Below are 55,194 nucleotides of genomic sequence, written 5' to 3' on the forward strand. Positions count from 1 at the left end.
CGATAAAACCTCGTCGGAATTTGCAAGGAAACTGCGTTCTACGCCCAAGTACCTTGCAAATTCCGCGCCACGCACGCTCCGAAATCACCAGTGAAATCAAAGAGTTAGAGATTGTTCAGGGCGGACTCGTTATAACAAGGGATAACCAAGGCGATAACGCAGCCTCGATACAAAGAAGTGGTCGATTTAATTGCCATAGATGCCTCTAAATTTGAATCCGATATCGTTTGGTTATTCGATGAAAGCCAGGAATTATTTGGCGCAAAAAATTATCTTTTTGTATTTTTGGCAGGACTTAGCACTCGTGTCAGTGGGAAATCTTTCAATGGAACATTGACAACGTCTTCCTGCGGGGACTTTGGAGTCTCGTCTGTCGTGAGATGGATGTGTGAATAGCGGTTGAAGGTGCTATCGAGTTCTTCTCTGGATAAATGTGGATATAGAGAACGCCACATTTCCAGTGCAGGAACTGGCGTCACATGCACCACAGAGCGATAACCTAAACCGTTGAGAGCGGCGCCAGGGAGTGTCGGATGCTGCGGAACGAGAACGCCAGCTGGTTCTTGAATTTGCGTTGCGAGGCTATTAAGAAATGGTGTCGAGTGTTGCGCGAAAATAGGTTCGCTCGATTGAATGGGGTTGAAGGCGAATAATACAACTGCTCCCGCGCCAGCCGACGCAGCAAGAATTGCGTAATTCTTATTTGCTCGGATAGCGTATGTTACAAGGAGAGAAACGATCAAAAATGGGATTGAAATCAGATCGCCCGATTGGGCTCGAATAAATTCAGTATTAAACGAAAAATTGTTCGACGATAATTTAATCGTAAGCCAGCCACCGAGCGCGACCATCGTGTAAAGCAGCAGGCGATATTTATTAATGAGAATACCGCCGTTTTCGCCCAGCAGCGCAATGCTCAATAAAAGCAACCATCCTGCTGCATATTCCATGCGTTCTGGCAATACGTGGTTCCATAGCAATGGTGATCCTGCCCAAGATGGCAACGGAAGCAGCATCCATGCGTTCATCAAGACGAGACCGGCGAGCAAAATTGAAAAATTCAGTCGCTGTTCTTTTGATGCAATCAGGAGCGTTAGGAGTCGTCGCCAATTGAGCATGCACAGCGTCATCAGCAGGAATGCAGCGCCGACGACGCCTACCTCGCAAATATTTTGATTGGTAAGACTGACGAAAGCATTATCGAACGTTATAAACGGGAAAAACTGTGCCCACCATTCGAGGGAGGGTATGGAGCCACCAGAAAGGATTCGCTGTCCTGGGTAAATGGTATTTGATGTCGCAGTCAGATAATCTTTAAGATATATCCCGGCCGTCGATGCTGCCGCAACGACTGTAGCCAGCAGCGGCAATAATCGTTTTGGTTGCATCCATTCTCTTTGAAACGCCAATATTAGAATACCACCCACAAACGCGAGCGATATTATGATGGGAGGATAAAAATTTGTCAGCAGCCATGAAGTCGACAGCCAATAGAAAAATACGAGTCTGAGGCCCCAGGGAATGCTCAAAAAAAGAGAGCCTATAACCCATGGAAAAAAAGCGAATATCGGCCCTTTTTCGTTCCACCAAAATTGAGTGAATGGCGTAAAATAGAGTCCGATTGATAAAAAGGCCGCAGACAACGCGGGCAGCCCAGTTTTTCTGAATAAGAGCGCATGACCGATAAAAAACATTGCGCCAATTGCAAACCAATGGAACGAAAAAGCGCTCGCTGGTTGTAAAAATGTGTAAGTCCAGAATGTGGGCTTAAAAATTAGCCCCCAGTCAAAGACAGGGAGGCCGTAATTTATTCTTAAATCTTCGTCGTAAAAGGATGTCGCATTATATCTTTCGAAGTTATTTCGGACTGTGGCTTGGGTCAGTGGTGTAACGACTGCCAATTCATCGGAGCGTATAGCCCTCGACGTCCCGTATAATAATCCTGTATTCTGCTCGCCAATCATCTGTAAAATCAATCCATAGGACGATGGAGACCAGTGATTCGAAACGTAGATCCAGCCATTGACCGCTAGAGCAAACGCGAAAGCCGCAAAGATATATATTGATTTGATTCTCATTTATTTGAAAAAATGTTATGAGTTTTGACTGTTGATATTATTTTTAACCTTTAATGCACGGATGGTTAAATCAACAGTGCGAATGATTGTTTTGCGGCGAAATGGTCGGCAAAACACTAGCGTATTTGACCATATTGATTCATCGCGATCGGATATTTTCTTGATCGCATCAATGCAGGATGCATGCAGTGGGACAATGCGTCATGAACGCGTTTAATGTCCACGAACACATGCAAGCCCTCGGCCTGCAGGCAAAAACGGCTGCCGCGCTGATGGCGCGTGCGGAAGCTGCTACCAAAGTAAGAGCACTTAAGGCGCTGGCGCGACGAGTGCGCAACGCGGGCCCGGAATTGGCGGTCGCCAATCTGCGCGACGTCGAGCGCGCCACGGCCGCCGGTCTGTCGGCGCCGATGGTCGATCGTCTGAAGCTCACCCCCAAAGTGCTCGCCACCGTGGCCGAGGGCTGCGACCAGCTCGCCGCCATGCCGGACGTGATCGGCGAAATCATCGGCATGCGCCAGCAGCCCAGCGGCATCCGCGTGGGCCAGATGCGCGTGCCCATCGGCGTGTTCGGCATGATCTACGAGAGCCGGCCCAACGTGACCATCGAGGCCGCGAGCCTGGCCATCAAGAGCGGCAACGCGGCCATCCTGCGCGGCGGCTCCGAAGCCATCGAGTCGAACAAGGCGCTGGCGCTGCTGGTGTCCGAGGCCCTGGCCGAAGCCGGCCTGCCGGTGGACGCGGTGCAGCTGGTGCAGACCACCGACCGTGAGGCCGTGGGCCAGCTCATCGCCATGCCCGAGTTTGTCGACGTGATCATTCCGCGCGGTGGCAAGGGCCTGATCGAGCGCATCAGCCGCGACGCCAAGGTGCCGGTCATCAAGCACCTGGACGGCAACTGCCACGTGTATGTGGACGACACGGCGGAGTTCGACATGGCGCTGCGCATCGTCGACAACGCCAAGACCCAGAAATACAGCCCCTGCAACGCCGCCGAAGGCCTGCTGGTGTCGGCCACGGTGGCCGAAGACTTTTTGCCCCGCATTGCCGCCGTGTTTGCCGCCAAGGGCGTCGAGATGCGCTGCGACCCGGCCGCCGCCGCCATCCTGCGCGCCGACGGTGCCGCCGACCCCAAGGCCCGCGTGCTCGACGCCGTGGAGTCCGACTGGTCCGAGGAATACCTGGCCGCGGTCATCAGCATCAAGGTGGTGGCGGGCGTGGACGAGGCCATTGCGCACATCAACCGCTATTCGAGCCACCACACCGACGCCATCGTCACGCGCGACCATGTGCACGCACAGCGCTTCCTGCGCGAGGTCGATTCGGCCAGCGTGATGGTCAATGCGAGCACCCGCTTCGCCGATGGCTTCGAGTTCGGGCTGGGGGCTGAAATCGGCATCAGCACCGACAAGTTCCACGCCCGCGGCCCGGTGGGCATCGAAGGCCTCACTTCGCTCAAGTACGTGGTGCTTGGGCAGGGCGAGGTTCGGACCTGATGGGCCACGATGCCGCTCTGGCCGTCCGGTCCGTCTTGTCATTGGGGCGGCCATCCCCAAATCCTACAATTCCGCTCCACCTTTAAGCAAAAAACCAACAAGGCCGCCGCATGGTTCCGCATCTCGTCACTGCCCTGACCGGCCCGATCAACGAACTGGAGCAGCGGGTGCTCGACTCGATGCCCGCCATCGAACGCTGGTTCCGGCTCGAATGGATGGAGCACACGCCGCCGTTCTACAGCGCCGTGGACATCCGCAACGCGGGCTTCAAGCTGGCGCCGGTCGACACCAACCTGTTTCCGGGTGGCTGGAACAACCTCACCAAAGAGATGCTCCCGCTGGCCGTGCAGGCCGCCCAGGCCGCCATCGAGAAGATCTGCCCGGAGGCGCGCAACCTGCTCGTCATTCCGGAAAACCACTCGAAAAACACCTTTTACCTGGCCAACGTCGCGCAACTGGTGCGCATCTTCCACATGGCGGGGCTCAACGTGCGCATCGGGTCGATCGACCCGGCCATCAAGTCGCCCAAGAAGATCGAACTGCCCAACGGCGACACCGTGACGCTCGAACCGGTGGTGCGCACCAAGCGCCGCCTGGGGTTGAAGAACTTCGATCCCTGCACAATTCTGCTCAACAACGAGCTTTCCGCAGGAACGCCCGGCATCCTCGAAGACCTGCATGAGCAGTACCTGCTGCCGCCGCTGCACGCGGGCTGGTCGGTGCGCCGCAAGAGCAACCACCTGCACAGCTACGAGGAGCTCTCCAAGCGCTTCGGCAAGCTGCTGGGCATCGACCCTTGGCTCATCAACCCGATCTATGCGCGCGCTGAAGGCGTGGACGTGGCCGAGGGCCGAGGCATCGACGTGCTCACCAGCCACGTGGACGCCGTGCTCACCAAGGTGCGCCGCAAGTACAAGGAATACGGCATCAACGAGAAGCCGTTCGTGGTGGTCAAGGGCGGCCACAGCGGCAGCGGCAGCCCGGGCGTGGTGACGGTGCGCGACGCCAAGGAAGTCGAGGCGCTCATCGGCAAGGCACGCACCAGTGGGGCCAGCGCGCCGTCCATCAAGTCAGCCGCCAGCCGCAACATCGAGCCGCGCGAGCCCACCGAGCTGATCGTGCAGGAAGGCGTGCTCACCAACGAGCGCGTGCACAACGGCGTGGCCGAGCCGGTCGTCTACATGATGGACCGCTACGTGGTGGGCGGCTTCTACCGCGTGCATGCCGAGCAGGCCGCCGACGAAAACCTCAAGCTGCCGGGCGCGAGCTTCGTGCCGCTGGCCTTCTCCGAAAGCGCCCACATGCCGCAGCCCGGCGCCAAGCCCGGTGCCAGCGCGCCCAACCGCTTCTACATGTACGGCGTGGTCGGCCGGCTGGCCATGGTGGCCGCCAGCTACGAAATGGAAGCGACCGACCCGGACGCCGAAATCTACGAATGACCGTGGGGCCGGCTTGCCTCGGCTTGCACCGGGCGCAAGCAACGGCAAAATAGCGGCCCCACAGCACAACGGAAAAAAAAGGGCGGGAGGGGCGATAGGGCGGCAGGCTTGTGAACTAAAGTCCGCCTCCATCGCACCCCGGCGTGTCTGACGCGCCGACATCCGCAGCCTGCCCTTTTCCCCATCGACCTCGTGTCAGCCCCCAAATCTCTCTCAGCCGGCCTGATCGTCGGCGCCATTGGCGTCGTCTACGGCGACATCGGCACCAGCGTGCTGTATGCCGTCAAGGAAGTGTTCGGCCACGGCCATGTGCCGTTCACCGTGGAGAACGTCTACGGCATCCTGTCGATGTTCTTCTGGACGCTCACCGTCATCGTGTCCATCAAGTACGTGGTGCTGGTGCTGCGCGCCGACAACGAAGGCGAGGGCGGCCTGGTCGCCATGCTGGCGCTGGCCTCTCGCGCGGTGGCCGACAAGCCCAGGCTGCGCAGCGTGCTGCTGGTGATCGGCATCTTCGGCACTTCGTTGTTCTATGGCGACGGCGTCATCACGCCGGCCATTTCGGTGCTGTCGGCGGTGGAGGGCCTGGAGGTGGTGTCGCCGCACTTCTCGCACTATGTGATTCCGATCACCCTGGTGGTGCTGTTCTGCCTTTTCGCGGTGCAAAAGCGCGGCACCGCGGGCATCGGCAAGTTCTTCGGGCCGGTCACGCTGGCGTGGTTCGCGGCCATTGCGGTGCTGGGCGTGTGGCAGATCCTGCATCACCCTGAAATCATCAAGGCGCTGAACCCCTGGTACGCGCTGAAGTTCATCTGGGACAACCCGGGCACCAGCTTCATCCTGCTGGGCGCCATGGTGCTGTGCGTCACCGGCGCCGAGGCGCTGTACGCCGACCTGGGCCACTTCGGCAAGAAGCCGATTCGCATTGCGTGGTTCTCGGTGGTGATGCCGGCGCTCACGCTCAACTACCTGGGCCAGGGCGCGCTGCTGCTGGAGAACCCCGAGGCGGTGAAGAACCCGTTCTTCATGATGGCCCCCGAATGGGCGCTGGTGCCGCTGGTGCTGCTGGCTACGCTGGCCACGGTGATCGCGTCGCAGGCGCTCATTACCGGTGCCTTCAGCGTCACGCGCCAGGTCATTCAGCTGGGTTACCTGCCGCGCCTGAACATCGAGCACACCAGCGTGCGCACGGCCGGGCAAATCTACATACCGCTGGTCAACTGGGGCCTGTTCGTGGCCATCGTGCTGGCGGTGGTGATGTTCCGCTCGTCGAGCAGCCTGGCCGCGGCCTACGGCATTGCCGTGACCACCGACATGCTGATCACCACCGTGCTGACCTTCTTCGTGATCCGCTATGCGTGGAAGCTGCCGCTGGTGCTGTGCATCGGCGCCACGGCGGTGTTCTTCTTTGTCGACTTCATGTTCTTCGCCTCCAACCTGCTCAAGCTGTTCGAGGGCGGCTGGTTCCCGCTGATGATCGGCGGCTTCGTGTTCACGCTGATGATCACGTGGAAGGAAGGCCGCCGCCTGATGGGCGAGGCGCAGCATGCCGACGCGATCGACCTCAAGTCTTTTCTGGGCTCGGTGTTCGTGAGCCCGCCGGTGCGCGTGGAAGGCACGGCGGTGTTTCTCACGGCCGAGCCGGGCACTGTGCCCAATGCGCTGCTGCACAACCTGAAGCACAACAAGGTGCTGCACGAGCAGAACATGTTCGTCACCGTGCGCAACCACGAGGTGCCGTGGATTCCGATGGACAAGCGCATCGAGATCGAGGCGCTGGGCCATCACTGCTGGCAGATCATCGTGCACTACGGTTTCAAGAACGACATCGACCTGCCGCGCGCGTTGGACAACGCGCGCCTGCGCGGCTGCCAGCTGGAGCCGATGACGACCAGCTACTTCTTGTCGCGCGACGTGGTCATTCCCACGCTGGGCAGCGGCATGGCGCCCTGGCGCGAGAAGCTGTTTGCGCAGATGCACCACAACGCCAGCGGCGCAGCGGCCTTCCTGGGGCTGCCGAACAACGCGGTGGTGGAGCTGGGGTCGAAGATCGAGATTTGACAGGCCCTGGAGCGCGCGGGGCAGGCTTTCAGCCCAGCCCCAGCATCTGCCCCAGGCTGCGCTGCGAGACCGGCCGGTCCAGCGCGATGTTGCGCTCCAGCACCAGCAGGTGCGCTTCCATCAGGCGCACGGCCGTGTCCGCGTCGCCATGCGCCATGGCATCGACCACCGCCGCATGCTCGCCGTGCTCGCACGCCGCATGGCCGGGCGGCTCGTACAGCGCCACGATCAGCGAGCAGCGCGACATGAGCTCGCTCAGGTAGCGCTCCAATATCGGGTTGCGCGCCAGCCGCGCCACGCGCAAATGAAAAGTGCTGGCCAGCCGCGCCCATTCGGGCTGCGTGCAGCGGTGCAGGGCCGTGTGTTCTTCCTTCAGGTGGCGGCGCAGCTCGGCCAGGTCGGCCTTGGTGGCGTGGCGCACCGCCAAGCGCACCAGCGCGGCTTCCAATGCGCGGCGCGCCTCGAAGATCTGCCGCGTTTCTTCCGGCGACGGCATGGCGACGATGGCGCCGCGGTTGGGCCGCAGCGCCACGATGTGGTCGTGCGCCAGGCGCTGCAGCACCTTGCGCACCAGCGCGCGGCTCACGCCGAACAGCGCGCAAAGCGCGGCCTCGGGCAGCTTGGTGCCGGGCGCCAGGCGCTGGTGGGTCACGCCTTCGAACACAGCGCGGTAGATGCGGGCTTCGATGTCGCCGTCGATACCGCCTTCGATGCCGTCTTCGATCCCGCCTTCGATCCCGCTCTCTTCCACCGCCGCACGCGTCACTCGAACGCCCCTGGGCGCTGCGCCGCCAGCTGCGTCATGTGCGCCGCAATGGCCCCCGGCGTGGTGAACCAGATCTCGCCCCGGTCGCGCGCGCGCGCCAGGTGCGTGAGCGCGGTGCGCAGATGCCGCAGCCGATAGGGCTGGCCCACGATGTACGGATGCAGCGCCAGCCCCATCACAAGCGGCTGCGCGCGCGACTGCGCCAGCATTTCATCGAAGTTGTCGACCACCATCGCGCTGAAGTCCTTCGCGTCCATCAGGCGCCCGACGATCATCGGAATGTCGTTGAGCTCCTGCGGGTACGGCACCGACCACAGCGCGCCGCCGCCGCGCGTGCGCATGCGAACCGGCTGGTCGTCGTGGCACCAGTTCAGCGTGTAGCCGTAGCCGGTTTCGGCCAGCAGGTCGGGCGTGACGGCGCTCTCCGAAATCCAGGGCGACAGCCACCCCGAAGGCGCCTGCCCGCTCTCGCGCACCATGCGCTCGCGGCAGCGCTGCAGCAGCGCGCGCTCGTGGCTTTCGTCGAGCACGCCCTGGCGTTCGGCGTTGCTGTGGCCGTGGCCGATGAGCTCGTCGCCGCGCGCCACCAGCGCCTGCACCAGCTCCGGGCAGTGGTCGTACAGCGCGGTGTTGATCAGCGCGCCGGTCGGCAGCGCGAGCGCGTCGAACAGGTCCAGGCAGCGCCAAGCGCCCACCCGGTTGCCGTACTCGCGCCAGCCGTGGTTGAGCACGTCGGGCTGCGGCGACGCCGGGCCAATGCACGCGCCCAGCCCGTCGCCGAAGGCGAAATGCTCCACATTGAAGCCCAGGTACACGGCCAGCCGCGCGCCGTTGGGCCACACGTAGTCGGGCCGGCGGGTGATGGGGCTGTAGTCGAAGCGGTCGTGCGTGGGAAGCCGGTCGGGCCAGCGCGTGGTCATGCCCGCGGCCTCACAGCACCGCGAGGCCGGCGCGCACCAGCAGCCATTCGGCGCTGTCGTTCCACACGTCCATCTGCACGATCAGGCCGTGGCGCACCACGTAGCGGTCGACGTAGCGGTTGCCTTCGAACGCGGTGCCGTCGGGCCAGGCGCCGTAGAGCGTGCCCAGGCTGTAGACCACGGTGTCTTCGGGCGTGCCGCCGGCCACGGTTTCGGTGCGTTCGATTTTTTTCTTCACCCAGGCATAGCGCTGGGCATTGAAGGCCGACGTGTCGCCCGGCGCGTTCATTGGGCGGTTGCCGGTGAAGCGAATGCGGATGCCCGGCGCGGTGTAGCGCGAGGCCGACTGAGGGTCGGGAATCATCACCAGGCGAAGGAACTCGTCGACCACGCCGGCGGGGGTGAGGGTGGGGGCGGGGGCGGGGGTGTCTTGCGAAGCGGGTGGGGTCATTTGCGGGGTCCGGTCGGGTGGGAGCCAGGGCGGTGCATGGCAGGTGCTGCGACGGCATCGGTGCAATTCCTGTGCCCGGATTGTCGGCATTGCAATGGGGAAATTGTCGACAATTTGAGGCGGCCGGCGATTAACGGGCGCGAGTTATGCGTTCAAGAATTTATTTGGATCGGCTGCGGAAATATGCTGAATTGGCACGGGCCGGTGCGCGCCAGAATTGCCAAGGCATTGCGCCGAGGGTGACAAATTTGTCTGGCGTGCGTCATTTTGGTTATTTGGAACGCACCGTTGTTTTGATTGATTTATTATTTAAAACGATTGTTAAATAATTCTGATATTTGACGGGAGGATTTTTGAAAGGGCATGCAACCTGCAATTAAACAGCCCGCCGACATGGGTTGGCGAGTTTTAACCAGGAATAAATGCATGAAACGTCTCGGAAAATTTACCAATGCTGCTCAGAAGGGTTTCACGCTCATTGAGTTGATGATTGTTGTGGCGATTGTGGGTATCTTGGCTGCTATTGCGATGCCGGCTTATCAGAATTACACGGGAAAGGCGCAAGTCAGCGAAGGTGTTGTGATTGCAGAAGGCATCAAAAGGGATGTGGAGTTGGCTTTTACGATGGATGGTATTTGCCCTGACAACTCAAAATTGGAAATCGATGGAATGGCAAAAGCTACTGACATTAAAGGAAAATATGTCGATAGCGTCACAGCTGGCTCAACTAAGGGTGCCTGTACCGTTGAAACTAAATTCAAAAAAGCAGGAGTGAGCCCAACGATCTCAGAGGGGACGCTCACGTACACCCTTGTCTCAAATCCTAATTCTTCTGAGTGGACTTGTGAATCCACTCTCAAGGTGTCGGTGAATCCAAAGGGTTGCACCATAAAAACTGCAAAAACGCCTTGATTGTTCTATAAATTTTGGTCGCTGATAATATGGCAAGGGTGGTCGTGCGGGTCTGCAAAAACAGGCCCGTGGTCACAAAATTCACCCCCGCAAATCCGCCTCCAAGCAAATGGCAGAGCAGGATGAAGGATTGCGGGGGTAGTCAAGTCAAGTAATTGAATAAAACCGGTGATCAATTGAATAAAAGATCGACTGAAAATTCCCATGCAGATTTTTGCTCAATCCACTCATTCAATAGATCCCGGGGCATTGAAGCAAGAAATAGCCTTGCCATCCCTCCCGGAAATGGCAAGGCCCCCAGCTGACCAGAAAATCAGCCTCGATGCACTCGTCGTCATGTCCAGGTGGAGCCGAAGGACCTGGTGGCGACGCATTGCCAACGGCCAGGCGCAGCGCGTCGACGACGACCGCCGCGGCCGGGTCATGCTGTCGTGGGACAGCGTGCACAACCCCCCGTGGGACCTCTCGGGCCCGCAGGACGTGCAAATCATGTTGCAGGCAGATGCCGGCGATGTCGTGGCACAGAACGACTTCGGCCAGCACCTGTTTGTGTTGAACCGCCCCGCCGCCGCCCTCTACTGGATCGAGCAGGCGGCCGCCCAGGGATGCGCCGACGCGATGCAGTGGCTCGGCGTGGCGCACGCCACCGGCCAGGGCGTGGCGCGCAACGACTACCTGGCGCTCATGTGGATCGCCAGGGCGGCAGCGCAGGGGCATGTCATCGCCATGGCGCAGGCGGACGGGCTGCTCGGCCCGACACCCGGGCGCACGCCCGGCCCGACAATCCCGGGATGCGTTTCTTCAAGGATCTGAGCCTCTCCGCCTTCACCGCGGGCTTCGTCGCCGTGCTCGTGGGTTTCACCAGTTCGGTGGCCATCGTTTTCCAGGCCGCGCAGGCCTTCGGCGCCACGCCGGAGATGGCCGCCTCCTGGATGTGGGCGCTGGGCATGGGCATGGGGCTGGCCTCCGCGCTGCCCTCGCTGTGGTGGCGCAAGCCCGTGATGATTGCCTGGAGCACGCCCGGCGCGGCCGTGCTGGCGGTGGCCGGCATGGGCTACAGCATGAACGAGGCAGTGGGCGCGTTCATGGTCTGCGCGGTGCTGATCGTGCTGGCGGGCGCCACCGGCTGGTTCGAGCGGGTGATGAACAAGATTCCGATGGCCATCGCCTCCGCGCTGCTCGCGGGGGTGCTGGCGCGCTTCGGCCTGGGCGCGTTCATCGCGGCGCAGACCGCGCTGGCGCTGGTGCTGCTGATGCTCGGCACCTATCTCGTCACCAAAAGGCTGCTGCCGCGCTACGCGGTGCCGCTCACGCTGCTGGTGGCCATCGCGTACGTGGCGGCGCGCGGGCAGCTGGCGTGGTCGGCGGTGCATTTCTCGCTCACCTGGCCGGTGTTCACCATGCCGGCCTTCACCTGGCAGGCGATCGTGAGCCTGGCGCTGCCGCTGTTCGTGGTGACCATGGCCTCGCAGAACCTGCCGGGCGTGGCGGCCATTCGGGCGGCGGGCTATGGCGCGCTGCCGGTCAGCAAGCTCATCACGCTGAGCGGGCTGACCACGCTGGTGCTGGCGCCCTTCGGTGCCTTTGTGCTGAACCTGAGCGCCATCACCGCGGCCATCTGCATGGGCCGCGAGGCGCACGAAGACCCGGCGCGGCGCTACACGGCGGCGGTGTGCTGCGGCGCCCTCTACGTGGTGATCGGGCTGTTCGGCGCGGCCGTCACCGGGCTGCTGACGGCGTTTCCCAAGGAGCTGGTCGCGGCCATTGCCGGGCTGGCGCTGCTGGGCACCATCGGCGGCGGGCTGGCGGCGGCGGTGCGCGACGAGTCGCACCGCGAGGCCGCGCTCATCACCTTCCTGGTGACGCTCTCGGGCGTCACGCTGGCGGGCATCGGCTCGGCCTTCTGGGGCGTGGTGGCCGGGGCGGTGGCGCTGGCGGTGCAGCAGCTTGGCCGCGTGGAAAGACGTGTGGACGGCGTTGCGCAGGGCGGCTCGCCAGCCACGCAAAAGGCCCCTCCCGACAAAGACATCGCGGCTTCCGGCAACATCGCGCCCCGTACCCTTGTGATCCCCGAGACCCCCGTGAGCGCCGAGCCCGGCGCGCCAAGAAAGAACGCCTGATGACCCACATCCTCTTCGTCGCCGATCCGCTGGACCAGTTCAAGATCTACAAGGACACGACCTTCTCGATGATGCGCGAGGCGCAGCGCCGGGGCCACCGCATCGCGGCCTGCCTGCCGCAGGACATTCAGTGGAAATCGGGCGGCCAGGTGACGGCCAACGTGCAGCAGATCACGCTGACCGGGCACGCCAAAGACTGGTACACGGTCGACAGCACCGAGTCGAAGCCGCTGAAGGACTTTCGCGCCGTGCTCATGCGCAAAGACCCGCCCTTCGACGCCGAATACATCTACGCCACCCACCTGCTGCAGCAGGCCGAGCGTGAGGGCGCGCGGGTGGTGAACTCGCCGCGCGCGCTGCGCGACCACCCCGAGAAGCTGGCTATCATGGAGTTTCCGCAGTTCGTCACGCCCACGCTGGTGACGCGCAGCGCGCAGGCCGTGCGCGACTTTCATGCGGAGCACGGCGACATCATCCTCAAGCCGCTCGACGGCATGGGCGGCATGGGCATCTTCCGCGTGAAGCAGGACGCGCTGAACCTCGGCTCCATCGTCGAAACGCTGAACAAGGACGGCGCCGAAACCATCATGGTTCAGCGTTTCGTGCCCGAGGTGGTGCAGGGCGACAAGCGCATCCTGATCATTGCGGGCGAGCCGGCGCCCTTTGTGCTGGCGCGCATTCCGCAGGGCACCGAGGTGCGCGGCAACCTGGCGGCCGGCGGCAAGGGCGTTGCCCAGCCGCTGACCGCGCGCAACCGCGAGATTGCCGAGGCCGTGGGCCGCCAACTGGCGCCGCGCGGGCTGCTGTTGATCGGGCTCGACGTGATCGGCGATTCGGTCACCGAGATCAACGTGACCAGCCCGACCTGCTTTCAGGAGATCACCGAGCAGACGGGGTTCGATGTGCCGAAGATGTTTGTCGATGCGCTGGAGGCGCACTTGGCGACGTAATCTGCAACGCATGCGGCCAGCGCCTGGGCAAGGCCAGGGCCGGCCGCGGCGTGCTCAGAAGTCGATCGTGCCGCTCACCGCGAAGGTGCGCGGTGCGCCCAGCACCAGGTAGTTGGAGCCCTGCGTGCCGCCCACCGAGGCCCAGTACGACTTGTTGAACAGGTTGTCGATGCGCGCGCGCAGCGTGAGCGTGCGGCTGTTGCCCAGGTCGACCAGGTAGCGCGCGCCAATGTCCACGCGCGTCCACGACGGCACCGACTGCGTGTTGGCGGCGTTGGCGTACTGCTTGGAGGTGTAGAGCACGCGCGCATTCACCGACACGTTGCGCAGGCCGGCCACGTCCCATTCGGCGCCCAGGTTGGCCTGCTGCTTGGCGACGCCGATGGCGGTCAGGCCGTCGGTGGCGCCGCCGGCCGTGTTCTGCTGCTTGGCGTCGATCAGCGTCAGGCCGCCGAGCAGGCGCAGGCCCTTGGCGGGCTGGCCGAACACCGAGAACTCCAGGCCCTGGTTGCGTTGCTTGCCGTACAGGCCGTAGGTCTGGCCCGAGTAGTAGTAGGTGGGCTGGTCGGTGGTGAAGAACGCGGCGCTGGCGCCCAGCGTGCCGCCGTCGTACTTGACGCCGATTTCCTTTTGCTTGGCCTGGTACGGCGCGAAGATTTCGCCGGCATTGGTCACCGGGCGGTTGTTCGACGTGGTGCCCGCCACGTTGCCCTTGACCAGGCCTTCGATGTAGTTGGCATAGGCCGACACGGTGGGCGTGATCTTGAACACGACGCCGGCCACCGGCGTGGTCTTGCTCTTGTCGTAGCTGCTGGTCTGCTTGAGCGTGGTGTAGGCGAAGCTGGTCTGCTCGATGGTCTGGCGGCGCGCGCCCAGCGTGACCAGCAGGCGGTCGTCCATGAAGGCCATGGTGTCGGCAATGGCCACGCTGGAGGTGTCGATCTTGTCGGTCAGGCGCGGGTCTGCCAGCGTGTTGCCCACGAAGCCGCCGGGGCCGTTGGCGATCGGGTACGGCGACGCATACGGCGTGTAGATGTTGTTGCGCACGCTGCCCGCCGAGATGGCATAGGCGTTGTCGCGGTCGTTGCTGTACTTGGCCGCCGAGGCCACCAGCGTGTGCTTCACCGGGCCGGTGTTGAAGCTGCCGCGCACGCCGATTTCGGCGGTGCCGATGCGGTCCTTGCGGGTGTTGCTGAAGCGCGTGTTGCTGGTGTCGCCGAACGCGCTGGTGAGCGTGGGGTTGGACAGCACGTTGTCTTCGTCGCTGCGGCGCACGCCGCCGGCGGCCCAGGCCGTGATGTTGTCGGTGATGTCGACCTCGCCGCGGAAGGTGGCGAACTTGTCCTTTTCCTTCGAATAGGTCCAGGGCTGGGCGAAGTTGGTGCGGGCGTCGGGTGCGCGCGGAATGGGCAGCGTGGAGGAGGGCGTGACGCTCGGGCGGCCGTCCTTCAGGTCGAAGTCCTGGTAGCCGAAGTCGGCCGACAGGCGCACGTTGCGGTTGTGCCAGTCCAGGCCCACTGCAAAGGCGCTGAGCTGCTGGCTTTCGTTCTTCACGCCGGTGCCGCCTTCGCGGCGCACCGCGTTCACGCGCACGCCCAGGCTGTCGTCGGGGCCGAAGCGGCGTGCCAGGTCGAGGTTGACGAAGCCCTGGCCGCCGGTTTGCACGCCGAAGCCCACGCGCGTGAGCGGCTCGTTGGGCGCGCGCTTGGGCAGCAGGTTGATGGCACCGCCAATGCCGCTGCCGCCGGGGGCCGCGCCGTTCAGAAAGGTGTTGGCGCCGCGGAACACTTCCACGCGCTCGAAGAATTCAGAGGCGATGTACTGGCGCGGCAGCATGCCGTACAGGCCGTTGTACGAGACGTCGTCCGAGTACACGGGGAAGCCGCGCACCACGTACAGCTCCTGGAAGTTGCCGAAGCCGCGCGCCTGGCGCACCGACGGGTCGTTCAGCAGCACGTCGGCCACGCTCTTGGCCTGCTGGTCCTGAATCAGCTCGTTGGTGTAGTTGGTGCTGGAAAACGGCGTGCTCATCATGTCCTGGTTGCCCAGGATCCCGACCCGCCCGCCGCGCGCCACCTGGCCGCCGGCAAAGGGCTTGGTCAGGCCTTCGGCCGAGGCGTCGGCGCTGGCTTCCACGTTCACTGTGGTCAGCGTGCCGCTCGATGCCGCGCCAGCGGCGGGCTCGGCCGCGGTGCTCTGGGCCAGTGCGGCCACGGCATGGAGTGCGAGCAGCGTTGCGACCACGGTGGGCCGAAGGTAGAAGTTGGGAGCGGGCATGAATAGTCCGAAAAGGATGCAAATGAGAACCGTTATTGTTCCCGTGTTTGCACACGCCTTCCGATACTTTCATGCACTGTTGCTAAAAAGTGTCAGCTAAAAGGCCGCACTTTTTTGTTTGCAATCAGGTTCGCAATCAGGTTTGCAATCAGGTTTGCAATCAGACCCCCGACAACCGTCCGTCCACAAACACATGCAGCTCGCCCGGCGCGAACTGGGTCCAGGTCTCGTTGGTGGTGAGCGGCGCGGTCACCACCACGGCCACGCGGTCGGTGGGGGTGGTGTGCTGCGCGAAGTCGATGGCCAGGTCTTCGTCCGACAGTTGCGCGGTCACGAACGGGTGCTGGCGCTCCACGTACCAGAGGTTGGTGGAGGCATGCGCCCACAGCGCCTGGCCGTTGGACAGCATGAAGTTGAAGGTGCCGTGGCTCGCGAGCTGCGGCGCCAGTTCACGCAGCGTGAGCGTCAGCTCCTCGATGCTCGGCACGCCCGCATGCGACTTGGCCAGCTCCTGCATGAGCCAGCAGAAGGCATGTTCGCTGTCGGTGTTGCCCACCGGGTGAAAGTTGCCGTGCAGGCGCGGGCGAAAGTCTTTCAGGTCGCCGTTGTGGGCAAACACCCAGTAGCGGCCCCACAGCTCGCGCACGAACGGGTGGCAGTTCTGCAGGTTCACCTCGCCCTGCGTCGCCTTGCGGATGTGCGCGATGACGTTGCGGCTTTGAATGGGGTAGCGCCGAATGAGCTCCGCCACCGGCGACTCGCACGCCGGCTGGTGATCGACGAAGTGGCGCAGCCCGCGGTCTTCGAAGAACGCGATGCCCCATCCGTCCGCATGGTGGTCGGTGCGGCCGCCGCGCTGCGCGAACCCCGTGAAGCTGAAGGTCACGTCGGTCGGCGTGTTGCAGTTCATCCCTAGCAATTGACACATGTCAGCGATTAGACCGCGATTCGCGCCGGCCACCGTGCGCCGCGCCGCTCACCTGGCGTGGGACTGCGGCTAGCGGATGAATTTGCCATCCTTGGTCACGCGCACCATCTCGATGAAGCGCGAACCGGTGTTGCTGGCGCCGGTGAAGTCGATCTCCATGCCGCCGATGCGCAGCTTCATCGCCTTCAGCGTGGCGTGCAGCCTGGCGCGCGTGAGGTCGCGGCCGCTGCGGCGCAGGCCTTCGACCATCACCAGCGCATTGACGTAGCCCTCGTAGGCCAGGTAGCCCATGTCGACCTTGGCGCGCTCGGCCAGTTGGCGGAACTCGCGCGCGGTGGTGTCGACCTCGCTCCAGGGGTACGGCACGATCTGCGAAATGGCCAGCCCGCTGGTCTTGTCGCCCACGAGCTTGGCGGTGACGTCGCCCGGCACGATCGACATGCCGTAGTACATCTGGCGCCCGCCGGCCGCCCAGGCCGCCTTCATGACCTCGCCGCCGATGCCGCCGCCCAGATACATGATCACGGCCTGCGCCTTGCTGTTGGCCAGCGCCTTGCCGGCGGCCTCGTTGCCGGTGCCGTCGCCCTTGACGGCCACGGCGGCCTCGGGCTTGAGCTTGAGGGTGTCGAGCGCGCCTTCGACCAGCTTGGCCACTTCCGCGCCGCCGGGGTTGTCCAGGTACGCCACGGCGATGCGTGTCACGCCGATGGTCGTCAGATGCTGCACCAGCGCCTGGGCTTCACGCGCGAAGGTGGCGCGCACGAAGTAGCCCGCGCCGCCCATCTTCTCGCGGGCCGAGTCCGACACCGCATAGCCGCCCACCGTGGGCGCGCCGCTCTGGTTCACCACCTTGGCGCCCGCGGCGGTGGTGCCCGAGCCCACGCAGCCGAAGAAGGCGAAGACGCGGTGCTCGGCAAGTAGCTTCTCGTAGTTGGCCAGGGCCTTTTCGGGCTTGAGCTCGTCGTCGAGCGACACCACCCGGATCTTGCGGCCCGACAACCCGCCCTGTGCGTTGACCGAGTCGAAGGCCAGGCCCGCCCCCGCCATCACCACCTTGACCGGCACGCCGAGCGGGCCGCTCAGGATGCCGGTGTGGCCCAGAACGATTTCACCGTCGGTGACGCCGTTGTCGGCGGCATGGGCTGAAAGGGAAAACGGGCCGAGTCCGGCCGCTGCCGCAGCCGAGGCGGCGATGAAATTTCTGCGATGCATGGGGAACCCAATGGCTGTCAGGATCGAATGGATACAACTGATAACAATTGAATGCGAAAGTCCCCCCTTTCGCCGCCGGGGTTTACCCCGTGTTGCGCATCGGCCCCGTGCCTTGCGCTGGCGGCGTGCGCAGCTGCCACGCGGCGCAGATGGCCAGCGCGCACAGCCCCGCCAGCATCGCGAACACCTCGTCGAACGCGGCCAGCCGGGCCGGGCTGCTCAACGGGTTGGCCAGCGAGTCGCCGTGCGCGGCCAGCCGCCACTCGAGCACGATGGCGCACAGGCTCACGCCGGCCGCGCCGCCCAGCATGCGCACGAAGTTGATGGCGCTCGCGCCCTGCGGAATGAGCGGCTTGGCCAGCGGACGCATAGAGCCCAGGTTGAGCGAAGGCAGGATGAACCCCAGCCCGATGCGCCCGATGACCGCGAAGGCCACCAGCAGCCACAGTGCGCTGTCCAGCCGCAGCACCATCATCAGCGCGAAGGAGGCCGCCAGCAGCGCCAGGCCGATGGTCACCAGCAGCCACGTGGGGTGCCGGTCGGCCAGCCGGCCCACGCCCGCGATGGTCAGCGCCAGCACCAGGCCCGCGGGCAGCAGGATGGTGCCCACGTGCGAGGCCGACAGGCTCAGCCCCACCTGCATGTACACCGGCAGCAGGTACGTGGAGCCGAACAGCGCCGTGCCGTAGATGAAGGCCACCACGCTGCCCATGGCGAACTGCCGGTACTTGAAGAGCGCCAGGTTCATCAGCGGCGTGCCGCCCGCGGCCGCCAGCCGGCGCTGCCACCACACGAAGGCGGCAAAGGAAGCGAGCGCGCCGACCAGCAGCAGCGCGGCCTGCAGCGGGGAGTCTCCACGCAGCTCGACCAGCCCGTTCAGCAGGCACAGCGTGCCCACCGTGCCCAGCGCCAGGCCGCGCGTATCGAGCCCGCTGCCGCGCACCGCGGCCACGCCGCCCGGCGCCGTCTTGGGCACGAACTTGTAGGCCAGCCAGATCGAGGCCAGGCAGAACGGCACCACCATGAAGAAGATCGAGCGCCAGCCGAACAGGTCGACCAGCACCCCGCCGATGCTCGGCCCGATGGCCGGCGCCAGCACCACGCCCATGCCGAAGATGCCGCTCGCGCGCCCCTGCTCGTGCGGCTCGAAGGCGCGCAGGATGATGATGGCCGGAATGGGCTGCACCACGCCCGCCGCCAGCCCTTCGGCCACGCGCGCGAACAGCACCAGCGAAAAGTTGTTGGCCAGCCCGCCCACGATGCCGCCCACCAGCAGCAACAGCATCGTGCCCACGTAGGTGCGCCGGTAGCCGTAGCGCGACAGCAGCCACGGCGTGGTGAGCATGGAGACGGTCATGGCCACCATGAAGCCCGAGCTCACCCACTGCGCGCGCTCCTGGCCCAAAGAGAAGTGGTGGCTCATGCCCGGAATGGCCACGTTGACGATGGTCGAGGACATGATCGACGCCATCGTTCCCACCATGACCGACAGCAGCAGGTACCAGCGGTAGCGCTCGCCGTAGCGTTCGCGCAGGGTGCCGATGGTGGGAATGCTGGGGATGTCTGGCGGGGCCGACGTGGCCGGCATGGGCGACGGAGGTGGCTTGGGCGTGGCTTCGGATGCGTGGGGGGGTGTCATGTGCTGCGGAATGGCTGGTGTTCCGTCGTCCTACAAGCATATCGGCGATTGCATGGCGAACGGCGCGGTGGCCAATCGCACAATGCAGCCGCTGACCCTCTTGCGTCAAGCTTCGCGTCAAGACCGATACACCCCATGAATGCCCCCGTGAACGATCTCAACGACTCCACCGCTCTTGCGTCAGCGCCTGAAGTTTCTCCCGTGCCTGAAGGCACCGCCGCAACCACGCTGGCCACCGAACTGGCCGCGCCCACCGTCAGCCGTTCGTACCGCTGCCAATGCGGTCGCCCCGTGTTTCTGCGCAACAGCCAGTGCCTGGCCTGCCGCACGCCGCTGGGCTATGTGGAAGACCGCCTGGGCGTGGTGCCGCTGGCGCCCGCGCAGGGCAACGACGCACCGCCCGACACCTTCACCGTGTTCGGCGACGCGCAGGGCCCGATCTACCGGCGCTGCGCCAACCTCATGACCGCCGCCGCCTGCAGCTGGATGGTGCCCGCCGCGCGCGACGGCCAGCCGCCACCGGTCGACACCCACGGCCTGGCGCCCGGCTACTGCCTGGCCTGCAGCGTGACCCGCACCATCCCCGACCTGTCGCAGGAGGCCAACGGCGTCTTCTGGGGCAAGCTCGAACAGGCCAAGCGCCGGCTCATCTCGCAACTGCTGGCGCTGCGCCTGCCGGTGGTGAGCCGCCATGTCGACGCGGTGCACGGCCTGGCCTTCGACTTCCTCAGCAACATGCCCGGCGGCCCGCACGTGATGACGGGCCACGACGACGGCGTGATCACGCTGAACGCCGAGGAGGCCGAAGACGCCGTGCGCGAGCGCATCCGCGCCGAGATGCGTGAGCCCTACCGCACGCTGCTGGGTCACTTCCGCCACGAAATCGGCCACTACTACTGGGACCTGCTGGTGCTGCCCACACCGTGGATCGACGACTTTCGCGCGCTCTTCGGCGACGACCGTGCCGACTACGCGGCCGCCCTGCAAGTGCACTACGAGCAAGGCCCGCCGCCCGACTGGGCCGACCGCTACGTGAGCAGCTACGCCAGCACCCATCCGTGGGAAGACTGGGCCGAGACCTGGGCCCACTACCTGCACATGGCCGACACGGCCGACACCGCGATGAGCTTTGGCGTGGACGCCACCAACGTCGAGCTGACCAACGACCTCTTCACCGTGGAAGACCTGTGGCAGCCCGACCATGCGGACGCGGGCAAGTTTCTGGACTTCATCAACGGCTGGGTGAAGCTCACCAACGTGCTCAACGAGCTGTCGCGCAGCATGGGCCAGCCCGACTACTACCCGTTCGTGCTGCCGCGCGCGGCGGTGGGCAAGCTGCAGTTCATTCACAGCGTGATCACGCAGCAGCGGGCCGGCAGCGCGCCGACGATGGTGGTGGCGAGTGAAGTGGCGGCGAGTTCGGTGGAGGCGGTGCAGCCGTTGCAATCGCAATCGCAAGGACAGTCGCAGTCGCAGGGCCAATCTCAAGGCCAGTCGCAGGGCCAGTCCCAGTCGCAGGGCTTCGTTCAGTCCTGAGCCTGTGGCGCGCCTGCCGCGCAACGCGCGCAGATGCACGCCAGCCCGCGCATCTCTTCCGGCAAGTTCGTCAGCGGCGCGTTGCTGAAGTCGATTTGCATGCACCAGCAGGCCGGCTGCGCCTGCCCCGTCTCGCGCTCGACTTCCATCGCGCAGCGGTTCTGCTCGCCGCACAGCGGGCAGCGCGTGGCGTCGATCAGACCGGCGGGCGGCGCGGCGGCCATGGTCATGCGATCGCGAACGCCGGCAGCTTCTTCGCCACGGCCACGTTCTGCAGCGTCACGTACACCGGCAGGCCGCCGCTGTAGGCCGGGTAGTCCTCGCCCTCGATCAGCGGCAGCAGGTAGCGCCGGCATTTTTCGGTGATGCCGTAGCCGTCGTCCGAAATGAAATCGCGCGGCATCGGCTTCTCGACATTGGCGACCGACTCCAGCGGCGCGCTGCCGATGGTGTACGCATAGGGCACGTCGGACGTGCGCTCGATGGTCGGCATCACCGCATTGCGGCCTTCCAGCGCCAGCTCGACCGCGCGCTGGCCCAGTTCATAGGCCTGCTTCACGTCGGTGGCCGAGGCAATGTGCCGGGCCGCGCGCTGCAGGTAGTCGGCCACCGCCCAGTGGAACTTGTGGCCCAGTGCGTCCTTCACCATCTGCGCCACCACCGGCGCCGCACCGCCCAGCTGCGCATGGCCGAACGCATCGCGCGTGCCCTGCTCGGCCAGGAAGGTGCCGTCGGGGTGATGGCAGCCTTCGGACACCACCACCGAGCAGTAGCCGTGCTGCTTCACCAGTGAATCGACCCGCGCGATGAAGCGCGCCTTGTCGAACTCGATCTCCGGGAACAGCACCACCACCGGAATGCCCTGGTCCGCCGCCAAGCCGCCTGCCGCCGCGATCCAGCCCGCATGCCGGCCCATCACTTCGAGCACGAACACCTTGGTGGACGTGGCCGCCATCGAGCGCACGTCGAATGAGGCCTCGATGGTCGACACCGCCACGTACTTGGCGACCGAGCCGAAGCCCGGGCAGCAGTCGGTCAGCGGCAGGTCGTTGTCGATGGTCTTGGGCACGTGGATGGCCTGCAGCGCATAGCCCATCGACTGCGACAGCTGGCTTACCTTGAAGCAGGTGTCGGCCGAATCGCCGCCGCCGTTGTAGAAGAAATAGCCGATGCCGTGCGCCTTGAACACCTCGATGAGCCGCTCGTACTCGCGGCGGTTCTTCTCCAGCGACTTGAGCTTGTAGCGGCACGAGCCGAACGCGCCAGAAGGCGTGCTGCGCAGCGCGGCAATGGCCTCGGCCGACTCGGCGCCAGTGTCGATCAGCTCCTCGGTCAGCGCGCCGATGATGCCGTTGCGCCCGGCGTACAGCTTGCCGATGCGCTCGGGGTGCCGGCGCACCGTTTCGATCACGCCGCAGGCCGACGCGTTGATGACCGAGGTGACGCCGCCCGACTGGGCATAGAAGGCATTGGTGAGGTCGTGGGGCATGAAGATTCCTTGGCTCGCGGGGAGGGCCATTCTGGCGCAATCGCCCGGCGCAGGACAACCGCCGGGCCGGCGGTTCGGGTGCGATTACAGTTCTTTTCCTTATGCACGGTGCAGCGCCGTGCGCAGGCGCTGCGGCGCATTCAGGGAGCCCCCATACATGAGCATCTTTTCCCGTTTCTTCGGCCGCAAGGACGAACCCTCCGACACCGGCGCGCTGGTGGCCAACCCCGATCTGGAAGACCCGGTCGCGCTGACCGTGCTGTTCGCGCAGCCGCAGCCCATCGACATTGCCGCGTTCGGCCAGGCGCTGCGCGCCTACCACCGCTCCACCGCCGACGCGCGCTGCGAAATGTCGCCCGACCCCGGCCCCTTCATCGCGCTGGCCGGCTGGCGCAACCATGTGGTGCGGCTGGTCGGCTTCGATGCGCCGATGCCCGCAGACGCGCTGGAGACCTGCGTAGGGCCGGCGCACTACCCGCAGGAACTCAAGGCCCAGGTGCGCGCCCACCGCGGCCACCTGATCCTTTACTACGCCGGGCGCGAGGCCTCGGTGCTGGAGCAGTACGTGGCGCTGGCCACCGTGGCCGGTGCGCTGGCCCGGCTCGGCGCGCTGGCGGTGGTGAACGAGGCGGCGCACACCTCGATGCCGGCGGCAGTCTTCGACGCCGAGTTCGAGGTTGAGGGCGAGGGCGACAGCATCGAACTGCTGCGCGAACTCGACCTGCCCGCGCTGTACTGCGGCTTCGTCAAGTACGACGTGGAAGGCGCGCCGGGCGTGTGGATGCGCACCTACGGCGCCGACCGCTTCGGCCATCCCGACTTTGCGGTGCTGGCCGAAGGCCACCACGAGGGCGAGACGTACTTTCAGCTGTTCGGCAACGTGCTGCGCTACCTGGTCGACAGCGGCGCTGAAATGGGGGCGGGCCACACCATGCAGGTGGGCGAAGACCGCTTCATGCGGCTGCGCGCGCCGGCCGAGACCGAGTACTTTCTGGACGGCCCCGGCACGGTGATGGTGGCCGAGATGATCGGCGCCGACGAGATCGTGCAGCGGCCGCACTGAGGCGGCGCCCGGGCCCTTGTGATTCTCTTGAGGCTCTTGATGCCGGCCGGCGAAGCCGTCTTTCAGCGGGGCTCGAACACCGGCGGGCGCTTCTGCAGAAACGCACTCACGCCTTCGCGAAAGCTCGGGCTGTCGATCAGTTCGCGCTGGCGCTCGCTCTCGTAGTGCAACTGCTCCTTCAGCGTGTGGCGCTCCGAGGCGTCGAAGGCTTCGCGCGCCTCGGTCACCGCATGCGCGGGCAGGCGCGCCAGGCGCTGCGCGATGGCCCTGGCTTCGTCCATCAGCTGCGCGTCTTCCACGCAGGCCCAGATCAGCCCCCACTGCACCGCGCGCTCCGCGCTCAGGCGCTCGTCGAGCAGCGCCATGCCCATGGCGCGCGCGCGGCCCGCGCGGCGCGGAATGGCCCAGGTGCAGCCCAGGTCGGGCACGATGCCCAGCTTGGGCAAGAACGGCAGGTAGAAGTACGCGCTGCGCGCCGCAACGGTCACGTCGGCCGCCAGCGCCAGGCCCACGCCCGCACCGGCCGCCGGGCCGTTCACCGCGGCCACCACCGGCACCGGCAGCGTGCGCAGCGTTTCGATCAGCGGGTTGCTGAGCGCCTGCATGCCCTCGGCCGTTTGCGTGCCGAGCGACTTGCCCTCTTCGCCTGCGGCCATCGCGCTCAGGTCGGCACCCACGCAGAAGGCCTTGCCCGCGCCGGTGAGGATCACAGCGCGCACCGCGCGGTCGTCGCGAATGCGCTCCAGCGTGTCGCGCAGTTCCACCTGCAGCTCGCGCGCAATCGGGTTGAGCTTGGCCGGCAGGTTCAGCGTGAGCGTGGCGATGCCGTCGTTCAGTTCATGGCGCACAAAGGGTTGGTCGCTCATGGTCACAGCCTTTCGATGATGGTGACGTTGGCCATGCCGCCGCCTTCGCACATGGTCTGCAGGCCGTAGCGCTTGCCGCGCTGACCCAGCGCATGAATCAGCGTGGTCATCAGCTTGGTGCCCGAGGCACCCAGCGGATGGCCCAGCGCGATGGCGCCGCCGTTCACGTTCAGGCGCGACGGGTCGGCGCCCAGCGCCTGCAGCCAGGCGATGGGCACGGGCGCAAAGGCCTCGTTCACTTCGTACAGGTCGATGTCGCCGATGCTCATGCCGGCCTTCTTCAATGCACGTTGCGTGGCGGGCAGCGGGGCCTCCAGCATGATGACCGGGTCGTGCCCCATCACGCTCATGTGGTGGATGCGCGCGAGCGGCTTCACGCCCAGCGCCTTCAGGCCGCGCTCGTTCACCACCAGCACGCCGCTGGCACCGTCGCAGATCTGGCTGGCCGTGGCGGCCGTGCAGCGCCCGCCTTCGGCAATGAGCTTCACGCCCGCGATGCCTTCCAGCGTGGCCTCGAAGCGAATGCCTTCGTCCACCGTGTGCCGCTCGCCGCTGCGCGTGCCGTCGGCCAGCAGCACGTCGATGGGCACGATCTCTTCGTTGAAGGCGCCCGCGCGGGTCGCCGCAATGGCGCGGTGGTGGCTTTCCAGCGCATAGCGGTCGAGCGCGTCCTTCTCGATGCCGTAGTTCTTCGCGATCATTTCCGCGCCCGTGAACTGGCTGAATTCCACGCCGGGGTAGCGCGCCTTCATCGCCGGGCTCATGTAGGTGCCCAGGCCGGCCTTGGCCGGCAGCGCGTTGGGCGTGAACATGGGCACGCGCGTCATGCTCTCCACGCCGCCCGCGATCACCGCGTCCATGGCGCCCGACATCACGGCCTGCGCCGCAAAGTGCAGTGCCTGCTGCGACGAGCCGCATTGCCGGTCGACCGAGGTGCCCGGCACCGACTCTGGCAGCCGCGACGCCAGCACCGCGTTGCGCGCGATGTTGGTGGCCTGTTCGCCCACCTGGCTCACGCAGCCGAGGATCACGTCCTCCACCGCCGCGGGGTCGATGCCGCTGCGCGCCACCAATGCATCGATCACCTGCGCCGCCAGGTCCGCCGGGTGCCAGCCCGCGAGCTTGCCGCCGCGCCGGCCGCCGGCCGTGCGTGCGGCGGCAACGATGTATGCCTCTGCCATGTTCATGTCCTTCCGATGACGGGAATTCGGGATGCCCCAAGGCGAGCGAGGCCGCGCGTTGCAAGCAACGGCGGCCAGCGAAGCGGCGGGGCTCGTGAGCATCGATGGTTCGACGCCCACGAACCAGGGTCAAGCCGGGGACAACCCGTGGGGCAGAAGTCGCCAAGGCGACCTTGTGCGTGCGCGCCGCGGCAGCGCAATGGCGGCTGCCTGCGCATGCGACAGGGTGATGCACGAGGCCTCCAGCGCCGACACCAGCACGCGCCGGTGGTCGGTGCCTTCGAAGCGCTCGCCCGGTGCCAGCACGATGTCGCGCAGGTCGCGGTCCAGCGTGACCCAGACCGAGCCGCTGCGGCACGCGATACCCACGCCGGCGCCGTCGGGCACGGCGAAGACGGCGCGCTTGGGCAGGCTCAGGTGGAAGCGGGAGGCGTCCGAAGAAGGGTAGGAAGACGCGCTAGAAGAAGGGTGGTCGGTGCTCATGGCAAGCTCCATTGCATTCGTGATACGAATGAATATAGTGAGCCGACCCCTGCTTTACACGCGGTCATTCGGAACTCGTTGCATGCATCCAGAGAATGCGAAACCCCATGGCGCCCTTGCGGCCGAGCTCCCGCCGCTGGAGTTGCTGCGCAGCTTCGAGGCGGCTGCGCGCCGGTTGAGCTTCACGCTGGCGGCCGGCGAGCTGCACCTCACGCAGTCGGCCGTGAGCCGGCAGATCCAGCAGCTCGAAGCGCACCTGGGCGTGCTGTTGTTCGAGCGCCGCCACCGCGCGCTGTCGCTCACCGACGCCGGCAGCGTGCTGCAGCGCGCCGTCACCGACAGCCTGGAGCGGCTGCGCGACGCCACGGCCCGCGTGCGCGCCAGTTCCGCGCCGCGCCAAGTGGCCATCACCACCACGCCGGGCTTCGCGTCGCTCTGGCTCATTCCGCGGCTGGCGCATTTCACGGGCAGCCATCCGGGCGTCGACGTGCGCGTGTCGGCCACGCTCGACGTGCTCGACCTGGAGCGCAGCCGCATCGACGTAGCGGTGCGGCTCATGCCGACGGCCAGTGGCGCGGGGCCGGCGCTGTTCGAGGAGTCGGTGGTGCCGCTGTGCGCGCCCATGCTGGCCGATGCGCTGCGCGTGCCCGCCGACCTTGCAAAGTTCACGCTGCTGACGGTCGACTACCCCGATCACCGCGAAGCCCCCACCGCCGACTGGGAGCCCTGGCTCAAGGTGATGGGCCTGCAAGACCTGCGCATGAAGAGCACCCTGCGCTTCACGCAGTACGCCGATGCCGTGGCCGCCGCGGTGGCGGGGCAGGGCGTGGTGATCGGGCGGCTGCCGTTGCTGAGTGAACTGCTGCGCGAAGGGCGGCTGGTGGCGCCGCTGGGGGAGGGTGCCGCGTCGCTGCGCGGCTACTTCGTCGAAACGGCAAAGCGCGCCGCGGGCAACCGCGACGCGCTCGAGTTCGCGCAATGGCTGCGCGACGAGGCCGAAGAGATGAAGGCGGCGCAGCGGGCCTGAGAGGTCGCTGCGCGCCTGCCGCTCAGGGGATCAACCCGGCAGCAGCACCTTGTTCACGACGTGGATCACGCCGTTCGACTGGTACACGTTGGCAATGGTCACCATGGCGGTGCCGCCCTTGGCGTCGGTCACCATCACGTTGCCGCCGCTCATGGTGGCGGTCAGCGTGCCGCCGCTGGCGGTCTTCAGCACGGCCTTGCCGCCGCCGGCGTTGATGGCGCTCATCAGTGCCGGGCCGTCCATCTTGCCGGGCACCACGTGGTACGTCAGCACCTTGGTCAGCGTGGCCTTGTTCTCGGGCTTGAGCAGCGTGTCCACGGTGCCGGCCGGCAGCGCGGCAAAGGCCGCGTTGGTGGGTGCGAACACGGTGAATGGGCCGGGGCTCTTGAGCGTGTCGACCAGGCCGGCAGCCTTCACGGCGGCAACCAGCGTGGTGTGGTCCTTCGAATTCACGGCGTTGTCGACGATGTCCTTCGTCGGGTACATCGCGGCGCCGCCGACCATCGGGTTCGACGACATGGCCGTGCTGCCGCTGCCGCTCATGCCCATGCCGCCTGCGCAAGCGCTGAGCAGGACCGAAACGCCGACTGCAATCATGAGTTTTTTCATTGAAGGCTCCTGGAGAGAAATGGTTCTTGGAAGGTGTCTGTGGAAACCGCCATCAGCTCGGGGGCGCGATGCGCTTGAATCGAATACGGGGCCTGCGCGCATTTGGATTCGCACCCGGTTTCAGATTTGTTGCGCGTCGGCTTTGCGCCACAGCCGGGCAAGCCGCGCTTGCGCATCGCACGCGTGCTCGACAGAATCCGTCCTTCGTTTTTCAGCAACAGTTTCTTTTCACCGCGCCTGGTGACGATCAACCTCCCGGGCGCTCAAGCCAACCAATGAACCGTTTCCTGAACACCTGACCCGCACACCGACCGCCCCGGCCGGATGTGCATCCACGCATCCGCCGAGGCCCGTCGACAAAGGCCCCGCGCAGCCATTCGCCGGGGCTTTTTTGTTTCTGGAGTGTGCGCACATATGAGTGCTCAACGAAAGGCCCGCGACGACGACAAGCGTCTGGGCCGGTATTACTTTGCGGTGCCCGTTGCGGCACCGCGCAACCCCGTGGTGGCCGCGCTGGCCCGCGGCGAATCCAACCAGCGCGCGGGCCGCCACCTGCGCACGCACCGCGCGGAGCGGCGTGCACAGAAGGTGGCGCTGCAGAAGGCGGCGTACAGCCCGCGCGGGGGAGCCGGCGATGCGTGAAGACATGGACAAGGTCATCGCCGCTGCCCGGTCACGCGGCGCGGCGGGTGCGAGAAGCCGGCCTTCGGTTCACCCGATCATCGGCACATGTACGGGCGGGACCACGTGTATGCGGCCGCGATGCGCAGGCTCAACATGTGGGAGGTACGCAAGCGCTTCGGCGATCTGTGGCCGGACCCCGCGGCCGGCCCCATCAACCGTTGAAGCGCGCGGACACGGGTGCCCGCGGCAGCAGCACGAAAGCCAGCGTGCCCGCTGCCAGCATGCCCGCCACCGTGAGGAACACCGCGCGGAACGGCTCCGCGCCGTGCGCTACCGCCCACGACGCGGCCACGCCAGTGGTCCATTGCATCAGCGACACACCGAGGAACATCGCCATGTTGAGCAGCGCCATCGCGCGGCCCGTCATGGCCGCCGGATACGAGGTCTTGGTGTATGCGTACTGCAGCACGCTGTAGCCCGAGAGCAGGCCGTAGGCAATCGGCAGGCCGATGTCGACCGCGCGCGAGTTCGTGAGCGCCATGGCCGCGAACATCAGCGCGCCGGCCAGCGCGCAGCCCGTCATCCAGTGGGCGCGCCGCGCACCGCCCGGGTCCATGCGCCCGAACAGCGCGGGGCTGATCATGCCGGCCACCGTCATCACCAGCGCCACGTTGCCGCTGGCCACCAGCGACAGCCCATGCCGGTCGTGCAGCACCGGCCCCAGCCACAGGCCGCGCAGCGTGATGAACGCCGCGTACGACACGCAGGCGAAGCAGATCAGGCCCAGCGTGTGCGGCATCGCGAACAGCGGCAGCAGCTCGCGCACGGCCTTGCCCAGCGACTGGCGCTCGGCCGGTGCGGCCTGTGTTTCGTCATGCGCCGCCGCGCGCGCAGGCTCGCGCACGCGCCAGAAGATGACCACCCACGAGAGCACTGCAAAGCCGGCCAGCACCGCATAGCCGGCGCGCCACGAAGCGGCCTCTATCAGCAAGGCCAGCGGCGTGCCGGTGAACACGATGCCCAGGCCCGCCATGCTCATCACCAGCCCCGACATGGCGGTGAAGCGCGAGGCATCGAAGTGCCGCGCGATGAACACCGTGCAGGCCAGGAACGCCGGCGCGCAGCCCACGCCGATGAGCGCCTGCCCGATCAGCAGCGCGTGGTAGTTGGGCGCCATGGCGCACAGCACCGCGCCCGCCACGGCCAGCGGAAAAGCCGTGAGCACCGTGCGGCGCACGCCGAACATGTCGATCGACACGCCCATCGCGAGCTGCATGATGCCGAAGGCGAAGTGAAAGGTGCCGGCCCAGATGCCGAGCTGCTGCGGCGTCAGCCCGAAGTAGCCGCTGAGCGGCGTGGCCATCATGGCGCCGACCGTGCGAAAGGCCTGGCTCAGCGCGAAGGCCGAGGCCAGCGCGACCAGCATGGCGGCCGCGGAGGTGGCCCCAGGGGGAAAGCGAGAGAAGCGAGAGAGGCGTGAAGGCTGTCCGGCGTTGCCGGTGCGCTCCGCGGGCTTGGGTGCCGCGTTCGGGTTCATGAGGGAGACGGGGGGCTTGATGAAGAGGGCGGCCTGAATGCTAATGGCTCGCGGCCCTTCATGCAGAACGGCGCCCGAGGGCGCCGTTCGTTTCATCGGTGAGTGTGCGCCTGCGGGGCCCGCGCGTGGTCGAGGCTCAAGCCTCGCCCTTCACCTTCAACCGCCATGCATGCAGCAGCGGCTCCGTGTAGCCGCTGGGCTGTTCGATGCCCTTGAACACCAGGTCCTGTGCCGCCTTGTACGCCGCCGAGGTGTCGAAGTGGCCCGCCATCGGCAGGTATTGCGCATCGCCCGCGTTCTGCTCGTCCACCACCTTGGCCATGCGCTGGAAGGTCTCGTCGACCTGGGCCTTGGTCACCACGCCGTGCAGCAGCCAGTTGGCGATGTGCTGGCTGGAGATGCGCAGCGTGGCGCGGTCTTCCATCAGGCCCACGTTGTGGATGTCGGGCACCTTGGAGCAGCCCACGCCCTGGTCGATCCAGCGCACCACGTAACCCAGGATGCCCTGCACGTTGTTGTCGATTTCCTGCTGACGCTCTTCGGCCGTCCACTTGGCTTCGGCAGCGATGGGCACCTGCAGCAGCGCGTTGAGGATGTTGTCGCGTTCGCCGTCGGCGTCGATCTTCTCCAGCTCCTGCTGCACCGCGGTCACGCTGACCTGGTGGTAGTGCAGCGCATGCAGCGTGGCGGCGGTGGGCGAGGGCACCCAGGCGGTGTTGGCGCCGGCCTTGGGGTGCGCGATCTTCTGTTCGAGCATGGCGGCCATCAGGTCGGGCATGGCCCACATGCCCTTGCCGATCTGCGCCTTGCCACGCAGGCCGCACGACAGGCCGACCAGCACGTTGTTCTTTTCATAAGCGCCGATCCACGCGCTGGACTTCATGTCGCCCTTGCGGATCATCGGGCCGCCCTGCATGGCGGTGTGCATCTCGTCGCCGGTGCGGTCGAGGAAGCCCGTGTTGATGAAGGCCACGCGCGCGGCGGCTTCGGCAATGCAGGCCTTCAGGTTGACGCTGGTGCGGCGCTCTTCGTCCATGATGCCCAGCTTCACGGTGTTGGCGGGCAGGCCGAGCAGTTGCTCGACGCGGCCGAACAGCTCGCTGGCAAAGGCCACTTCGGCCGGGCCGTGCATCTTCGGCTTGACGATGTAGATGCTGCCGGTGCGCGAGTTGCCCTTGCGCTTCAGGTCGATGGTGGCGATGGTGGTGGTCACCACGGCGTCCAGAATGCCTTCGGGAATTTCCTTGCCGGCGGCGTACAGGATGGCCGGGTTGGTCATCAGGTGGCCCACATTGCGCAGGAACATCAGCGAGCGGCCGTGCAGCTTCACGGGCTGGCCGTCGGCACCGGTGTATTCACGGTCGGGGTTCAGGCCGCGCGTGAAGGTCTTGCCGCCCTTGGCGACTTCTTCGGTCAGCGAGCCTTCCACAATGCCCAGCCAGTTCGCATACGCGACCACCTTGTCGGCCGCGTCGACCACGGCCACCGAGTCTTCGAGGTCCAGGATGGTGGAGAGCGCGGCTTCCAGCACCAGGTCGCTCACGCCGGCCGCGTCGGTCTTGCCGATGGCGGTGCTGCGGTCGATGCGAATGTCCAGGTGAATGCCGTTGTGCTTGAGCAGCACCGACGACGGCGCCGCGGCGTCGCCCTGGTAGCCGATGAACTGCGAGGCATCGGCCAGGCCGGTGCTGCTGCTTTGCAGAGCGACGACGAGCTTGCCGTCCTTCACGCTGTAGCCGGTCGCCATCTTGTGCGAACCGTTTGCCAGCGGCGCGGCCTGGTCGAGCACGTTGCGCGCAAAGGCGATGACCTTGGCGCCGCGCACGGGGTTGTAGCCCTTGCCCTTTTCAGCGCCGTCGGTTTCCGGGATGGCGTCGGTGCCGTAGAGCGCGTCGTACAGCGAGCCCCAGCGCGCATTGGCCGCGTTGAGCGCGTAGCGCGCGTTCAGGATGGGCACCACCAACTGCGGGCCGGCTTGCAGTGCAAGTTCGGAGTCGACGTTGGTGGTCGTGGCCTTCGCGCCCTTGGGTTGGGGCAGCAGGTAGCCGATCTTTTCCAGGAAGGCGCGGTAGGCCGTCATGTCGGAAGGATTCGAAGGATCACCTGCGGTGATCGGCCCGGGGTTCTTCTTGTGCCAGGCGTCGAGCTCAGTCTGCAGGCGGTCGCGTTCGGCCAGCAGGGCGATGTTCTTGGGCGCGAGGTCGTGAACGATGGCGTCGAAGCCCTTCCAGAAGACGTCGCTGGCCACGCCGGTGGCGGGCAGGACCTTGTCTTCGATGAAGCGGTGGAGCTCGGTCGCGACCTGGAGTCCGTGGGCGGTGGTGCGGGCAGTGGCGCGGGTGTTCATGGGGGTTCTCCTTGAGAAAGATGCAGTCTTGGGTCGAACTTTATTCGATACCTTGATGGCAAGTAAGCGCCGCAAGCGGGATTTATCTGTGACAAAAATGGGGGTAATCGAAAACCGTCACGGGGAGTGCAAAGGGTAGGCACTGAGCGGGGCATGGCACGCGCCGGATATATTTAACTTCTTAAGCAAACCGGGACCCGCCCTCATGATTCTTCTGGCTTCCAACGAAAACCCCCTGGGCATGCCCGAATCGGCCCGGCGCGCGGCCGCCGCGGCACTCGACGGCGCGGGCAACTACCCCGACAGCAATGGCACCGCGCTGAAGAACGCGCTGGCCGCCCGGCTCGACGTGCCGCCCGAGTGGCTCACGCTGGGCAGCGGGTCGAGCGAAATCCTGGAGCTGGCCGCGCAGGTGAGTCTGAAGCCGGGCGAGGGCGTCGTCTACTCCCAGTACGGTTTCATCGTGTACGCGCAGGCCGCCGCGCATGCCCATGCGAGCGCCACCGTGGTGCCGGCGCACGCGCACGGGCACGACCTGGATGCGATGCGCGCGGCCATCGGCGACGACACGCAACTGGTGTTCGTGGCCAACCCGAACAACCCGACCGGCACCTTCATCAATGCCGCGCCACTGCTGGCGTTCTTGCAGTCGGTGCCTTCGCATGTGACGGTGCTGCTGGACGAGGCCTACACCGAGTACCTGTCGCCCGCTCAGCGCTACGACAGCATCGAATGGGTGCGGCGCCTGCCGAACCTGATCGTGGCGCGCACCTTCTCCAAGGCCTTCGGCCTGGCGGGGCTGCGCATCGGCTACGGCGTGTCGCAGCCGGCGCTGGCCCTGCGCATGAACGCGCAGCGCCCGCGCTTCAATGTGACCACGCCGGCGCAGGCCGCGGCGGTGGCAGCGCTGGACGATGCGGACTTTCTGGAGTGCACGTATGCGCTCAACACGGCGGGGCGCGAGCAGCTCGCGGCCGGCTTCACGGCGCTGGGGCTGACTTACGTGCCCTCGTCGGGCAACTTCCTGATGGTGCAGGTCGGCGACGCGCAGGCCGTGCATGCGCGCCTGCTGGCGGCCGGCATCGAGGTGTCGCTGCTCGGGCCTTACGGCCTGCCGCAATGGCTGCGCGTCAGTGTCGGCTTGCCTGAGCAGAACAAGGCCGTGCTGGCTGCTTTGGGCTGACCCCGGTTTTTCTCCCTCCCCTCCCGGGGGAGGATTGGGTGGGGGCACGGCTGCGTCCGCAACAACGCGGCGCCTGATCGAAGGCCCGCCCCCATCCCAGCCTTCCCCCGGCAGGGTAAGGAGCAAGACCTTCAGACCTGCCCGCTCAGTTCCTTTGCCGCGGCACACACCGGCGCGATGTATCGCTCGTCGTAGCGGTGCGTGGGCATGGTCAGCGTGACGGCCGCCGCCAGGCTGCCGTCCGCATGGAACACCGGCGCCGAGATGCCGGCCAGCTCGGCCGTGCGGTCGCCCACCAGCGCACACCAGCCCTGCGCGCGGATGCCGTCGTACAGCGCGCGCTCCTTCCCGCTGCGCGGCAGCTCGGCTGTGGGGCCGAAGGCGATCAGCACGCGCGCGCCCGCGCCACGGTCGTTGGGCAGCAGGTCGCCCACGCGCACATGGTCGCGCACCACATGCGACGAGTCGACCCGGAACTGACACAGCCGCACCCAGCTGTCGCCCTGGCCCTGGCGCACGTGGTACGCCGCGCTTTCGCCCGTGGCCGCGGTCAGCGCGCGCAGCACCGGCAGCACGATGTGCTCCAGCGACTGCGAGGCGGCGTACAGCCCGTGCAGCCGCGCGATTTCCATGCCCAGCGCATAGCGGCCGTCGTCCTGGCGGCGAATCAGCCGCGCATGCTCCAGCGAGGCCAGCAGCCGCAACACCGTGCTCTTGTAGAGCTGCGTGCGCTCGGCGAACTGCGCGAGCGACAGTGCCTCGTCGCCCGGCTGAAAAGCCGACAGCAGGCTCAGCGCGCGGTCGACCGCGGCGGCGCCGCCAGGGGCTGCGTTGAGGTCGGACACCGATTCGGTCTGGGCTTTGCGGGGCATGGGTGGGCTTGACAGGGAAAGTCGATCGGCGGTCTAATTCTGTTTAACGGAATTTAGTTCTGTCTAATAGAACTGTCAAGCGGTCCATGCCAGATCGCGCCAAGGAGACAAAGTCGATGACACCCCCCGACGTCCTCATCAGCGAGGTCGGCCCGCGCGACGGCCTGCAATCGGTCAAGGCCACCATGCCCACGGAGCACAAGCTGCGCTGGATCGACGCGCTCTACGCCGCCGGCGTGCGCGAGATCGAAGTCGCTTCCTTCGTGCCCGCGAAGCTGCTGCCGCAGATGGCCGACGCCGCCGCCGTGGTGCGCCACGCCATCACGCTGCCCGGCCTGGTGGTGATGGCGCTGGTGCCCAACCGCAAGGGCGCGCAGGCCGCGCTGGAAGCGGGCGTGCACAAGCTCACCATGCCGGTGTCGGCCAGCGTGGCGCACTCGCTGGCCAATGTGCGCAAGACGCCCACCGAGATGGTGGAAGAGGTGCGCGCCATTGCCGACCTGCGCCGCGCCATCGCGCCGCAGGTGAAGCTGGAGGCGGGCATTTCCACCGCCTTCGGTTGCACGCTGCAGGGCCTGGTGGCGGAAGACGACGTGATTCGCTTGGCCGCGCAATGCATCGAGGCGGGGGCGGACGAGTCGGGCCTGTCGGACACCGTGGGCTATGCCAACCCCGCTCAGGTGCGCCGGCTGTTCAAGCGCTTGCGCGCGGAGATCGGCATGCACGCCGGCGCCGCCCACATGCACAACACGCGCGGCCTGGGCATTGCCAATTGCCTGGCGGCGTGGGACGAGGGCGTGCGCACTTTCGACGCCTCGCTCGGCGGCCTGGGCGGCTGCCCGTATGCGCCCGGCGCCTCGGGCAATGCGGTCACAGAAGACCTGGTGTTCATGTTCGAGGCGATGGGCGTGCGCACGGGCATCGACATTGAAAAACTCATTGCGGCGCGCGCGCCGCTCATGGCCGGCCTGCCGGGCGAGCCGGTCTACGGCATGACGCCCGAGGCCGGCCTGCCCAAGGGCTTCGTTCAAGGTCTTGTTCAGGAACACATCGCAAATGTCTGAAGCCCATCCTTTGCCTTACGCCGGCATTCGCGTCGTCGAGTTCACCCACATGGTCATGGGCCCGACATGCGGCCTGCTGCTGGCCGACCTGGGCGCCGAGGTCATCAAGGTCGAGCCCATCGAGGGCGACAACACGCGCCGCCTGCTCGGTTCGGGCTCGGGCTTCTTCCCGACCTTCAACCGCAACAAGAAGAGCATCGCGCTCGATCTGAAGAAGCCCGAAGGCGTGGAGGCCGCGCTGCGCCTGATCGCCACCGCCGACATCGTGAGCGAGAACTTCAAGCCCGGCACCATGAAGAAGCTGGGGCTCGACTACGACACGCTGTCCAAGCTCAATCCGCGTCTCATCTACGTGAGCCACAAGGGCTTCTTGCCCGGCCCCTACGACCACCGCACCGCGCTCGACGAGGTGGTGCAGATGATGGGCGGGCTGGCCTACATGACCGGGCGCTCCGGTGACCCGCTGCGCGCGGGCACCAGCGTGAACGACATCATGGGCGGCATGTTCGGTGCCATCGGCGCCATGGCGGCGCTGCGCCAGCGCGAGCTCACGGGCAAGGGCTGCGAGGTGCAGTCGGCATTGTTCGAGAACAACGTGTTCCTGGTGGCGCAGCACATGATGCAGTTCGCCGCCACCGGCAAACCCGCCGACCCGATGCCCAGCCGCATCTCGGCCTGGGCGGTGTACGACGTGTTCACCGTGAAGGACGGCGAGCAGATCTTCCTGGCGGCCGTGAGCGACAAGCAGTGGGCCATCTTCTGCAAGGCCTTCGGCCTGGAAGACATGCTGGCCGACCCGCGCCTGAAGACCAACAACGACCGCGTGCTGGCGCGCGAATGGATGATGCCGATCCTGCGCTCGCACCTGGCCGGGCGCAGCGCGGCCGAGCTCTCGGCGGTGTTCGAAAAGAACGAGCTGCCCTTCGCGCCCATCACCAAGCCGCAGGACCTGTTCGACGACCCGCACCTGAACGCGACCGGCGGCCTGGCGCCGGTGCGCATGAACGACGGCAGCATGGCCAAGGTGCCCCTTGCGCCGTTCACGCTGGACGGGCAGCGCCCCGGCATTCGGCTGCAGCCGCCGCACATCGGCGAGCACAGCCACGCGCTGCTGAAAGAAGTGGGCTACAGCGACGAAGAAATCGCCGCGCTCAAGACACACCACATCACCTTCGGAGACTGACAACATGTTTTTCACCACACGGCGCGCCTTCATGGCGTGCGCCGCGGCCGCCGCATGCCTGAGCGCCGCACCTTCCCTTGCCATTGCCGACACGGCCTGGCCCGACAAGCCGGTGCGCCTGGTTGTGCCCTACACGCCCGGCGGCGCCACCGACATCGTGGCGCGGCTGGTCGCGCAGAAGCTGGCCGAAGACACCCACTGGAGCTTCATCGTGGACAACCGCGCGGGCGGCAACGGCAACATCGGCATGGACGTGGTGGCCAAGTCCAGGCCCGACGGCTACACCGTCGGCCTGGGCCAGACCGCCAACCTGGCGATCAACCCGACGCTGTTTCCCAAGATGCCCTACGACGCGCTGAAGGACCTGGTGCCGGTGGCGGTGGTGGCCTCGCAGCCGGTGGTGCTGGTGGTGCGCGCGGACGCGCCCTACAAGTCGCTGGCCGAGCTGATTGCGGCCGCCAAGGCCAAGCCCGGCGAGATCAAGCAGGCGCTGGCGGGCACCGGCACGCTGGGCCACATGGCCGGCGAGGTGCTGGCGCAGCGCGCGGGCTTCAAGGTGCTGAACGTGCCGTACAAGGGCGCCGCGCCCGCCATCACCGACCTGCTGGGCGGGCAGACCGACTACATGTTTGCGACGCCGCAAGGCGCGCTGTCGATGGTGAAGGGCGGCAAGCTGCGCGCGCTGGCCGTCACCTCGGCCAAGCGCCTGCCGGTGATGCCCGATGTGCCGACCGTGGGCGAGAGCTACAAGGGCTTCGAGGCGGTGGACTGGAAGGCGCTGGTGGTGCCGGCCGGCACGCCCGTCGACATCGTGAAGAAGCTCAACGCCGCCGTCGACAAGGCGCTGGCCAAGCCGGCCACCGTGGCGCAGCTGCTGGCCGAAGGCAGCACGCCTGTCGGTGGCAGCCCGGAGCAGGCGGCGCAATACATCAAGGCCGAGCACGCACGCTGGGGCGCGGCGGTGCGCGAGGCAGGGGTGCGGCCCGAGTAGGCCACGCTGGCTACCTGCCGGGCGGCACGGGCGGCACGGCGGCATGGGCAACACGGGCGATATAGTTCCCCGCCCATGGACCGCCTCAAGCAGCTCGAATCCTTCGTCTCGGTCGCGACCCGGGGCGGGCTCACCGCCGCGGCCAAGGCAGAGGGCGTGGCGCCGGCCATCATGGGCCGCCGGCTCGATGCGCTGGAAGAGCGGCTGGGCGTGAAGCTGCTGGTGCGCACCACGCGGCGTATCACTCTCACGCACGAGGGCAGCGCCTTCCTGGAAGACTGCCAGCGCCTGCTCACTGAGTTCGCCAACGCCGAGGCCAGCGTGAGCGCCGGCGGCGTCAAGGCCAGCGGGCATTTGCGCGTGACCGCCCCGGCCGGCTTCGGGCGCCGCCACGTCGCGCCGCTGGTGCCGCGCTTTCATGCACTGCACCCGGAAGTGACGATCTCGCTGAACCTCAGCGACCGCGTGGTCGACGTCACCGGCGAGAGTTTCGACTGCGCGGTGCGCGTGGGCGACATGCCCGATTCGTCCTTGGTGAGCGTGCGGCTGGCCGACAACCGCCGCCGCTGCGTGGCCACGCCGGAGTTCGTGCGCCGCCATGGCAAGCCCGCTCACCCGGGCGAGCTGTCGCGCTTTGCCTGCCTCACGCTGTCCAGCGACGCCTCGCAAACGCGCGGCTGGGCCTTTCGCGTGACCACCGAGGCCGGCGTGCAGGAGCTGATTCACCTGCGCCCCAGCGGCCCGCTCGATTGCTCCGACGGGCAGGTGCTGCACGACTGGTGCCTGGCCGGCCACGGCATCGCCTGGCGCAGCACCTGGGAGGTGGAGGCCGAAATCGACGCCGGCCTGCTGGTGCCGCTGCTCGACGACTTTGCCGCGCCGCCCAATGGCATCTACGCGGTGTTCGCGGGCGCCAAGCACCTGCCGCTGCGCGTGCGGCTGTGGCTGGATTTCCTCAAGGCGCAGTACGGCAACCCGGAATTCTGGGGCGGCAGGGCGTAGGCACAGTCGCGGCGGCACAATCCGTTCTCAATTGCAAACCCACTGCATCGAGATCTTGAGAAGAAAGCCATCGATGACCTTCGAAGCCATCCTCGCGTACCTGCACCTGCTGGCCATCCTCACGATGGTGGTGTTCATTTCCAGCGAAGCGGCCCTGTGCCGCGTGCAGTGGCTCAATGCCGCAGTGGTGGAGCGGCTGGCCAAGGTCGACATGGTCTACGGCATTGCGGCCATCGCGGTGCTGGCCACCGGCCTGGCGCGCACCTGGTGGGGCGTGAAGGGCACGGCCTGGTACTGGACCAACCCGCTGCTGCACGTGAAGCTGGGGCTGTTCATCATCGTGGGCGTGCTGTCGATCTTTCCCACGCTCACCTACTTCCGCTGGCGCAAGACGCTGCGCGCCACCGGCAAGCTGCCGGCCGAGGACGACATCAGGAAGACACGCAAGCTGGTGATGGCGCAGGCCCACCTGATCGCGCTGATTCCGCTGGTGGCGGTGTTTCTGGCGCGCGGCTTCGGCAAGTAAGACCCTGGGCGAACCACGCGGGCATGAAAAAGGCCCGCACATGGCGGGCCTGGTTGGCGAGCGCTTCAGCGCGGCGCGGTCTCAGCCCTTGGCGTCGGCTTCGCACTTCTTCATGAAGCTGTTCTTGGCGGCACCGGCCAGCGCCTTGCCGTTCTTGTCGATCGCCTTGGTGGCGCAGGCGGGTGCCATGGCGGCCTTGGTGTCTTTCTCGCACTTCTTGATGGAGCTGGCCTTGGCGGCGCCGGCCAGGGCCTTGCCGTTCTTGTCCACGGCCTTGGCGTCGCAGGTGGCGCCGGCAGCCGGTGCGGCCATGGCGGCGGGCGCTGCCGCTGGCGCGGCGGCCTTGTCCTGCGCGAAGGCGCTGAACGACAGGCAGGCGCCGAGTGCGACGGTGGACGCGACCAGGGAAAGGAGCTTCTTCATGATGGGGTATGTCCTTGCAAGGTTGGGTTGTCTGACAGTTGCCCCACCCCGGGGCCGACCCACCTAACGGGTCAAGGCAACAATCGGATGACGATCGTCAACTGGGTCCGGGTTTGCCCCCGGTAAAATTGCAGGATGCTATTGGTCAAACAGGAGCTGCTCGCGGCGCTCGCGAACACGCTCGAATCCCTCTCGCCCGGCGCTGGCCCCAAAGCCGCGTTCGAGTCGCCCAAGGTGGCTGCCCATGGCGATTTCGCCAGCACCGCCGCCATGCAGCTCGCCAAACCGCTGGGCCAGAAGCCCCGCGAGCTGGCCGAGCGCCTGAGCACTGCGCTGCTCGCCACCCCCGCTTTCGCCCAATGGGTGGAAGCCATCGAAATTGCCGGCCCCGGCTTTCTCAACATCCGCTTGAAGACCGCGGCCAAGCAGCAGATCGTGCGCGAGGTGCTGTCCGCCGGCGGCGCCTTCGGCCAGCAGCCGGCCACCGGCGAAAAGGTGCTGGTCGAGTTTGTCTCGGCCAACCCGACCGGCCCGCTGCACGTGGGCCACGGCCGTCAGGCGGCGCTGGGCGACGCCATCTGCAACCTGCGCGCCTCGCAGGGCGAGAGCGTGTGGCGCGAGTACTACTACAACGACGCCGGCGTGCAGATCCAGACGCTGGCCAACAGCACGCAGCTGCGCGCGCGCGGCTTCAAGCCCGGCGACGCCGAATGGCCCAGCGGCGAGAAGGCGCCGGCGTACAACGGCGACTACATCGCCGAGATCGCGGCCGACTTCAAGGCGAAGAAAACGGTCAAGTCCGAAGACCGCGAAGTCACCGGCAGCGGCGACATCGACGACCTGGACGCCATCCGCGAATTTGCCGTGGCCTATCTGCGCCGCGAGCAAGACCTCGATCTGCAGGCGTTTCGCGTGCGCTTCGACCAGTACTACCTGGAGTCCAGCCTGTACACCAGCGGGCGCGTGGAGGCCGCGGTGGCCAAGCTGGTGGCCGCGGGCAAGACCTACGAGCAGGACGGCGCGCTGTGGCTCAAGTCGACCGACTACGGTGACGACAAAGACCGCGTGATGAAGAAGCAGGACGGCACGTACACCTACTTCGTGCCCGACGTGGCGTACCACATCGCCAAGTGGGAGCGCGGCTTTCACAAGGTCATCAACATCCAGGGCACCGACCACCACGGCACCATCGCGCGGGTGCGCGCCGGCCTGCAGGCGGCTGGAGAGGGCATTCCCCAGGGCTACCCCGACTACGTGCTGCACACCATGGTGCGCGTCATGAAGGGCGGCGAAGAGGTCAAGATCAGCAAGCGCGCGGGCAGCTACGTCACGCTGCGCGACCTGATCGAGTGGACCAGCACCGACGCCGTGCGCTTCTTTTTGCTGAGCCGCAAGCCCGATACCGAATACACCTTCGACGTCGACCTGGCCGTGGCCAAGAACAACGACAACCCGGTGTACTACGTGCAATACGCCCACGCGCGAATCTGTTCGGTGCTGGCCGGCTGGGGTGGCGACGCCGCCACGCTGAAGGGCGTGGACCTGTCGCCGCTGGAAAGCCCCGCCGCACAGGCGCTGATGCTGCTGTTGGCCAAGTACCCCGAAATGCTGACTGCCGCGGCCAAGGATTTCGCCCCGCACGACGTGACCTTCTACCTGCGCGAACTGGCCGCCAGCTACCACAGCTACTACGACGCCGAGCGCATTCTGGTCGACGACGAGCAGGTCAAGCTGGCCCGCCTGGCGCTCGTCGCCGCCACCGCGCAGGTGCTGCACAATGGCCTCGCGATTCTCGGCGTCAGTGCGCCGAGCAAGATGTGAACCTCCCCAACATGAAGAAGACAACCAGACAACGCGGCAACATCGTCATCGGCCTGATCATCGGGCTGGTGCTCGGCCTGGGCGTCGCGCTGGGCATTGCGGTCTACGTGACCAAGGTGCCGATCCCGTTCGTGACCAAGACGCAAAAGGGCGGCGCCGAGCAGGACGAGGCCGAAGCCCGCAAGAACCGCGACTGGGACCCGAACGCGCCGCTGGCCGGCAAGGCCGGCGCGGCCAAGGCCGCCCCGTCCGCGACCGGCCCGGTCAACCCCGTCACGGGTGAGCCCGCCACCACCGCCGTGGCCCCCGGCACCCCGCCGCCCACCACCGCACCGCCGGTGCCCGTGGTGGTGGCGCCCAAGCCGCCGCGCACGGCGCCCGTGCCGGCCGAGGCCAACGCGTTGCCGGCGTCGAACGACCCGCTGGGTGACCTCGCCCGCGCCCGTTCGGGCAGCACGACCACCGCGTCGGCCGCGCCGACCAGCAGCAACAACGCCGGCAACAGCGTCGGCAACAACGCCGCCAGTTCGGGTGCCGATCCGTTCATGTACTTCGTGCAGGCCGGCGCCTTCCGCACCACCGACGACGCCGAGGCGCAGCGCGCCAAGCTGTCGCTGATGGGCGTGGAGGCCAGGGTCACCGAGCGCGAGCAGGCAGGCCGCACCGTCTACCGCGTGCGCGCCGGCCCGTTCAACAAGAAGGACGACGCCGACCGCCTGAAGGACCGCCTGGACGGCGGTGGCATGGAGTCGGCGCTGGTCCGCGTGCAGCGCTGACCCGGCGGCTGACTTCCTGACACCCTGACCCTGACACCATTAGCCCTTAAGCTTCGCGCCGCGGCGTTTGCCGCCACCATTCACGGCCCCGGGCGCGCCGGCGGCAGGGGAACTCCCCGCCGCGCGCCGGCTCAGTCTGCCGTACCAACTGGAGAACCCTTTCAATGAAACGTCGTGACTTTTCGCTGGCCGCCACTTCGCTCGGGCTGCTGTCCCTGGCCGCCAACCCGGCCCACGCCCAGGCGCGTGCGCCCAAGGCCGGCACCGAGTACCTGGTGCTCGACAAGCGCGCACCGGTCGACGCACCGGCCGGCAAGGTCGAAGTGGTCGAGTTCTTCTCGTACAACTGCCCGCATTGCAACGACTTCGAGCCGTCCCTCGAGGCCTGGGCCAAGACGCTGCCGAAAGACGTGGTGTTCCGCCGCATCCCGGTGCCGTTCGTGGGCAACGACGTAGAAGCCAAGCAGCGCCTGTACTACGCGCTGGAAGCCATGGGCAAGGTTGACGAATACCAGCCGAAGGTGTTCAACGCGATCCACGCGCAGCGCCAGAACGTGAACGGCGACGCCAACATCATTGCCTGGGCCGCGGCCAACGGCCTGGACGGCGCCAAGTTCAAGGAAACCTTCACCTCGTTCAGCGTGGCCAGCAAGGCCAAGCGCGCCACGCAGATGACCGACGCCTACAAGGTGGCCGGCGTTCCCGCGATGGCCGTGGCCGGGCGCTGGTATGTGGACGGCGAGACCGCCGGCAACATGACCAAGGTGCTGCAGGTTGTGAACTACCTGGTCGGCGAAGCGAAAAAAGGCTGACCCGACCCCCTTGCAGGGGGCAATGCCAGCAGCCGGGCAAAGCGCGGTTGCGCGGCAGTCCTGGAAGGGAAAGAGTGGCCCGCTTCGGCGGGCTTTTTCATCTGTGCGTGTGGGGCTGATGCAATCAGCCGCATACAATGCCGAGCAAGTTTCGTGCCTCTATGAAATTGCATTCTTACCCCACCACTCCCCTCCTGCATCGCCTTGGCCGCATGGCCGCCGCCGCGTTCTTGCTGGCCGGCCTCGCCTCTGGCGCGCTGGCCGAAACCGCCGACCGCACCAAGCCGATGAACATCGAGTCGGACGCCATGCGTTACGACGACCTCAAACAGACCAGCGTGTTCACCGGCAACGTGCTGGTCACCAAGGGCACCATCATCATTCGCGGCGCGCGCATGGACGTGCGCCAGGATGCCGAGGGCTACCAGTACGGCGTGGTCACGGCGGCGCCCGGCAAGCGCGCGTACTACAAGCAGAAGCGCAACGCGCCCGACGAGTGGATCGAGGGCGAGTCTGAAGTCATCGAGTACGACAGCCGCGCCGACAACGTCAAGTTCATCCGCAACGCCGTCATGCGCCGCCTGCTGGGCGCCACGCCCAACGACGAGAGCCAGGGCGCGCTGATCGTCTACGACCAGAGCAACGACACCTACACGGTCAACGGTTCCACCGTGCCGTCGAACACCGCCGTCAACGCGTCCGCCCCGGGCGGTCGCGTGAAGACCATCCTGACCCCCAAGGCCGCGACCGCGCCCGGTGCCGCGGGTGCAGCGGCCCCGGCCGGCACCAAGGCGCCGCCGACGGCACCCACTCCGGCGCCCGGCAAGGGCCTGCGCCAGAGCACCACGCTCAGTGACGAGGGAGAAACCCGCAAGTGATCGAAACCGCTGGAACGCACGACGCCAATGGCACGCCGGGCAGCCGCCTGGTCGCACGCGGCCTGAAGAAGAGCTACGGCAGCCGCACGGTAGTGAAAGACGTCTCGCTGGACGTGCAAAAGGGCGAAGTCGTCGGGCTGCTCGGGCCGAATGGCGCGGGCAAGACCACGTCGTTCTACATGATCGTGGGGCTGGTGCGCGCCGATGCGGGCGACATCACCATCGACGGCGAGCCGATCGCCCACATGCCGATCCACCGCCGTGCCCGCATGGGCCTGAGCTACCTGCCGCAGGAAGCCTCGATCTTTCGCAAGCTCACGGTCGAGGAAAACGTGCGCGCCGTGCTCGAGCTGCAAAGCGAGCCCGACGGCAACGGCAAGATGGCGCCGCTGTCCAAGCAGCACATCGAAGAGCGCTTGACCGAGCTGCTGGCCGACCTGCGGGTCGATCACCTGCGCGATTCGCCGGCGCTGGCGCTGTCGGGCGGCGAGCGCCGCCGCGTGGAGATTGCGCGCGCGCTGGCAACCCAGCCGCGCTTCATCCTGCTGGACGAGCCCTTTGCCGGCATCGACCCGATAGCGGTGATCGAGATCCAGCGGATCATCAGTTTCCTGAAGGAACGTGGCATCGGCGTGCTCATTACCGACCACAACGTGCGTGAGACGCTGGGCATCTGCGACCACGCGTTCATCATCAGCGACGGACATGTGCTGGCACAAGGCACACCCTCGGAGATCGTCGACAACGCCGAAGTACGCCGGGTGTACTTGGGCGAACACTTCCGCATGTAACGGAGGGTCGGGTTCTCAATGAAGCAAGGGCTGTCCCTTCGCGTCTCTCAACATCTGGCATTGACGCCCCAGCTCCAGCAGTCGATTCGGCTGCTGCAGCTCTCCACGCTCGAACTGAGCCAGGAGGTGGAGCAGATGCTGGACGAGAACCCGTTCCTGGAGCGCACCGCGGAAGAAGCGGCGCGCGAGGAGTTCGGCCTTGATGCTGCCGACGCGCCGGTGCCGCGCGACGACGCAGGAGGCAGCGGTGACGGCGACGGCGGCAGTGGCGGTGAAGGAGGCGAAAGCGACTTCACGCCCCCCTCCGCCAGCACCAGCACCACGTCGAGTGAAACCAGCACCGCCAGCACGGAGTCCGACGGCCCGGCCGCTGAAATCACCGAGCGCGAGCCCGACTGGGAAGGCGACGGCACCGTCGACATGGCCGCGCCCGACGACAGCGAATGGGGCAGCGACGCCCCCGCGCGCCAGAACAACCTGGGTGACGACGAACGCGCCGACGCCACCGAGCTCGCGCGCAGCCAGGAGTCGTTGCAGTCGTTTTTGCACCGCCAGGCGCTGAGCCTGCGGCTGACCGAGAACGACAGCGCCGCGCTGCGCTTCCTGATCGAATCGCTCAACGACGACGGCTACCTCGAAGACTCGCTGCCCGCGCTGGCCTCCGGCCTGGCCGGCGACGACAACGACCAGTTCGACGACCTGGTGCACCACTTTCAGGTGGCGCTGGGCCTGCTGCAGAGCCTGGAGCCGGTGGGCGTGGGGGCGCGCGACCTGGGCGAATGCCTGGGCATCCAGCTGCGCGCCCTGGCCAGCGAGAGCGAGACCGAGCAGTGCGCACTGGTGCGCAAGACCGCCCTGGCCGTGTGCAAGCAACCGATGGAGCTGCTGGCGCGGCGCGACTTCAAGCGCCTGGCCACGCTCACCCGCACCAACGAGGAGCTGGTGCGCTCGGCGCTGCAGATCATTGCGCGGCTGGAGCCCAAGCCGGGCCGGCGCTTCGTGGACGTGGAGCGCAACATCGTCATCCCCGACGTGATCGTCACCAAGACCGGCCGCGGCACCAACATCAAGTTCCGCGTCATGCTGAATCCGGAGGTCATGCCGCGCCTGCGCGTGCACGACATCTACGCCGGCGCGCTGAAGGCGCACAAGGGCGAAGGCAGCCAGGCGCTGTCGCAGCGGCTGCAGGAGGCGCGCTGGTTCATCAAGAACATTCAGCAGCGCTTCGACACCATCCTGCGCGTGAGCAACGCCATCGTGGAGCGGCAGAAGAGCTACTTCGTGCACGGCGAACTTGCCATGCGCCCCCTGGTGCTGCGCGAGATTGCCGACGAGCTGGGCCTGCACGAGTCGACCATCTCGCGCGTGACCACAGCCAAGTACATGTCCACGCCGTTCGGCACGGTCGAGCTGAAGTACTTCTTCGGCTCGGCGCTGGGCACCGAGACCGGCGGCAATGCGTCGAGCACCGCGGTGCGCGCGCTCATCAAGCAGTTCGTCAGTTCTGAAAGCATCAAGAAGCCGCTGTCGGACAGCCAGATCTCCGAGATGCTGAAGGAGCAGGGCATCGAATGCGCGCGCCGCACCGTGGCCAAGTACCGCGAAGCACTGCGCATTGCACCAGCCAATCTGCGCAAAGCGCTCTAACCAGGCACACCCCCAGGCCATGCGCACTTCGTGTCGCTTCGCCAACTCCCTTGCAGGGGCCAACACCTGCGGCCCGGCAGAGCCGGTTCCGCGGTGTTTCCCGCCACCGGTGGAATGGCCCCGCTGGTTGTCGGCGTTGCTCGCCTTGGTGGCCGTTCTGCTGTTTGCCGGCTGCGCCACCTTGCCCGACGAGGCACCGCGCCCCGCCGTCAAGGCCATGGCCGTATCGGGCGACACCGCGCTGGGCCGCATCGCGCTGGCCGCCCAGCCCGACCCCGACCTGAGCGGCTTTCGCCTGATGCCCGGCGGCGACTTTGCTTTCGACACCCGCATCCAGCTGGCCCGCCGCGCCCAGCGCACGCTCGACGTGCAGTACTACCAGATCGAGAACGACGAGACCGGCCGCTACCTGCTGCGCACCCTGCGCGACGCCGCCCTGCGCGGCGTGCGGGTGCGCCTGCTGATGGACGACCTCTACACCTCGGGCGAGGACGATCTGCTGCTGGCCTTTGCCGCCACCCCCAACGTGGAGCTGCGCCTGTTCAACCCGTTCCCGGCGGGGCGCGGCAGCATCCTGAAGCGCTTCACCGCGTCGCTGTTCGACTTCAGCCGCGTGAACCGCCGCATGCACAACAAGCTGTTCATTGCCGACGGCGCGATGGCGGTGGCAGGCGGGCGCAACATCGGCAACCAGTATTTCCGGCGCACGGCGGGCGAGAACTTTCTCGACCTCGACACCTTCGTGACCGGCGCGCTGATTCCGCGGCTGGGCAGCCTGTTCGACCAGTACTGGAACAGCGTCTATGTGCGCCCCATCGGCTCGGTGGTGGCCACCGACGTGCCGCGCGACGAATTGCAGCGCCGCTTCGAGGCCGCCACGGCACCCGACACCACGCCGCCCCCGCCGCCGCCCGCGCCCAACGACCTGCTGGGCTACAGCCCGATGGCCGACGACCTGGCAAGCGGCAAGCTCAACCTGATCTGGACCCTGGCCGAGGCCTACGCCGATGCGCCTGAGCGCGTGATCGGCAAGACGGCGTCCTATGGCGGCGTGCCGCTGCTGGACGTGGACAGCGTGCGCTACAACGTGGTCGAGCAGATGCGCCGCGCGCGCTCCGAGGTGACCATCGTCTCGCCCTACCTGATTCCGGGTGCCACCGGGCTGGAGGTGATGCGCGAGATTCGCCGGCGCGACGTCAAGATCAGCGTGGTCACCAATTCGCTGGCCGCCACCGACGAGCCGCTGGTGCACACCGCCTACCGCCGCTACCGCCCCGACATGCTCAAGCTGGGCGCCGACCTGTACGAGCTGAGCTCCAGCCGCACCCGGCGCAGCGTGCGGCTGGGCCTGTTCGGCACGTCGGTGGGGCGGCTGCATGCCAAGTCGGCCGTGATCGACCGGCGCACGCTGTTCGTGGGGTCGATGAATTTCGATCCGCGCTCGGAGTCGGCCAACACCGAAATCGGGCTGATCATTCACAGCCCCGAAATGGCGCAGCAGATGCTCAAGCTGCTCGACGTGCTCAAGCAGCAGGGCGCCTACAGGCTGCGCTTTGCGCCGGGCAGCAACGATTCGCGCATCGAGTGGACCAGCGAGGACGCCGGCCAGCTCACCGTGCTGACCGAGGAGCCCGACTCGGGGTTCTGGGACCGCACGATGCTGGAAATTCTGGCGCCGTTGACGCCGGAGAGCCTGCTGTAGCCGTTCCGGCAAAGGCAAGAACCGACAGCGACGTCGCTCAGTTGCCCCCGCGCAGGGCCGACCCAACCAGCCGCAGGCCCAATAGCCCCATCACGCCGCCGGCGGCGCGGTCGATCCAGGCCTTGTAGCGCAGGTAGGCCGAGCGCGGCGCCGCCGAGGACAGGGCCAGCGCCACCACGGTGTACCAGCCGGTCTCGATGCAGAAGATCACCGCCGGCACGGCCAGCGCCAGCGCGAGCGGCACGTCGTGCGGCAGAAAGGCCGCGAAGATGCTGGCGTAGACCACCGCCGTCTTCGGGTTGCTGACCTGGGTGGCCAGGCCGAACAGAAAGGTGCGCAAGGCGCGCCGCTGACTACCCTGCGCGGCGGGCGAGGTACCCAGCCCTTCCTGGCCCGCTCCCAGCGCCAGCGGCTGTCGCGCCCCCTGCCAGATTCGCACCCCCAGGTACACCAGGTAGGCGCCGCCGAAACCCTTGATGGCGAGGTAGAGCCCCGGCACCGCCAGGAACGCCGCCTGCAGCCCGGCCAGCGCCGCAATGGCGAACACCAGACCACCGGCGCCCATGCCCAGCGCGGCGGCCAGCCCGTCGCTGCGGGACGCCACCGCCGTGCGGGCGACCATCACGAAACTGGGGCCGGGGCTCATTGCGCCCAGCGCCATGGCGCCGGCGATGCCGAGCAGGGAAAGGGTGGTGTTCATTGGATGGAACGCTGGTTGGCGTTTGTCTCGGAGCTTGTCTGAGCGCTTGTTTTTGGTAACGAATGCCCGAACAGCGTGCACTAATGCACGTTCATCGGCGCTTAAAAAGTAAACTTTAAGTAGTACTCAAGTAACTTTTGGTTTACATTTTCTGCACCGGAGTAACTACCATGCAAAAAATGAAAAACCTCATTCTTCTGGCCGTCTGGGCCGTGGTGCTGGCGTTTTTGCTGAGTTTCTTCTACTGGAGCGACGCCCCGCTGGCCGAGCAGCTGCTGTTCGGCGCCCTCATGACGGTCGCCACCGGTGCCTGGATGCTGGTGCTGCTGAACCTGCCGCGTGCCTTTCTCGCCACCCGCAACTGGCTGAAGATGTCCAAGGACGACGCCGAACGCAAGCGCGTGGGCTCGGGCATCTAAGGCTGGATGTTCACGGCCTCGACCTGCACCAGCAGCTTCACCTTGTTCTCGAAGCCGAAGTTCAGGCCCCAGGTAATTCCCCAATCGCTGCGCTCCACCGTGGTCTCGAAGTCGCCGCCGCAGACCTGGCGGTTGATGAGCGGGCTCAGGTAGCAGTTGAAGCGCACGGCCTTCAGCGTCACCGGCCGGGTCTGGCCCATCAGGGTGAGCGTGCCGGGCACGTCGGCCACCTTGTCGCCGCTGAAATCGATGCGATCGGCCACGAAGCGGCCGGTCGGAAACTCCGCCACGTTGAAGAAGTCCTTGCTCTGCACATGACGGTTGAGCAGGTCGACGCCCGTGTTGATGGAGCTGATGTCCATCGTGATGTCGACCGCGCCGCTGCTGCCGGTGCCGTCGATCTTCACCGTGCCGTCCTTGGTGCTGAAGCGACCGCGGTTGGTGGTGGTGCCGTAGTGGCCCATCTCGTACATCACGAAGGTGTGGGTGGGGTCGACCACGTAGCTGGCGTTCTTCACCGGCCCACCCGCGGGTTTGACGGCCACGGGCGGCGCCGTGTAGTCCTGCGCCATGGCGGGGGCGCCGGCAAGGGCCGCGGCCGACAGCACCGCGGCAAAGAGGAGCGGGTTCAGGGCGTGGAGTGAAGAAGGCATGGTGGCAAAAGGTTGGAGGCGGGGCGAGCAAGGCGGGGCAAAGCAAGGCAGCGGGGGCCGCTCACAGCGGCCCGAAGCCCGTGAGCGTGAACTTGAAGCGCACCTGCACGTCGTTGCCGACCATCGAGGTGTCGGTCCACTCGCCGTCGCCCACCTTGTAGTCGAGCCGCTGGATCGTAAAGCTTCCGGTGGCCACCGCCTCCTTGCCGCCGGCCGCCGCAATGCTGACCGGCACCGTCACGGCCTTGGCCACGCCCTTGATGGTCAGCTTGCCCGCCATCTCGAACTTGCCGTCGCCCAGCGCCTTGATGGCGCTCGACTGAAAGCTCGCCTGCGCGAAATGCCCAGCGTCGAACCACGGCGCCTTGGGCAGCTCGGCGTCGCTCATGGGAATGCCGAAGCCCGCGCTGGCCGTGTCGATCTGCAGGGCCACGGTGCCGCCTTCGGGCTTCTTCGGGTCGAAGGCCACCTGGGCGTCGAACTTCTTGAAGCTGCCTTCCACCGGCACACCCATCTGCTTGGTGACGAAAACGATCTGGCTCCTGTCGGCCACCAGCCTGGCCACAGGGGGCTCGGCATGCGCGGGCAGGGCCGCGGCAAGGGCCAGCGCCGCGCAGGGCCACAGGCGGGAAAAGGGGTGCGTCATCGAGCAGTTTCCTTGCGTGGCCCGGGCCACATGCGTTGCATAAGACCGTCGCGGTCGATCCAGTGGTGCTTGCACACCGCCGCCACGTGCAGCAGCGTGACGCCGCCCAACAGAAAGGCGCTGTACTTGTGCAGCGGCTGCAGGGCGGCCTCGGCGAAGACGCGGTCGAGCGGCATGAAGTCGGGCAGCACCAGCACGCCGAACCACGCCACCGGCATGCCCATGGCAGAGCTGTAGGCCCAGCCCGAGAGCGGCACCGCGAAGAACAGCAAGTACATCAGCGTGTGGCTGATGCGGTAGCTCGCCAGCTGCAGGCGCGACATGCTTGGCGGCAGCGTGGGCGGCCGGTGGCCGGCGCGCCACAGCAGCCGCAGCGCCGACAGCGCCAGGATGGTGACGCCCGCCCACTTGTGCCAGCTGTAGACCTTCAGGCGCAGCGGCGAGAAGGGCAGCCCCGTCATGTAGAGCCCCACGCCGAGCGCGCCGACGATGAGGGCCGCGAGCAGCCAGTGCAGCGCGATCGCGAAGCCGTCATAGCGCAGGGCGCGCGGCTTGGCTGAAGAAGAGTGGGGGGAGGGGGTGTCGGCGGACATCGGGAGCAGGCGCGGCGGCCTGTGCGCGCAGCATATCTTGGAAGCAGTGACAACAGCACAGCCCGTGCCAGGGCCCCGCCCCACTCAGCCGCGCTGGGCCTTCAGCAGCACGTTGCGCAACTCGTCGGGCTGCACCGGCTTGCGCAGCGCATGCCAGCCGCGTTCGGCCGCGAGCCGCTGCGTGGCTTCGTTGATGTCCGCCGAAATCAGCGCGATGGCCAGCGAGGGCTTCTGCCGCTGCAGCTTCTCGGCCAGCGCGATGCCGTCGAGCGCGCCCGGCAGCCGGATGTCGCACAGCGCCGCGTCGAGCGCGCGCAGGTCGGCCAGCGCCAGCGCCTCGGCGGCGCTGGCATACACGCGCGGCTCCACCGCCCATTGCCTCAGCAGCGCCGACAGGCTGTCGGCCACCACGGCGTTGTCTTCCACCACCAGTACGGCCAGCCCGGGGCGCAGCGTGCGTGTGGTGTCGGTGGCGTCCGGCAGTGCGAGCTGTGCCTGTGCTTTCGTCTCCGCGGCCGATGCGGCGCTCGCTACGTCTGCGCTCGACGCGGCCGGCAGCTCGAAGCTGAACACCGACCCCCGCCCCGGCGCCGAGCGCAGCGACACCTTGATGCCCAGCTGCGCCGCCAGCCGCCGCACGATCGCCAGCCCCAGCCCGTGGCCGCGCTGCAGGTTGCGCTCCACGTTGCCGATCTGCTCGAAGTCGTTGAACACCCGCACCTGTGCGTCGGCCGCAATGCCGATGCCGCTGTCGCGCACCTCCACGCGCCATGCCAGGCCCTGGCCGCGCCGGCGCGCGCGCACCGCCAGCAGCACCCGGCCGCGCGGCGTGAACTTGACGGCGTTGTCCACCAGGTTGGCCAGCACGCGGCGCAACGACACGGTGTCGGTCCAGACCACGGCGCCGGCCGGGCAGCGCACCCGCACCCGCCCTTCGCCGGCCTGGCGCGCCAGCTCCTGCAGCAGCGGGGCCAGCGCCACGGCGGCGGGCCGCAGCGGATCGACAGCCGCCTCGATGCGGCCGATTTCCAGCAGCTGGTTGGTCAGCCCTTCGAGCGCCTGCTGCGCGCGCGCCAGCGAGCCCACCGTGTGCTGCACGGCCTGTGTGTCCGCGCCGTTGTTCAGCTGCTGGCGCAGCACCTCGGCCTGCAGGCCGATGGCCATCACCGGCTGGCGCAGGTCGTGGTTGGCAGCCGAGAAGAAGCGCAGCCGCTCGGCCTGTGCCTGCTCGGAGGCGCGCAGGCCGGCCAGGGCCTGTTCGCGCAGGGTGCGCTCGTTGAGCCGCAGGCCGATGTTTTCTTCGAGCTGGCGCGAGCGCTCGGCCACCAGCTTCCACATCATGGCGGTCAGCCCGATGCCGATGACCGCCACCGCAATCATCACCGGCGCGCCCAGCCACAGGCCGGTGAGGATCACCGGCGCCAGCAGCAGCGTGATGGCCAGCTGCGTGGCCGGCGTGTAGAACGACACCGAGAAGGCCGACGACAGCGTCATGCCCATCAGGATGAGGCCCAGCAGCAGCTGCAGGTCGGTTCGCTCGGGGTTGAACAGCAGCAGCCCGGCCAGCCCGTGCGCCAGCTCCCAGATGCCGGTGCGCAGCGTGTGCGTGCGTTGCGCCGCGCGCAGCGTGACGGGCGTGAAGGGCTCTGGCAGGCGCTGGGGGAAGAAACCGCGCATGAGCGTCACCCCGGTGATCAGCGCAATCCACACCAGCGCGCGCGCCGGCGAGTACTGCCAGGCGAACAGCGCCGCCACGCCGCAGTTCAACAAATACTGCACCAGCAGCACCGGCCCGATGGGGCGAATGGACAGCCGCAGCACCTCGCACTGAATCTCGAAGCGGTCGCTTCCGGCTGTCGAAAGGGTGGGGGTGGGGTTCATCGGCGAATTGACTATATAGAGAAGGTGCGTGACACGGCGACAATGGAGCCCCCTTGGTCGGGCTTCCCGATAGCGAAATTTCCGTGAACGATCTCTCCTTTTTCCTGCCTTGCGCCGCCGGCGTCGAAGAATTCCTCGCCCAGGAGGTGCATGCCCTGACCGGGCGCTCCGGGCAAGACCTGCTCACGTTGCGAGGCGGCGTGCGCGTGCGTGCCGACTGGCGCGACGCCCTCAAGCTCAACCTGCACAGCCGGCTCGCGCAGCGCGTGCTGGTCGAGCTGGCCCATGCGCCCTACCGCAACGAGAACGACCTGTACGCCATTGCCAGCGGCGTGGCGTGGGAGATCTGGTTCACCCCCAAGCAGACCTTCAAGATCGAGACCACCGCGCAGCACAGCCCCTTGCAGAGCCTGAACTTCGCCACCCTGCGCATCAAGGACGCCGTGGCGGACCGCTTTCGCGCCAAGGCCCATGGCGTGCGCCCGAGCATCGAGACCCAGTGGCCCGACTGCCGCGTGTTCGCCCACCTCACCACCGAAACCTGCACGCTGTACATCGACACCTCGGGCGAGCCGCTGTTCAAGCGCGGCTGGCGCCAGGACAAGGGCGACGCCCCGCTGAAGGAAACCCTGGCCGCCGCCATGCTGGCCGCCAGCGGCTGGTGGAACCCCGAGACCGGCACCGTGTCGGAGCAGCCGCTGTACGACCCCTGCTGCGGCAGCGGCACCATCGCCATCGAGGCGGCGCAGATTGCGCGCCGCATTCCAGCGGGCTCGCTGCGGCAGTTCGGCTTCGAGAAGCTGCTGCCGTTCCAGGCCCATGTGTGGAACGCCATCAAGCAGGAAGCCCAGACCCATGTGGCCGACAGCAGCGTGGCCATCTTCGGCTCCGACGTGTCGCACCGCATGGTCGACTTCGCCGAGCGCAATGCAGAGCGTGCCGGCGTGGCGCAGGCCATCGAGTTCCGCGGTGGTGATGCGCTGCAGCGCATGCCGCCGGCCGAGGCGGGCGTGATCATGATCAACCCGCCGTATGGCGAGCGCATCGAGGTTGGCGGCGTGGCCGGCCCGGGCCGTTCCGGCGCGCGCGAATCGGCGCAGACCGAAGAAGGCGATGGCGGAGAGTTCTTTCCGCAGCTCGCCACGCACTGGAAGAAGAACTACGCCGGCTGGACCGCCTGGGTGCTCACGCCCGACCTGAAGCTGCCCAAGCAGATGCGCCTGAAGGAGTCGCGCCGCGTGCCGATGTGGAACGGCCCCATCGAATGCCGGCTGTTCCGCTTCGACATGGTCGCGGGCTCGGCGCGCAAGTAGCGCCTCTTCATTCGTTTCAGGGGGCGGACGGGTCCTTCGGCTCCCTCTGCTCCTTCGGCTCCTTCGCTCCCCCCACGCTGCAGGCCGCGTTGACGGTGCGCCCCGCCAGGTCGCGCGGCGCGCCGCTCAAGGTCATGGGCCGCACGTCGTCCGCCTCGAACACACGCACCGCAATCGGGTCGCCCACAAAGTCCGGCTGGCCGAAGTAGGTGGCGCTCACATAGCGCGCATTGCGGGCCTCGCAATCGACATTCACTCGGGCGCGGAACGACCGGAAGCGAATGCCGTCCTTCGTGGTGCGCTCCTGCGCCAGGCTCAGGCGCAGCTTCACGATGCGGTGCGAGCCGTCGACCTGCACGGTGGTCGGGTCCACCTGCACGTAGCTGCTGGCGGGCTCGCCGGGCGAGCCCGTGAGCGTGAGCCACTCGGCCCTGGCACCCAGCGAGGCGAACAGGACGAGACAGAACAGCGAGAGTCGTTTCATGAAAGGCGAATGGCAAAGGAGGGGGTGTGGCCCGGGCACGGGCAGGGGCCTGCAAGGCAGGCTGCGGCATTGTGGGGCGCAGACCCTACACCAGGCTGACCTGCGCCCGCATGGTGCAACATCGGCCCTCCATTCCGCCACATTCCATGACGTTGACAGAACCCGGCCCCGTCGTCATCGACACCAACATCGCGCTCGACCTCTTCGTGTTCGACAACCCCGACTGCGCGCCGCTGGCCGCCGCACTGGCCGCGGGCCAACTGCGCTGGCTGGCCACCGCGCCCATGCGCACCGAGCTGGCGCGCGTGCTCGGCTACCCGCTGATCGTGCGGCGGCTCGCGCAGCGCGAGATGGCCGCGGCCAGCGTGCTCGAGGCCTTCGACGCGCGCGTGCACCTGGTGGCCGACACACCGCCGCGCGCCCCCTGTGTGTGCAAGGACCCCGACGACCAGGTCTTCATCGATCTTGCGGTGGCGCGGCGCGCGTTGCTCATCAGCAAGGACCAGGCGGTGCTCACCATGCGCAAACGTTTGGCTGAGCAGGGCGTGGTGGTGCAGGCGGTGCTGGCTGTCACGGGTATCAAGGCTGTCACGGACGCGCCGTAGTTTTGTTGCCGTCGAGCGGCAGCGGTCCTTCCCACGCGCGCCGCCTCAGTCCAGGTGCCAGAGCCCCAGCAGCCGTGCCACCGCGCGCACGCGTTGCGTGTCGCGCCCCCAGCGCCGGCTGGCCGGCAGCTTCTGCGCCCACCTCATGCGGCGCGCCGCATTGGCGATGCGCTCGCGCACTTCGTCGCTCACGCCCGCCAGCGCCGCATGCCAGTGCT

Annotated in this window: 52 protein-coding genes (1 of these 52 only partly in view); 27 read left to right on the forward strand and 25 right to left on the reverse strand. The window is 66.7% G+C overall.

Going from position 1 to position 55,194, the window contains the following annotated elements; genetic code table 11:
- Positions 1-269 precede the first annotated feature (269 nt).
- A complete protein-coding gene (locus tag VLK31_RS33450; RefSeq protein WP_409172795.1) occupies positions 270-2,078 on the reverse strand; it encodes a hypothetical protein in 1,809 nt (602 codons plus the stop codon).
- 203 nt (positions 2,079-2,281) lie between these two features.
- On the opposite strand from VLK31_RS33450, the gene VLK31_RS33455 reads away from it, so the two are divergent.
- The 3 genes from VLK31_RS33455 to VLK31_RS33465 all read left to right on the forward strand — a co-directional run bounded on the left by VLK31_RS33455 (position 2,282) and on the right by VLK31_RS33465 (position 7,074).
- Positions 2,282-3,574, forward strand: coding sequence for a glutamate-5-semialdehyde dehydrogenase (locus VLK31_RS33455; protein ID WP_409172796.1), 1,293 nt, complete (start codon positions 2,282-2,284; stop codon positions 3,572-3,574).
- A gap of 110 nt (positions 3,575-3,684) precedes the next feature.
- Positions 3,685-5,013, forward strand: a complete 1,329-nt coding sequence (gshA, locus tag VLK31_RS33460) for a glutamate--cysteine ligase (protein WP_409172797.1) — start codon at positions 3,685-3,687, stop codon at positions 5,011-5,013.
- 192 nt (positions 5,014-5,205) lie between these two features.
- Positions 5,206-7,074, forward strand: coding sequence for a potassium transporter Kup (locus VLK31_RS33465; protein WP_409172798.1), 1,869 nt, complete (start codon positions 5,206-5,208; stop codon positions 7,072-7,074).
- 28 nt (positions 7,075-7,102) lie between these two features.
- Here the strand turns inward: VLK31_RS33465 and VLK31_RS33470 are convergent, their stop codons facing one another.
- Genes VLK31_RS33470 through VLK31_RS33480 form a run of 3 tightly spaced genes read right to left on the reverse strand, consistent with a single transcriptional unit; the run spans position 7,103 to position 9,211 of the window.
- Positions 7,103-7,825, reverse strand: a complete 723-nt coding sequence (locus VLK31_RS33470) for a GntR family transcriptional regulator (RefSeq protein ID WP_409172847.1) — start codon at positions 7,823-7,825, stop codon at positions 7,103-7,105.
- Positions 7,826-7,836: 11 nt separating this feature from the next.
- Positions 7,837-8,760, reverse strand: a complete 924-nt coding sequence (locus VLK31_RS33475) for a polysaccharide deacetylase family protein (RefSeq protein WP_409172799.1) — start codon at positions 8,758-8,760, stop codon at positions 7,837-7,839.
- 10 nt (positions 8,761-8,770) lie between these two features.
- Positions 8,771-9,211 carry a nuclear transport factor 2 family protein gene (locus VLK31_RS33480; protein ID WP_409172800.1) on the reverse strand — a complete coding sequence of 147 codons (441 nt, stop codon included), beginning with the start codon at positions 9,209-9,211 and terminating at the stop codon, positions 8,771-8,773.
- A gap of 426 nt (positions 9,212-9,637) precedes the next feature.
- Here VLK31_RS33480 and VLK31_RS33485 point away from each other — a divergent pair, with 426 nt between their 5' ends.
- From VLK31_RS33485 to gshB, 4 genes are all read left to right on the forward strand, one after another.
- Positions 9,638-10,123, forward strand: coding sequence for a pilin (locus tag VLK31_RS33485; RefSeq protein ID WP_409172801.1), 486 nt, complete (start codon positions 9,638-9,640; stop codon positions 10,121-10,123).
- Positions 10,124-10,459: 336 nt separating this feature from the next.
- Positions 10,460-10,936, forward strand: coding sequence for a tetratricopeptide repeat protein (locus tag VLK31_RS33490; protein WP_409172802.1), 477 nt, complete (start codon positions 10,460-10,462; stop codon positions 10,934-10,936).
- Positions 10,915-12,243 carry a benzoate/H(+) symporter BenE family transporter gene (locus tag VLK31_RS33495; RefSeq protein ID WP_409172803.1) on the forward strand — a complete coding sequence of 443 codons (1,329 nt, stop codon included), beginning with the start codon at positions 10,915-10,917 and terminating at the stop codon, positions 12,241-12,243. The genes VLK31_RS33490 and VLK31_RS33495 overlap by 22 nt, the downstream gene beginning before the upstream one ends.
- Positions 12,243-13,193 (forward strand): glutathione synthase, encoded by a 951-nt coding sequence (gene gshB, locus VLK31_RS33500; RefSeq protein WP_409172804.1) that lies wholly within the window; start codon positions 12,243-12,245, stop codon positions 13,191-13,193. The genes VLK31_RS33495 and gshB overlap by 1 nt, the downstream gene beginning before the upstream one ends.
- Before the next feature lie 54 nt (positions 13,194-13,247).
- On the opposite strand, the gene VLK31_RS33505 is transcribed toward gshB, so the two are convergent.
- From VLK31_RS33505 to VLK31_RS33520, 4 genes are all read right to left on the reverse strand, one after another.
- Complete coding sequence (locus VLK31_RS33505; protein ID WP_409172805.1) at positions 13,248-15,470, reverse strand: TonB-dependent receptor; 2,223 nt, start codon at positions 15,468-15,470, stop codon at positions 13,248-13,250.
- A gap of 160 nt (positions 15,471-15,630) precedes the next feature.
- The gene (locus VLK31_RS33510; protein ID WP_409172806.1) at positions 15,631-16,398 is read right to left on the reverse strand and encodes a class II glutamine amidotransferase; all 768 of its coding nucleotides are present in this window, start codon (positions 16,396-16,398) and stop codon (positions 15,631-15,633) included.
- A 69-nt stretch (positions 16,399-16,467) separates the two neighbouring features.
- Positions 16,468-17,610, reverse strand: a complete 1,143-nt coding sequence (locus VLK31_RS33515) for an ABC transporter substrate-binding protein (protein ID WP_409172807.1) — start codon at positions 17,608-17,610, stop codon at positions 16,468-16,470.
- Between the two features lie 82 nt (positions 17,611-17,692).
- Entirely contained in the window at positions 17,693-19,198 is a 1,506-nt protein-coding gene (locus tag VLK31_RS33520; protein WP_409172848.1) for a DHA2 family efflux MFS transporter permease subunit, read from the reverse strand.
- A 186-nt stretch (positions 19,199-19,384) separates the two neighbouring features.
- On the opposite strand from VLK31_RS33520, the gene VLK31_RS33525 reads away from it, so the two are divergent.
- Entirely contained in the window at positions 19,385-20,785 is a 1,401-nt protein-coding gene (locus tag VLK31_RS33525) for a putative zinc-binding metallopeptidase (RefSeq protein ID WP_409172808.1), read from the forward strand.
- On the opposite strand, the gene VLK31_RS33530 is transcribed toward VLK31_RS33525, so the two are convergent.
- Together VLK31_RS33530 and VLK31_RS33535 are read right to left on the reverse strand one after the other, a co-directional pair.
- Complete coding sequence (locus tag VLK31_RS33530; protein ID WP_409172809.1) at positions 20,776-21,015, reverse strand: cysteine-rich CWC family protein; 240 nt, start codon at positions 21,013-21,015, stop codon at positions 20,776-20,778. The two genes, VLK31_RS33525 and VLK31_RS33530, sit on opposite strands and share 10 nt — an antisense overlap.
- Positions 21,012-22,274, reverse strand: coding sequence for a 6-phosphofructokinase (locus VLK31_RS33535; RefSeq protein WP_409172810.1), 1,263 nt, complete (start codon positions 22,272-22,274; stop codon positions 21,012-21,014). The genes VLK31_RS33530 and VLK31_RS33535 overlap by 4 nt, the downstream gene beginning before the upstream one ends.
- A 157-nt stretch (positions 22,275-22,431) precedes the next feature.
- On the opposite strand from VLK31_RS33535, the gene VLK31_RS33540 reads away from it, so the two are divergent.
- A complete protein-coding gene (locus VLK31_RS33540; protein WP_409172811.1) occupies positions 22,432-23,337 on the forward strand; it encodes a DUF4261 domain-containing protein in 906 nt (301 codons plus the stop codon).
- Positions 23,338-23,399: 62 nt separating this feature from the next.
- On the opposite strand, the gene VLK31_RS33545 is transcribed toward VLK31_RS33540, so the two are convergent.
- The 3 genes from VLK31_RS33545 to VLK31_RS33555 all read right to left on the reverse strand — a co-directional run bounded on the left by VLK31_RS33545 (position 23,400) and on the right by VLK31_RS33555 (position 25,867).
- Positions 23,400-24,203, reverse strand: a complete 804-nt coding sequence (locus tag VLK31_RS33545) for an enoyl-CoA hydratase-related protein (protein WP_409172812.1) — start codon at positions 24,201-24,203, stop codon at positions 23,400-23,402.
- Positions 24,204-24,205: 2 nt separating this feature from the next.
- A complete protein-coding gene (locus tag VLK31_RS33550; RefSeq protein WP_409172813.1) occupies positions 24,206-25,384 on the reverse strand; it encodes an acetyl-CoA C-acetyltransferase in 1,179 nt (392 codons plus the stop codon).
- Positions 25,385-25,513: 129 nt separating this feature from the next.
- Entirely contained in the window at positions 25,514-25,867 is a 354-nt protein-coding gene (locus tag VLK31_RS33555) for a DUF2917 domain-containing protein (protein WP_409172814.1), read from the reverse strand.
- 82 nt (positions 25,868-25,949) lie between these two features.
- Here VLK31_RS33555 and VLK31_RS33560 point away from each other — a divergent pair, with 82 nt between their 5' ends.
- Positions 25,950-26,894, forward strand: coding sequence for a LysR substrate-binding domain-containing protein (locus VLK31_RS33560; RefSeq protein WP_409172815.1), 945 nt, complete (start codon positions 25,950-25,952; stop codon positions 26,892-26,894).
- A gap of 30 nt (positions 26,895-26,924) precedes the next feature.
- Here VLK31_RS33560 and VLK31_RS33565 read toward each other — a convergent pair whose 3' ends face one another.
- Positions 26,925-27,503, reverse strand: a complete 579-nt coding sequence (locus tag VLK31_RS33565) for a fasciclin domain-containing protein (protein WP_409172816.1) — start codon at positions 27,501-27,503, stop codon at positions 26,925-26,927.
- A 414-nt stretch (positions 27,504-27,917) separates the two neighbouring features.
- Between VLK31_RS33565 and VLK31_RS33570 the strand changes: the two genes are divergently transcribed.
- The gene (locus VLK31_RS33570; protein ID WP_409172817.1) at positions 27,918-28,145 is read left to right on the forward strand and encodes a hypothetical protein; all 228 of its coding nucleotides are present in this window, start codon (positions 27,918-27,920) and stop codon (positions 28,143-28,145) included.
- A gap of 193 nt (positions 28,146-28,338) precedes the next feature.
- Here VLK31_RS33570 and VLK31_RS33575 read toward each other — a convergent pair whose 3' ends face one another.
- On the reverse strand, positions 28,339-29,664 hold the full coding sequence (locus tag VLK31_RS33575; RefSeq protein WP_409172818.1) for an MFS transporter: 1,326 nt from the start codon (positions 29,662-29,664) through the stop codon (positions 28,339-28,341).
- A 136-nt stretch (positions 29,665-29,800) separates the two neighbouring features.
- Positions 29,801-32,011 (reverse strand): malate synthase G, encoded by a 2,211-nt coding sequence (locus tag VLK31_RS33580; RefSeq protein ID WP_409172819.1) that lies wholly within the window; start codon positions 32,009-32,011, stop codon positions 29,801-29,803.
- Between the two features lie 205 nt (positions 32,012-32,216).
- Here VLK31_RS33580 and hisC point away from each other — a divergent pair, with 205 nt between their 5' ends.
- A complete protein-coding gene (hisC, locus tag VLK31_RS33585; protein WP_409172820.1) occupies positions 32,217-33,194 on the forward strand; it encodes a histidinol-phosphate transaminase in 978 nt (325 codons plus the stop codon).
- A 131-nt stretch (positions 33,195-33,325) separates the two neighbouring features.
- On the opposite strand, the gene VLK31_RS33590 is transcribed toward hisC, so the two are convergent.
- Positions 33,326-34,066 carry an IclR family transcriptional regulator gene (locus VLK31_RS33590; RefSeq protein ID WP_409172821.1) on the reverse strand — a complete coding sequence of 247 codons (741 nt, stop codon included), beginning with the start codon at positions 34,064-34,066 and terminating at the stop codon, positions 33,326-33,328.
- Positions 34,067-34,182: 116 nt separating this feature from the next.
- On the opposite strand from VLK31_RS33590, the gene VLK31_RS33595 reads away from it, so the two are divergent.
- The 5 genes from VLK31_RS33595 to VLK31_RS33615 all read left to right on the forward strand — a co-directional run bounded on the left by VLK31_RS33595 (position 34,183) and on the right by VLK31_RS33615 (position 38,832).
- Positions 34,183-35,130 (forward strand): hydroxymethylglutaryl-CoA lyase, encoded by a 948-nt coding sequence (locus VLK31_RS33595; protein ID WP_409172822.1) that lies wholly within the window; start codon positions 34,183-34,185, stop codon positions 35,128-35,130.
- Entirely contained in the window at positions 35,123-36,313 is a 1,191-nt protein-coding gene (locus VLK31_RS33600; RefSeq protein WP_409172823.1) for a CaiB/BaiF CoA transferase family protein, read from the forward strand. Before VLK31_RS33595 ends, VLK31_RS33600 begins: the two co-directional genes overlap by 8 nt.
- A 4-nt stretch (positions 36,314-36,317) precedes the next feature.
- A complete protein-coding gene (locus VLK31_RS33605) occupies positions 36,318-37,304 on the forward strand; it encodes a Bug family tripartite tricarboxylate transporter substrate binding protein (protein ID WP_409172824.1) in 987 nt (328 codons plus the stop codon).
- A 75-nt stretch (positions 37,305-37,379) separates the two neighbouring features.
- The gene (locus VLK31_RS33610) at positions 37,380-38,306 is read left to right on the forward strand and encodes a LysR family transcriptional regulator (RefSeq protein ID WP_409172825.1); all 927 of its coding nucleotides are present in this window, start codon (positions 37,380-37,382) and stop codon (positions 38,304-38,306) included.
- 73 nt (positions 38,307-38,379) lie between these two features.
- Positions 38,380-38,832 (forward strand): DUF2214 family protein, encoded by a 453-nt coding sequence (locus VLK31_RS33615; protein WP_409172826.1) that lies wholly within the window; start codon positions 38,380-38,382, stop codon positions 38,830-38,832.
- A gap of 81 nt (positions 38,833-38,913) precedes the next feature.
- Here the strand turns inward: VLK31_RS33615 and VLK31_RS33620 are convergent, their stop codons facing one another.
- Positions 38,914-39,255 carry a hypothetical protein gene (locus VLK31_RS33620; RefSeq protein ID WP_409172827.1) on the reverse strand — a complete coding sequence of 114 codons (342 nt, stop codon included), beginning with the start codon at positions 39,253-39,255 and terminating at the stop codon, positions 38,914-38,916.
- A gap of 135 nt (positions 39,256-39,390) precedes the next feature.
- Here VLK31_RS33620 and argS point away from each other — a divergent pair, with 135 nt between their 5' ends.
- The 7 genes from argS to VLK31_RS33655 all read left to right on the forward strand — a co-directional run bounded on the left by argS (position 39,391) and on the right by VLK31_RS33655 (position 47,682).
- On the forward strand, positions 39,391-41,076 hold the full coding sequence (gene argS, locus VLK31_RS33625) for an arginine--tRNA ligase (RefSeq protein WP_409172828.1): 1,686 nt from the start codon (positions 39,391-39,393) through the stop codon (positions 41,074-41,076).
- A gap of 11 nt (positions 41,077-41,087) precedes the next feature.
- Positions 41,088-41,852, forward strand: coding sequence for an SPOR domain-containing protein (locus VLK31_RS33630; protein ID WP_409172829.1), 765 nt, complete (start codon positions 41,088-41,090; stop codon positions 41,850-41,852).
- A gap of 164 nt (positions 41,853-42,016) precedes the next feature.
- Positions 42,017-42,664 (forward strand): thiol:disulfide interchange protein DsbA/DsbL, encoded by a 648-nt coding sequence (locus VLK31_RS33635; RefSeq protein ID WP_409172830.1) that lies wholly within the window; start codon positions 42,017-42,019, stop codon positions 42,662-42,664.
- Between the two features lie 161 nt (positions 42,665-42,825).
- Positions 42,826-43,542: a lipopolysaccharide transport periplasmic protein LptA gene (gene lptA, locus VLK31_RS33640; RefSeq protein WP_409172831.1), complete on the forward strand. Its 717-nt coding sequence runs from the start codon at positions 42,826-42,828 to the stop codon at positions 43,540-43,542.
- Complete coding sequence (lptB, locus tag VLK31_RS33645; protein ID WP_409172832.1) at positions 43,539-44,333, forward strand: LPS export ABC transporter ATP-binding protein; 795 nt, start codon at positions 43,539-43,541, stop codon at positions 44,331-44,333. The genes lptA and lptB overlap by 4 nt, the downstream gene beginning before the upstream one ends.
- 18 nt (positions 44,334-44,351) lie before the next feature.
- Positions 44,352-45,980 (forward strand): RNA polymerase factor sigma-54, encoded by a 1,629-nt coding sequence (rpoN, locus tag VLK31_RS33650; protein ID WP_409172833.1) that lies wholly within the window; start codon positions 44,352-44,354, stop codon positions 45,978-45,980.
- 19 nt (positions 45,981-45,999) lie between these two features.
- Positions 46,000-47,682, forward strand: a complete 1,683-nt coding sequence (locus tag VLK31_RS33655; protein ID WP_409172834.1) for a phospholipase D family protein — start codon at positions 46,000-46,002, stop codon at positions 47,680-47,682.
- Between the two features lie 37 nt (positions 47,683-47,719).
- On the opposite strand, the gene VLK31_RS33660 is transcribed toward VLK31_RS33655, so the two are convergent.
- Complete coding sequence (locus VLK31_RS33660) at positions 47,720-48,382, reverse strand: LysE family translocator (protein WP_409172835.1); 663 nt, start codon at positions 48,380-48,382, stop codon at positions 47,720-47,722.
- Between the two features lie 170 nt (positions 48,383-48,552).
- Here VLK31_RS33660 and VLK31_RS33665 point away from each other — a divergent pair, with 170 nt between their 5' ends.
- On the forward strand, positions 48,553-48,801 hold the full coding sequence (locus tag VLK31_RS33665) for a hypothetical protein (protein WP_409172836.1): 249 nt from the start codon (positions 48,553-48,555) through the stop codon (positions 48,799-48,801).
- Here the strand turns inward: VLK31_RS33665 and VLK31_RS33670 are convergent.
- The 4 genes from VLK31_RS33670 to VLK31_RS33685 form a co-directional block, all read right to left on the reverse strand.
- Positions 48,798-49,433: a YceI family protein gene (locus tag VLK31_RS33670; protein ID WP_409172849.1), complete on the reverse strand. Its 636-nt coding sequence runs from the start codon at positions 49,431-49,433 to the stop codon at positions 48,798-48,800. The genes VLK31_RS33665 and VLK31_RS33670 overlap by 4 nt on opposite strands.
- 82 nt (positions 49,434-49,515) lie before the next feature.
- Positions 49,516-50,100 carry a YceI family protein gene (locus VLK31_RS33675; protein ID WP_409172837.1) on the reverse strand — a complete coding sequence of 195 codons (585 nt, stop codon included), beginning with the start codon at positions 50,098-50,100 and terminating at the stop codon, positions 49,516-49,518.
- Positions 50,097-50,693: a cytochrome b gene (locus VLK31_RS33680; RefSeq protein ID WP_409172838.1), complete on the reverse strand. Its 597-nt coding sequence runs from the start codon at positions 50,691-50,693 to the stop codon at positions 50,097-50,099. Before VLK31_RS33680 ends, VLK31_RS33675 begins: the two co-directional genes overlap by 4 nt.
- 84 nt (positions 50,694-50,777) lie before the next feature.
- Positions 50,778-52,574 carry an ATP-binding protein gene (locus VLK31_RS33685; protein ID WP_409172839.1) on the reverse strand — a complete coding sequence of 599 codons (1,797 nt, stop codon included), beginning with the start codon at positions 52,572-52,574 and terminating at the stop codon, positions 50,778-50,780.
- 83 nt (positions 52,575-52,657) lie between these two features.
- On the opposite strand from VLK31_RS33685, the gene VLK31_RS33690 reads away from it, so the two are divergent.
- Complete coding sequence (locus VLK31_RS33690) at positions 52,658-53,887, forward strand: class I SAM-dependent RNA methyltransferase (protein ID WP_409172840.1); 1,230 nt, start codon at positions 52,658-52,660, stop codon at positions 53,885-53,887.
- Between the two features lie 16 nt (positions 53,888-53,903).
- Here VLK31_RS33690 and VLK31_RS33695 read toward each other — a convergent pair whose 3' ends face one another.
- The gene (locus VLK31_RS33695) at positions 53,904-54,371 is read right to left on the reverse strand and encodes a surface-adhesin E family protein (RefSeq protein WP_409172841.1); all 468 of its coding nucleotides are present in this window, start codon (positions 54,369-54,371) and stop codon (positions 53,904-53,906) included.
- 146 nt (positions 54,372-54,517) lie between these two features.
- Between VLK31_RS33695 and VLK31_RS33700 the strand changes: the two genes are divergently transcribed.
- Complete coding sequence (locus tag VLK31_RS33700) at positions 54,518-54,976, forward strand: putative toxin-antitoxin system toxin component, PIN family (protein ID WP_409172842.1); 459 nt, start codon at positions 54,518-54,520, stop codon at positions 54,974-54,976.
- Positions 54,977-55,021: 45 nt separating this feature from the next.
- On the opposite strand, the gene VLK31_RS33705 is transcribed toward VLK31_RS33700, so the two are convergent.
- A protein-coding gene (locus VLK31_RS33705) for a hypothetical protein (protein WP_409172843.1) crosses the window boundary here: on the reverse strand, positions 55,022-55,194 show its 3' end. 718 nt of this gene lie beyond the right edge of the window; only the last 173 of its 891 coding nucleotides appear in the window; its start codon lies off the right edge, out of view; its stop codon occupies positions 55,022-55,024.

The sequence above is a fragment of the Variovorax sp. H27-G14 genome, assembly GCF_046156345.1.
Taxonomy (GTDB): domain Bacteria; phylum Pseudomonadota; class Gammaproteobacteria; order Burkholderiales; family Burkholderiaceae_C; genus Variovorax.

Bases quoted from the DNA above. Each gene is read 5' to 3' on its own strand.
- VLK31_RS33605 (WP_409172824.1), top strand. From the start codon at position 36,318: ATGTTTTTCACCACACGGCGCGCCTTCATGGCGTGCGCCGCGGCCGCC.
- gshA (WP_409172797.1), top strand. From the start codon at position 3,685: ATGGTTCCGCATCTCGTCACTGCCCTGACCGGCCCGATCAACGAACTG.
- VLK31_RS33680 (WP_409172838.1), bottom strand. From the start codon at position 50,693: ATGTCCGCCGACACCCCCTCCCCCCACTCTTCTTCAGCCAAGCCGCGC.
- VLK31_RS33590 (WP_409172821.1), bottom strand. From the start codon at position 34,066: ATGCCCCGCAAAGCCCAGACCGAATCGGTGTCCGACCTCAACGCAGCC.
- VLK31_RS33480 (WP_409172800.1), bottom strand. From the start codon at position 9,211: ATGACCCCACCCGCTTCGCAAGACACCCCCGCCCCCGCCCCCACCCTC.
- VLK31_RS33555 (WP_409172814.1), bottom strand. From the start codon at position 25,867: ATGAGCACCGACCACCCTTCTTCTAGCGCGTCTTCCTACCCTTCTTCG.
- VLK31_RS33505 (WP_409172805.1), bottom strand. From the start codon at position 15,470: ATGCCCGCTCCCAACTTCTACCTTCGGCCCACCGTGGTCGCAACGCTG.
- VLK31_RS33485 (WP_409172801.1), top strand. From the start codon at position 9,638: ATGAAACGTCTCGGAAAATTTACCAATGCTGCTCAGAAGGGTTTCACG.
- VLK31_RS33565 (WP_409172816.1), bottom strand. From the start codon at position 27,503: ATGAAAAAACTCATGATTGCAGTCGGCGTTTCGGTCCTGCTCAGCGCT.
- VLK31_RS33475 (WP_409172799.1), bottom strand. From the start codon at position 8,760: ATGACCACGCGCTGGCCCGACCGGCTTCCCACGCACGACCGCTTCGAC.
- VLK31_RS33675 (WP_409172837.1), bottom strand. From the start codon at position 50,100: ATGACGCACCCCTTTTCCCGCCTGTGGCCCTGCGCGGCGCTGGCCCTT.
- VLK31_RS33685 (WP_409172839.1), bottom strand. From the start codon at position 52,574: ATGAACCCCACCCCCACCCTTTCGACAGCCGGAAGCGACCGCTTCGAG.
- VLK31_RS33545 (WP_409172812.1), bottom strand. From the start codon at position 24,203: ATGAGCGACCAACCCTTTGTGCGCCATGAACTGAACGACGGCATCGCC.
- VLK31_RS33630 (WP_409172829.1), top strand. From the start codon at position 41,088: ATGAAGAAGACAACCAGACAACGCGGCAACATCGTCATCGGCCTGATC.
- VLK31_RS33450 (WP_409172795.1), bottom strand. From the start codon at position 2,078: ATGAGAATCAAATCAATATATATCTTTGCGGCTTTCGCGTTTGCTCTA.
- VLK31_RS33655 (WP_409172834.1), top strand. From the start codon at position 46,000: ATGCGCACTTCGTGTCGCTTCGCCAACTCCCTTGCAGGGGCCAACACC.
- VLK31_RS33575 (WP_409172818.1), bottom strand. From the start codon at position 29,664: ATGAACCCGAACGCGGCACCCAAGCCCGCGGAGCGCACCGGCAACGCC.
- VLK31_RS33525 (WP_409172808.1), top strand. From the start codon at position 19,385: ATGAATGCCCCCGTGAACGATCTCAACGACTCCACCGCTCTTGCGTCA.
- hisC (WP_409172820.1), top strand. From the start codon at position 32,217: ATGATTCTTCTGGCTTCCAACGAAAACCCCCTGGGCATGCCCGAATCG.
- VLK31_RS33535 (WP_409172810.1), bottom strand. From the start codon at position 22,274: ATGCCCCACGACCTCACCAATGCCTTCTATGCCCAGTCGGGCGGCGTC.
- gshB (WP_409172804.1), top strand. From the start codon at position 12,243: ATGACCCACATCCTCTTCGTCGCCGATCCGCTGGACCAGTTCAAGATC.
- VLK31_RS33580 (WP_409172819.1), bottom strand. From the start codon at position 32,011: ATGAACACCCGCGCCACTGCCCGCACCACCGCCCACGGACTCCAGGTC.
- VLK31_RS33620 (WP_409172827.1), bottom strand. From the start codon at position 39,255: ATGAAGAAGCTCCTTTCCCTGGTCGCGTCCACCGTCGCACTCGGCGCC.
- VLK31_RS33700 (WP_409172842.1), top strand. From the start codon at position 54,518: ATGACGTTGACAGAACCCGGCCCCGTCGTCATCGACACCAACATCGCG.
- VLK31_RS33550 (WP_409172813.1), bottom strand. From the start codon at position 25,384: ATGGCAGAGGCATACATCGTTGCCGCCGCACGCACGGCCGGCGGCCGG.
- VLK31_RS33520 (WP_409172848.1), bottom strand. From the start codon at position 19,198: ATGCCGGCCACGTCGGCCCCGCCAGACATCCCCAGCATTCCCACCATC.
- lptA (WP_409172831.1), top strand. From the start codon at position 42,826: ATGAAATTGCATTCTTACCCCACCACTCCCCTCCTGCATCGCCTTGGC.
- VLK31_RS33560 (WP_409172815.1), top strand. From the start codon at position 25,950: ATGCATCCAGAGAATGCGAAACCCCATGGCGCCCTTGCGGCCGAGCTC.
- VLK31_RS33570 (WP_409172817.1), top strand. From the start codon at position 27,918: ATGAGTGCTCAACGAAAGGCCCGCGACGACGACAAGCGTCTGGGCCGG.
- VLK31_RS33455 (WP_409172796.1), top strand. From the start codon at position 2,282: ATGAACGCGTTTAATGTCCACGAACACATGCAAGCCCTCGGCCTGCAG.
- VLK31_RS33615 (WP_409172826.1), top strand. From the start codon at position 38,380: ATGACCTTCGAAGCCATCCTCGCGTACCTGCACCTGCTGGCCATCCTC.
- VLK31_RS33490 (WP_409172802.1), top strand. From the start codon at position 10,460: ATGTCCAGGTGGAGCCGAAGGACCTGGTGGCGACGCATTGCCAACGGC.
- VLK31_RS33635 (WP_409172830.1), top strand. From the start codon at position 42,017: ATGAAACGTCGTGACTTTTCGCTGGCCGCCACTTCGCTCGGGCTGCTG.
- VLK31_RS33600 (WP_409172823.1), top strand. From the start codon at position 35,123: ATGTCTGAAGCCCATCCTTTGCCTTACGCCGGCATTCGCGTCGTCGAG.
- VLK31_RS33495 (WP_409172803.1), top strand. From the start codon at position 10,915: ATGCGTTTCTTCAAGGATCTGAGCCTCTCCGCCTTCACCGCGGGCTTC.
- VLK31_RS33510 (WP_409172806.1), bottom strand. From the start codon at position 16,398: ATGTGTCAATTGCTAGGGATGAACTGCAACACGCCGACCGACGTGACC.
- VLK31_RS33515 (WP_409172807.1), bottom strand. From the start codon at position 17,610: ATGCATCGCAGAAATTTCATCGCCGCCTCGGCTGCGGCAGCGGCCGGA.
- rpoN (WP_409172833.1), top strand. From the start codon at position 44,352: ATGAAGCAAGGGCTGTCCCTTCGCGTCTCTCAACATCTGGCATTGACG.
- VLK31_RS33695 (WP_409172841.1), bottom strand. From the start codon at position 54,371: ATGAAACGACTCTCGCTGTTCTGTCTCGTCCTGTTCGCCTCGCTGGGT.
- VLK31_RS33610 (WP_409172825.1), top strand. From the start codon at position 37,380: ATGGACCGCCTCAAGCAGCTCGAATCCTTCGTCTCGGTCGCGACCCGG.
- VLK31_RS33540 (WP_409172811.1), top strand. From the start codon at position 22,432: ATGAGCATCTTTTCCCGTTTCTTCGGCCGCAAGGACGAACCCTCCGAC.
- VLK31_RS33660 (WP_409172835.1), bottom strand. From the start codon at position 48,382: ATGAACACCACCCTTTCCCTGCTCGGCATCGCCGGCGCCATGGCGCTG.
- VLK31_RS33595 (WP_409172822.1), top strand. From the start codon at position 34,183: ATGACACCCCCCGACGTCCTCATCAGCGAGGTCGGCCCGCGCGACGGC.
- argS (WP_409172828.1), top strand. From the start codon at position 39,391: ATGCTATTGGTCAAACAGGAGCTGCTCGCGGCGCTCGCGAACACGCTC.
- VLK31_RS33665 (WP_409172836.1), top strand. From the start codon at position 48,553: ATGCAAAAAATGAAAAACCTCATTCTTCTGGCCGTCTGGGCCGTGGTG.
- VLK31_RS33530 (WP_409172809.1), bottom strand. From the start codon at position 21,015: ATGACCATGGCCGCCGCGCCGCCCGCCGGTCTGATCGACGCCACGCGC.